Raw genomic sequence first — 54,093 nt, 5'->3', positions numbered from 1 at the left:
CGGCAAGCTGGAGGTGCGCGCCAAGGGGCCGAACGTGATGCCCGGCTACTGGCGCCAGGCCGACATCACCGCAAAATCCTTCGACGAGGAAGGATTTTACAGGATGGGCGATGCGCTCAAACCGTCCGACCCTGATGATCTCAACGCCGGCTTCGATTTCGACGGCCGCGTCAGCGAGGACTTCAAGCTCGCCAGCGGCACCTGGGTCAGCGTCGGCCCGCTGCGCGCGCGCCTCACCGCGGCCTGCGCGCCGCTGGTGCGCGACGTCGTCATCGCCGGCATCAACCGCGATGAGATATCCGCGCTGGTCGTGCTCGATCTCGACGGCTGCCGCCTGGTCAATCCGACGCTGCCGGCGGACGATCTCGTGGTCGCGACGCGAGACCGGCTGGTGCGCGAGGCTTTTCGCGAGCGCCTGACGCGCTTCCTCAGCCAGGCCACGGGATCCTCGACCCGGATCACGCGCGCGATCCTGATGGACACGCCGCTCTCGATCGACAAGGGCGAGGTCACCGACAAGGGCTCGATCAACCAGCGCGCGGTGCTGGAGCATCGCACCGCGCTGATCGATGAGCTCTACGCTGCCAATCCGTCTGACCGTGTGATATCGGTCGGCTAGAAAATCATCGCCAAAGGAGAACGCCATGTTGTTGAAGGATCAGGCAGCCATCGTCACCGGCGGCGCATCGGGGCTTGGCGCTGCCACCGCGCGAAAACTGGCGGCGCAGGGCGCCAAGGTTGCGGTGTGCGATCTCAATGCCAAGCTCGCTGAAACCGTCGCCGTCGAGATCAAGGGCGTCGCCGTGACCTGCGACGTCTCCGATGCTGCCTCGGCTGAAGCTGCGATCGCGCAGGCGACCAAGGCCCATGGCCCGGCGCGCGTGCTGGTCAACTGTGCCGGCATCGGCGTTGCAAAACGCGTCGTCGGCCGCGACGGCCCGATGGCACTCGCCGATTTCGACAAGGTCATCAAGGTCAATTTGATCGGCACCTTCAACATGCTGCGCCTTGCCGCGACCGAGATGTCCAAGCTCGAGCCGCAGACATCAGGCGAGCGCGGCGTCATCATCAACACGGCGTCGGTCGCCGCCTATGACGGCCAGATCGGCCAGTCCGCCTATTCGGCCTCCAAGGGCGGCATCGTCGGCATGACGCTGCCGATCGCGCGCGAGCTCGCGCAGTTCGGCGTCCGCGTGCTGACGATCGCGCCCGGCCTGTTCCTGACGCCGCTGCTCGCGAACCTGCCGCAGGAAGCGCAGGACTCGCTCGCCGCCGCGATCCCCTTCCCGCGCCGGCTCGGCCAGGCCGACGAGTTCGCCGCGCTCGCGCTACACATGGTCGAGAACGCGTATCTCAACGGCGAAGTGGTGCGCCTCGACGGCTCGCTGCGCATGGCGCCGAAATAAGGCGCGTCAGATGTTCGTGAACCGGCGCGAGGTCCAGATTCAGTGGGGCGATTGCGACCCCGCCAACATCGTCTACTACCCGCGCTATTTCGCGATGTTCGACGATTCGACCTCGACCCTGTTCGAGGTCGCCGGCTTCTCCAAGCAGGATCTGGTCCGCAAATACGGCCTGGTGGGAATCCCCATGGTCGACACGCGGGCCAAGTTCTACATCCCCTCGACCTATGGCGACTGGATCACCATCGAGACGAAGATCGAAAGCATCAAGCGCTCGAGCTTCGAGGTAAAGCACAACGTCTACAAGGGCGAGGCGCTGGCGATCGAGGGGTTCGAGACCCGCGTCCTCGTCGGCCGCGATCCCGTTAACCCCGACAAGCTGAAATCAGCACCGTTTCCGCCGGAGATGGTCGCCAAATTCACGGGAAGCTAAATCGCCGCATCACCAAAAGAGGGGGCTGAATTACCCCCCGATTTCTGCTTTCAAGGAAACACGTCAAGGGAGGAATAGATGAAACGCTTTTACCTGACCGCCGCGATTGCCGCGGCGACGCTCGCCTTGCCGGCGCTGCCAGCGCTGGCCCAGACCGCCGAAATCACCATCGGCATCACCACCACCACGACCGGCCCGGGCGCAGCGCTCGGCATCCCCGAGCGCAATGCGCTGGAGTTCGTGCCGAAGGAAATCGGCGGCGTGCCGCTGAAGGTGATCGTGCTCGACGATGGCGGCGATCCCACCACAGCAACGACCAACGCCCGCCGCTTCGTGACGGAATCCAAGGCCGACATCATCATGGGCTCGGCACTGACGCCGCCGACCATCGCGGTCTCCAACGTCGCCAATGAAGCCGGCATTCCGCATTTTGGCCTGGCGCCGTTCCCGATCACGCCGGAGCGCATGAAGTGGTCGGTGGCGATGCCGCAGCCGATTCCGATCGTCGGCAAGGTGCTGTACGACCACATGAAGTCAAAGGGCGTGAAGACCCTCGGCTATATCGGCTATTCCGACTCCTATGGCGACCTCTGGTTCAACGACCTGAAGGCGCAGGCCGTGCCGATGGGCATGACCATCGTCGACGAGGAGCGCTTCGCCCGTCCCGATACCTCGGTGACCGGACAGGTGCTCAAGCTCGTCGCCGCCAATCCCGACGCGATCCTGGTCGGCGCCTCCGGCACCGCAGCTGCGTTGCCGCAGACCGAGCTGCGCGAGCGCGGCTATCAGGGGCTGATCTACCAGACCCATGGCGCCGCCAGCATGGACTTCATCCGCATCGCCGGCAAAGCGGCCGAAGGCGTGCTGATGGCCTCCGGTCCCGTCATGGACCCCGAAGACCAGCCGGACGAAGCCGCCACCAAGCGGCCGGGCCTCGCGCTGAACTCGGCCTATGAGGCCAAGTACGGCCCGAACAGCCGCAGCCAGTTCGCCGGCCATTCCTACGATGCATTCGAGATCCTCAAGCGCATCATTCCGGTGGCGTTGAAGACGGCCAAGCCCGGCACGCCGGAATTCCGCGAGGCGATCCGCCAGGCGCTGCTGTCGGAGAAGGAGCTCGCGGCGAGCCAGGGCGTCTACAACTTCACCGAAAAGGACCGCTACGGCGTCGACGAGCGCGCCCGCATCCTGCTGACGGTGAAGAACGGCAAGTACTCGCTGGTGAAGTAGGCGTAGCGACAGTTTGAGACGACGAGAGCCGGCCCGATGGGCCGGCTCTTTTTTTTTTGGCAGCTGACGCAAGCCGCTGTCACGGTGTCGCCGCGCCCCCTCTCCCGCAGGCGGGGGAGAGGTTGCAGCGAGCTTGCGGATGCTCCGAGCCTCACGCCGCCTGCTGCAGCGGGGTCCAGGCGAATTCAGGATAATAACTGTCCATCATGCGGTCGACATAGGCCGTGAGGTTCGGAAATCCCTCGGCCCGCTGGCGCAATCCCGACTCGAAGAACGGCGTCAAAATCCCGGCGAGCGCGCCGAAGGCGGTGGCGTCGACGCCGCTGGGCTTGTTGCCCATCAGATAAGCCTTGTCGCCGAGCTGCACCGAGAGCGCGAACAGCGAGCGCACGGCGAGATCGACGTCGTCGTCGGGCGCGTGGCGGCCGAGGCCGGAGAGCAGATAGTTCTCGGCGACCCGGAATTGCGCGTCCTCGCGCAGCTTCTCGCGGTTATGTTCCGGCGCGCCGTCGAAGAAGTGCGACGGGCCCTTGGCAAAATTGACCGGATCGACCCAGCGTGCGCCGACCAGTGCCCAATAGACGTGGTGCTCGATCATGCGCTCGAACGCCCAGGCCTGCGCACGCTCGGCCAGCGACAGGCCGGCGTCGAAATCGAAGCCGTAGCGGCGCTCGATATGGGCGCGGATGAAGGTGGAATCGGCCACCGCCTCGCCGCCATCGTCGATGAAGGGCAGCTGCCCCTTCGGGGACGCGGGCGGCATGGCGCGCTCCTTCCGGTAGGGCAGCCCAGCCATCTTGAGTTGCACCTCGGTCTTGGTGACGAAGGGGCTGATTTCCGGCAGGCCGAAGCCGGTGCCAAAGCCATAAAGCGTGATCATGCGCGTTCTCCTGGTCTACCGAAAACTTGACGGAACCTAGTGCCGGGCTGCTGCCACCATGGTGGCAGCAGCCGTGATATCTTCTGCGAAACGGGCCCCCCGCCAGGCGCGGGCCATGACGTGGCGGACCAGCGCGTCCGCAGCCTGGGTCAGCGAGCGTGCCACCACGCTCGCGAGGGCAAACCGGAGGTCGACGGCCATGAGATCGAGCGAAACGAGGCGGCCGAATGCCGATGCGGACCACGCCTGTGCCCGCAGCATCGGAAGTGCCGGGCCGAAATGGGTTGGAATGATCATGGACAAATCCTCTTCAGTCGATGTGTTGTCCCGGTATAGAACCCCCCTGCTGCCAACATCCTGTCAGCAGCAGCGCGCCGCTTTCTGATCCGATCCCGATAAGAGAATTGTCATGAGACGCGCCGACCGGCTGTTTCAGATCATCCAGGTGCTGAGGCGCACGCGTAAGCCGCTGACGGCGGACGCGATCGCGGCCGAGCTCGAGACCTCCAAGCGCACGATCTATCGCGACATCGCGACGCTGATCGGCCAGCGCGTGCCGATCCGCGGCGAAGCCGGCATGGGCTACATCCTGGAAAAGGGTTTTGACCTGCCGCCCCTGATGCTGACACCCGACGAGATCGAGGCTGCGGTGCTCGGCGCGCAATGGGTTGCGGGGCATGCCGATTCCGCGCTGGCGCGCGCCGCCGAAGACCTGATGGCCAAGATCGCCGACACCGTGCCTGAGCGCCTGCGTCCCTTCGTGCTGGAGCCGGCAAGCCGCGCGCGGCCGAGCTGGAACAGGGAGCCGGATCGCCTCGACATGGTGCGCACGCGCACCCAGATCCACGAAGGCAAGAAGATCATGCTGCGCTATCGCGACGAGCAGGGCCGCCCCAGCGAGCGCATGATCTGGCCGATCTCGGTCGGCTATCTCGAAGCCGTGCGCCTGCTCGCGGCGTGGTGCGAGCTGCGCAGCGACTTCCGCAGCTTCCGCACCGATCGCGTCGTCGAGGCAACCTATCTCGACGAGAAATATCCTGAAAGGCGCGACGTGCTGCGCGCGAGATGGCGGCAGAGCCTGGTCTGGGGCCCGCCAAAGGACACGTGAGGACGATGGAAGAAATCGATCTGTCGAGCTGCTGCCAGAGCTGCGGCGCCTGCTGCGGCTATTCGGAGAACTGGCCGCGCTTCTCGATCGAGAACGACGAGGAGCTTGCAGCGATCCCCGAAGCGCTCGTCAATGCGCGTCAATCCGGCATGCGTTGCGAGGGTGATCGCTGCTCGGCCTTGCAGGGAGAGATCGGCAAGGCGACGGCGTGCGGCATCTATACGGTGCGGCCTGAGGTGTGCCGCACCTGCATGCCGGGCGATGCCGAATGCGCGATGGCGCGGCGGAAGTTCGGGCTTCCGGCGATCGAACCAACTTAAGCCGGAACGGCCTCGTCGATCTCGTCGTCGTCGAGCTCGTCGTCCAGCGGTGCGAGCACCGAGAGCGGCTTGGTCGACAGCGTAATCGGCTTGCGGCCGCCCGACAGCGACGGCGACGATTTGGCCGAGCTCGCACGTGACAGCGCGTAGAGCGTCGAGCCGACGCGACCGCCGTTGTCGATCAGATCGCGCTCGCTGCAGCTTGCAGCGATGGCGACCGCCAGCGAGTGCAGATGGCTGCGGCGATAGCAGAACAGCGCCAGGCGGGCGCGTGCCTCAGGGGAAACACTCTCAACCAGCCTCGGCAGGCCACTCTCGCTGGCGCGATACATCTCGCCAAGGAGCTCGTCGCGAACCGGGCAGAAATCGCTTTCAAAAGCGTCACGGCTTGAAAACATTGCAGTTCTCCCTCGTGATGCGGAAGATGCAGCGCAATTCTCTAATGAAAGGTTAACCACGCTGCCCGGTAGTCACCCGGGGTCCTTGCGCGTGGGCCGCGAATCAGAGGGCGCGGGACTTGGCAGCTTGCCGTCATTCCGGGGCTCGCGAAGCGAGAACCCGGAATCTCGAGATTCCGGGTTCGGTCCTGCGGACCGCCCGGAATGACGGTGTGAGCAGTCAGTTCGCCGCCATGAAGATGGAGAGGCCGAAGCCGGTGAGATGGTGCAGCGCCTGGTCGACACCGATCAGGGTCCAGAACCAGGGATGATGCAGGTCGACACCCAGATTGGCCGAGACGAATCCCTTGGCGCGATCGATGGTGATGTGGATCACGAAGTCGATGAAGGCGACGAACCAGAATCGCGGCGCCACGATCAGGATCAGCGGCAGCGCAACCGCAAGGTGAATCAGGCAGTGCACCAGAAGCGGCAGGGCCCAGCCGTGTTTCTGGTCCTTGCCCTGCGCCATCCAGGCGGTCTGGAGCACGAAATCGGCGATGATGTGCTTGAAGGTGAGCAGCAACATCCAGCCAATGAGCGCTTCGACCGGAACCGCCGATGACATGGGTGGAAACGACAAAGCTGACGCCCTCATTGACGTGACAAGAAAGATTGGAGCGTTCAGCGCAACTTCTTCTTGGACCGGTCAAAGCGCCGGGACCTCCAATTTATGACATCTCCCGCGGCAGAATGCAGCCGGGGGGAACCGGAAAATCGCCAACTGTGGCTAACTGGTGATAGGATGACCAATCGCCGCGGCCGGGAGGAGTAAGGTTACCTTCGGCTCGAAATTTGCTTTCCGGTAGCGGCGCGCTATCCTCGAAGTCAGAGAATTTCGTTCTTTTTTCAGTTGCTTAGAATTGCACGGCGCGCGCCGCAGATCACATCCGCGAGTCGCCTGCCGCCCAGGAATAAGGCCAGCGTGCTGCCATGAGTGCTGAGCATGAGTACTGAAGGCCCCGCCTCGTCACCATCGGAGCCGCAGCCGCGGCGTCCCAAGGTGATCAAGACCAATCAGCAGCAGGTTTTTCTCTACGTCGTGCTGACCTTGCTGCTGTCGCTCGCCACCGTCTGGGGCGGCCGCGCCATGCTGCACAATTCGGAGACGCTGACCTTTGCCGTCGGTGCCCCCAACAGCGACGAGGCCCTGTTCGCGGCCAAGCTCGCCGCGGTACTGAAGAACAACGCCTCGCGTTTCCGGATCAAGATCGTCAACAACCCTGACAATACCAAGGCGCTCGCGCAGTTCGACCGCAAGCAGGCCGACCTCGCCGTGCTGCGCACCGATGCCAAGGTGCCGCTGCGGGCGCGCACACTCGCGGTCCTCGAACACGATCTCGTGCTTCTGCTCGGGCCCGGCAACAAGAAGATCAAGTCGCTCGCCGAGCTGAAGAAGAAGAAGGTCGCCATCCTCGCCGAGAACGATTCCTCGCTCGCCTTCGTGCGCAGCATCCTCGATATTCCCGACGGGCCAGACGCCGCGAAGATCCAGATGGCGCCGCAGGGCGCAACGCTCGACAAGCTGTTTGCGCCGGCGAACGGATACGGCGCGGTGATCGCCGTCGTCCACGCCTCGAAGGCGGTGCGTGACAAAGCCTATGAGCAGGTCGCCAAGCGCGGCGGCTTCACGCTGAATGCGATCGACGAGACCAAGGCGCTCGCCCGCAAATTCCCCGGCATTTCCGACGAGACGCTGACCGCAGGCACGCTGTCGGCCTCGCCCGAGATTCCCGACGACGACCTCGAGACGATCGGGCTGGAATGGCTGCTGGTCGCGCAATCCAGGATGTCGGCGACCACGGCTGGCGAACTCGCGCGCATCGTCTACGAGAACAAGTCGGCGCTCGGGCTCGACAACGGCTTCGCCAGCAAGATCGAGCCGGCCTCGGTCGAGAAGGACGCCTACGTGATGGCGCATCAGGGCGCGGCCGATTACATCAACGACGACACCAAGTCGTTCATGGATAAGTACAGCGACATGATGTATCTGGGCGCCGCCGCGCTCAGCGTCATCGGCTCGATCTTCGCCGCGATCTACGCCAAGATCACCCGCATCGCGCCGGAGAAGGCCAGCGAGCTCTCCACTGCCATTCTCGACATCGGCGAGCGTATCGAGCATGCCCATTCGCTGGATCAGCTCGAATGTCTCCAGGACGAGCTGGAAGGCATCCTGCGCGGCGCGGTGGTCGGCCTCAGAGACGGCACCATCAGCACCGACGGGCTCGACACCTTCAAGCTCGGCTACGAATTCGTCCGCGACGAGATCGGCATGCGCCGCGACTATCTCAAGCGCCATTGCGGCGAGACCGACACGGTCGCGGGCCCTGCCGCCCTCCCGCCACCTGAAGATACCAATGTCGTGGTGGTGAAGACCGCGCAGAGCGCCTGATTCGAGGGCCGCGGCACTCCCACTCTCGTGTCCCGGACAAGCTGCAATGCCAAAGGCATTGCGGCGCCGAGCCGGGACCCAGCAAGCCGCGCCGTCCGCTGCCGCATGGGCCCCGGCTCTGCAGCGCATCACACCGGACGATGCTGAGCATCGCCGGGAGTGCTGCGCTGCGTCCGGGGCACGAGACAGGATGGCCGGAACTCCGGGAACCGTCTCCCTCCGCAACCGTTGGCTCCCGGTTACAACCGGAGAACGCACCATGCGTACACTCCTCATCATCTTCCTTCTGGGAATGCTGGCGGCGGTTGGTTATTTCGCTTATTCCGCGATGGCGGTCGAAGGGGGCCCGATCCCGACCGAAGGCTATGTCGCCCTGGCGCTGGGGGCCGGATTTTCCGTCATCGTCGGCATCGGCCTGATGATCCTGCTGTTTTTCAGCAGCCGCCGCGGCTACGACGAGCCGCCGCACTTCAGGTAACCCCCGCCTCCGTTCCCTCATTGGCGACGCCGAGCCCGTCGTTGACGGCCCCGGCCCAGGCGGGCACTTTGGCGCTGTGATCCCAGCCGGGACCGCAAACGCCAAACCGAGCCGCCCTCCCGCATGTCCAAGCCGCTGATCTCCGCTCTGGCCCAGTTCGCGGCCGCCACGGCCGGCCGCAACATGACCAAGGCGGCCTATGTGGCCGTGGGCGTCGGCGTGCTCAGCATGGTGCTGCTGACGATTGGCCCGGCCTATGAGGCATCGCATCACTGGGTCGACGCCCTGCTATGGGCCTGCCTCGCCTATTTCGTGTTCGAATGGGTGGTCCGCCTGCGCCACATGGCGCGGACTGGGCGCCTGTCGCTGTATTTGTCCTCCTCCGCCGGGATCGTCGACGCGGTCGGCGCGCTGGCCGTTCCCCTCGCGCTGACGCTCGGCGTCGAGCCGAAGACGGCCTGGCTGCTCAGCGTGCTCTGGGTGCTGAAGGTGGTGCCGGGCATTCCCGGCCTGCGCCAGCTTCGCCGCGTGCTGGTGCTGGAATCCGGGCCGCTGCTCAGCGTGCTCGTGATCTTCCTGATGGTGGTGTTCCTCGCCTCGGTCGCCGAATACTTCCTGGAGCGGGACGTGCAGCCGCAGACCTTCGGCAGCGTGCCGGCCGCGCTGTGGTGGGCGGTCGTCACGCTGACCACGACAGGTTATGGCGACGTCGTGCCGGTGACGCCGCTCGGGCGCATGGTGGCGGCGCTGGTGATGATCTCCGGCCTCGGCGTGTTCGGCCTCTGGACCGGTATTCTGGCGACCGGCTTTGCCGCCGAGACGAGGCGCGACAATTTCCTCAAGACCTGGGAATCCGTCAGCAAGGTGCCGTTCTTTGCCGCCCTGGGACCTGCAGCGATCGCCGACGTCACCCACATGCTGCGCACCATGGAGCTGCCGGCGCGCACCATGATCATCCGCAAGGGCGCGCAGGGCGACTGCATGTATTTCATCGCCGCCGGCGAGGTCGAGGTCGACCTGCCCGGCAAGAAGGTGCAGCTCGGCGAGGGCGCCTTCTTCGGCGAGATGGCGCTGCTCGGCAACAACATGCGCGGCGCCAATGTCTCGACCACGAAGGTGTCGCGGCTCTTGGTGCTCGACCTCGTCGACTTCCGCGTGCTGATGGCACGACATCCCGATCTCGCCGAGACCATCGACGCCGAAGCAAAGCGCCGCGCGCTGGAAAATAAATAAGAGGAGACAAGAATGTCGGACCACGCCGACGCGGCTTCCAGCCCCGTGCTCGAAATCGATGGCGCACGCGCCACCATCCGCCTCAATCGTCCAAAACATCTCAACCGGCTCCAGGCGGAAGACCTCGGCGAGTTGCTCAAGCTGTTCGACGCCGTCGAGGCCGATCCTGCGATCCGCGTGCTGGTGCTGACCGGCACCGGGCGCGCCTTCTCGGCCGGTTATGACCTCAACTCGGTCGCGGAGCGCGCGGTCAGCGCGACCGAGCAGCAGAGCGCGGGCTCGGCGTTCGAGGTGGTCGTCAACCGGCTGGAGGATCTCGGCGTGCCGACGATCTGCCGGCTCAACGGCGGCGTCTATGGCGGCTCGACCGACCTTGCGCTGGCCTGCGATTTCCGCATCGGCGTCGACACGGCCGAGATGTTCATGCCGGCGGCGCGGCTCGGGCTGCATTACTACCGGAGCGGCATCAAACGCTATGTGACGCGGCTCGGCGTCGACAATGCCAAGAAGCTGTTTTTGACCGCGCAGAAGATCAGCGCGCCGGAGATGTTGCGGATCGGCTATCTCACCGCGATGGTGCCGGAGGAGACGCTCGATGAGGAGGTCGACAAGCTCGCCACTATCCTCGCCGGCAACGCGCCGCAGGCGATGGCTGGCATGAAGCGCGCCATCAACGAATTCGCCCGCGGCGAGCTGGATGAGGCGGCCGCCGACCAGCGCCACCGCGACAGCATGCGCGGCGACGAGATCAAGGAAGGGATCAAGGCCTTTGCGGAGAAGCGGGCGCCGAGGTTTTGAGGGGAATACTCCGCTGTCGTCCCGGGGCATCGCGAAGCGATGAGCCCGGGACCCATAACCACAGGCAGTGGTTATGAGGCAAAGCTGGTAACTCCGAATCTTCGCAAAACTCCTCCCTGTGGTTATGGGTCCCGGGTTCGCGCTTTGCGCGCCCCGGGACGACGGCGGAGGTTGAGGCGCCGCCTCAGCCCCCTACAGCCTTAGCATGCTCCGCCGCCATCTCGTCATCGGCCGCAGTGATGCGCTGGAACGCCGGCCGCGAGGTCATGCGCTCGGCGTAGCGCACGAACACGTCCTTCTTCGGCACGATACCAAACATCATGGTCCAGCTGAACGCGACGCCCCACAGCACATCGGCGGCGGTCATGCGCTCGCCGAGCAGATACGGCCCCTTCGCAAGCTGCGCCTCGAGCGCGCCCAGCATGGTGTCGTAATCGGCATAGGGCGATTGCGTGATCGGCGCGGGCTCGCGCTGCATGAACTTGTCGATCAGGGCCGGCTCGAACGAGGCGCCGTAATAGGCGATCCAGCGCAAATACGGACCGCGTAGCGGATCGTTCAGCGCGGGCGTGAGGCCCGCCTGCGGAAACAGATCGGCGAGATAGATGGTGATCGCGACCTGCTCGGTCACGAGCTCCCCGCGGTGATGGATCGCCGGTACCTTGCCGAGCGGATTGATAGCGAGATAGGCCGGCTGCCGCTGCTCGCCGGCCTTCATGTTGAAGACGTGAAGATCGTAGGGCGCGCCGAGCTCCTCCAGCAGAACCCGCGTGCCGGTGGCGCGGCTCTGCGGCGAATAATACAGCGTGATGCGATTGGAATCGGTCATGGCAGGTCTCCATCTGGCCGGCTGGCGATGGCGCATCTTGTAAGGGAGGATACCTGACATCCTGTGTCAGGTATGGTTTAAGGGGTCATGCGCGCGAGCCGGATGCTGTCGATCCTCACCACCCTCCAGGCCAGGGGGCAGGTCACTGCGCCCGAGCTTGCCGAGGCCTGCGAGGTCTCGGTGCGCACGATCTATCGCGACATCGACGCGCTCGCGGCCTCCGGCGTGCCTGTCTATGCCGACCGCGGCGCTGAGGGCGGCTATCGCCTCCTCGACGGCTATCGGGTGCGGCTGAACGGGTTGTCGCAGAGCGAAGCGGGCGCGCTGTTCCTCGCGGGGCTCCCCGGCCCTGCCGCGGCGCTCGGGCTCGATGCGGCAATGATCGCCGCGCAGAACAAGCTGATGGCCGCGCTGCCTGCCAATCTGCGCGAGGACGCCGGCCGGATGCAGGAGCGCTTTCACCTGGACGCACCCGGCTGGTTCGGCGAGGCAGAAGAGCCGAAGCATCTGCGCGCGATTGCCGGTGCGGCCCTGCGTGGCACCTTGATCAAGATCCGCTACCAGAGCTGGCGCGCGGAGAAGCAACGCTGCGTTGCGCCGCTCGGCCTCGTGTTGAAGGGCGGCAGCTGGTATCTCGCGGGGCAAGTCGACCGCAGCGTGCGCACCTATCGCGTCGCGCGCGTGCTCGACTGCACTGAACTCGACGACCGCTTCGATCGTCCCGCCGATTTCGATCTCTCCGCCTATTGGCGAGACGCGACGCTGCGCCTCGAAGCCGAGATGCATCCCAATGTCGCGGTCGTGCGGCTGTCGCCGTTCGGCGTGAAACTGCTCGACGCGCTGAGCCAGCCTTACGTCAAGGCGCGCACGCAGCTCGAGGACACCACCGATGCCGATGGCTGGCGCATCGCGCGCGTGCCGACCGGCAAGACCTCATGGCACGCCGCGTCCGAATTGCTGCGGCTCGGGTCCGAGGCCGAGGTGCTGGAGCCCGCCGATCTCCGCGAGAAGATGGCCGAGATGACGCAGGCGATGGCCGCGCGCTATCGCGCGGCGCGCAAAGCCTGACATCGGGGCACCTCGCCGCAGCCCACGAAACATTCCTGAAACACGATTCTCCTCATCCCCTGTGAACGCATTCCCATTTCGACCCGACGGAGATGCAGGGACACAACAACGGCCTTAGCGCCACTGGAGAATGAAAATGTTTCGTAAGCTTGCTCTTGGTCTGATCGCTGCCGGCTCGCTCGGTGCTGCCGCTCTCGCGCCCACCGCCGCTTCGGCTCACGGCTTCCATCACCACTGGGGTCCCGGCTGGGGCTTTGGCTATGGCGGCCTCTATGTCAACACCGGCATCAACAACTGCTACCAGGAGCGCGTCGTCCAGACCCGCCACGGCCTGCGCGTTCGCGTCGTGAATGTCTGCGCCTACGGGATCTACTGATATCTCGTCTCTTCGACAAAGCTCCGGTCGCGCTGCGGCCGGAGTTTTGCTTTGAGCTAGATGCCCTGCCGATGCCGGCGAAACCAGGCCCAGGTCTCGCGCGTCGTCTGGATGTAGCCGCGGCCGCGATGGACGATTTCGCCGTCGACGATCGCGTTCAGCTTCGGCAGCGCGTGAAAGGGAATTGAGGGATAGGCGTGGTGCTCGACATGGTAGGGCATGTTCCACGCGATCCATTTGACGACCGCGCCGGTATAGGTGGTGCGGGTGTTCTGGAAGGCGCTGCGCGTCCGCTCGCAGCCGGTGTGCTCGGCGTAGAGATAGGGCCGCAGGAAGAACTGCCCGATGACGAGCGGCACGAGCCAGACCCAGAGCAGCAGCGCTGAGGAGACCCACAGCGAGGCCACGAGCAGCAGTGCATAGAGCGCGACATAGGCGCGCGCTTCGGTGACTATGACGGCGCGCTTGTTCTCGGGAATCCAGGGCACGACGACGTTGCCGGTGACGGCGTGGCCGAGCATCAGCCGCAGGCGGCCGGCGACCTGGAGCAGGCCGCTATAGGCGATCGCGAGCTGCGTGTCGGATCTCGGCTTCACGCCGACGATCAGCTCAGGGTCCTTCTCGGGGTCCTGGGTGTAGCGGTGATGGTCCCAGTGGAACAGGCAGTAATATTCGTACGGCAATCCGATGATGAAAGCGGAGAGATAGCCGACCGCGAGGTTGAGGCCGCGGCTCCTGAACGCGGTCTTGTGCGCGGTCTCGTGCACCGCCATGAACAGGAAGGCGACGAGATAGCCCTGCGCCGCCATCAGCGGCAGCGCCCAGAGCACGCCGTAGCGCGAGGTGACCGTCCAGATCAGCGCGCCGACCAGCACGATCATACTGTAATGACCAAGAGTCTGCGCCGCGCCCCTGAGGTTCGAGCGCACCGACAATTCGCGCAGCATCGCCGGGCTGAGCGGCTTCAGGCGATGGCCGGGCTCGGAAACGGTCGCGTCAGTCATGGTGGACCCTACTTGCTGAGCAGCGCCGCGACCTCGGCCTTGAGAAAGGCCGTGTCGCGCGGATTGTTGACGGGATTGCCGGCGCGATGGCCGTGCTGCGAGGGGATCGGATGCAGCACGGCGGATTTCGCGTTGACGAGCTTGGGAAGCTCGTCCTCGTTGTCGCGGAAGTCGAAGTAGCGATCGGTCGCGCCCGGCATCAGCAGCACATGCGCCTTGATTGCCGCCAGCGCACGATCGAGATCGCCGCCGAACGCCGCACATGCGCCGATATTGCCGCGCTGCCAGATGCCGGCCTGCGCCAGCAGGTCGTTGGCGTCGCGGCGAGCGAAGGTCGTGTCCCAGTTGCGGGCGAGATAATCCTCGAGCGAGATGAAGCCGGCCTCGCGCCAGAGCTCGTCGCGATAGAAGCCGTGCGACATCGCCCAGCCGGCATAGACGCGCCCCATGGCGCGATAGCCGGCAACCGGCCTCTCGACGAAGCGGCCGCCGCGGAAGGCCGGATCGCCAGTCAGCGCCGCCTTGACGCCTTCGAGGAAGACATAATTGTAAGGCGCGCAGCGCGCGCTGCCGCAGACCACAGCGGCGCGCGCGACCATGTCAGGATGCAGTGCCGCCCAGTGGTAGGTCTGCATGCCGCCCATCGACCAGCCATAGACCAGTGCAAGCTTTGCGATGCCGAAGCGCTCGGTGAGGAGGCGATGCTGAACCGCGATCGCATCGTGATAGGTGATCTCAGGATAGGGCCCTGCGGTGTTCGACGGCGAGGACGACAGGCCGTTGCCGAACAGGTTCGGAATGATGATGAAGTAGCGCGTGGGATCGAGCACACCGTCGGGCCCGATCAGCCATTCGGTGTCGAAGTGCTGCGCACTGAACGAGGTCGGATAGAAGATGACGTTATCCTTGGCCGCGTTGAGCGTGCCGTAGGTCTTGTAGGCGAGCTTCATCGCGGGGAAGACCGCGCCGGATTGAAGCGTGACGTCGCCAGCCTCAAAGATCTCGTAGTCGCGCTGCCCGGTCATGGACCAACTCCCTCGCGCGGCCGCAGAACCCGCCCGCCGGGACAACGATGCATCGATCGTGCCGGACCGGCAAACGCATCGTTGCGCCTCGCTCAATAACTGTACTTGTAGTACATTTATTTGAGGGAGGCAACGCGGATTTCGGCCGTCGCGCAGCTCAGGCGATAGCGGCGATGTACCGCTGCACCGAGGCTTCAAAGGCGGCCTTGGCGCCCACCGCGATGTTGCGGCACCACCAGGCGCCATAGATGCGGTCGAAGGTAAGCGGCGCGACGGCGGCCGCAATGCGCCGCGCCGCGGCGGCACCGAGCGGCATGTAGTTGGGATAGGAATACATGAAGCTGACGAAGCGGCGGTCCATCGTCACCTGCGCGATATCGCCGGTCAGCAGCGCGCCCTTGCCGTCTGCACCGCGTCCGTAGTGCAGCATGGTGGCGCCGGCGAAATGACCGCCGGTGCGCAGCAGCAGCACATCGTCCGAAATGTGATGCTGATCGCCGGTCCAGTGCACGATGGAGGGATGCGGGCGTGTCACCCATTGCCGATCATCCGCGTGCAGATAGGCCGGCACGCCGCCGAAGGCCTCGCTCCAGTCGGCAACCGCGCCATAGTAATGCGGATGCGAGATCGCGATCGCCTTCAAGCCGCCGAGCGAACGCACCTGCTCGACCGCCTCCGGCGTTGCCAGCGGGATGCAGTCCCACATCACGCAGCCATCGCCCAGCGGCACAAGCAGCGCGCGCTGGGCGATGGCAAAGCTCGGCTCGAGCGCGAGGCCGGTGAGGCCGAGATCGTCGCGCCAGACCAGGCGATGGCCGTCAGCCAGCGCTTCGCGCGTGAGAAAAGTCTGCCCTTTCCAGTTCACGAACTGCCGCTCGTCCTCGCAAATCGGACAGGACGCAGGCGGCTTTTCGCTGGCCGGAAATTGCGCGCCGCAGGTTTCGCAGGTCCAGAGAGGCATGGCCAGGATCCAGAAAGGGACATCGTCCCGCATTCGCAAGCGCGAGGAACCAACGCTGTCAACGCAGGTTACGTTCTCATCCATGCCGGCGCAATCGGCCGGTCATCACGATCAGCTTTGAACGAGACCTCACTCGCCGGCAGGAACATTTTCAGCGTCTCGATGACATCGCGCTCCTCACCACCCCGCATCTGGCCGCTGTTTGCAGTCAATTTCTTCATGGCCGACATGCAGTCGGGCATCGGGCCATTCGTCGGCGTGTTCCTTCAGGAGCGCGGCTGGGCAACCGGACTGATCGGCACCGCGCTGACGATCGGCAATGTCGCGGGCATGCTGGTCACGACGCCGATCGGCGGCTTCATCGATTCCAGCCGCAACAAGCGGCTATGGGTCGTCATTCCCGGCATCTGCGTGGTGCTCGCCTCCGCCATCATCCTGCTCTCGCAGAACTTCTGGGCGGTGACGTTCTCGCAAGTGGCGCAATCGCTGGCGAGTGCCGCGATCGTGCCGGCGGTGACCGGCATCACGCTCGGCATCGCCAAGCAAAAAGGCTTCAACGCGCTGAACGGCCGCAACCAGGCTTTCAACCACGCCGGCAACATGGTCGGCGCCGCGTTGTCGGGCTATCTCGGCTACAGGTACGGCTATGTCGCCGTGTTCGTGCTGGCGGCGGTGTTCGGCGCGATCGCGATCGCCTGCGTGCTGATGATTCCCGCCAAGGCCATCGACGATCGCCAGGCCCGTGGCAGCAAGGAGGACGAGAGCAAGAATCCACCGGATGCCATGTCCGTTCTCCTCAAGCACAAGCCGCTCCTGGTGCTGGCGCTCGCGCTTGCCATCTTCCATCTCGGCAATGCGGCGATCGTCCCGCTCTATGGCCTTGCGGCCGTGGCCGAGGGACAGGCCAATGGCCCGAGCTTCGTGGCGACCACCGTCGTCATTGCGCAGGGCGTCATGGTCGTCACGTCGCTGGTCGGCATGCAGGTCGCGGGCAAGCGCAACTATTGGCCGGTGATCCTGGTGTCGTTCATGTTTCTGCCTATCCGCGGCGTGCTCGCCTTCTTCGTCACGGGGTGGTGGGGCGTCGTGCCGATGCAGGTGCTCGACGGCATCGGCACCGGGCTTCAGACTGTCGCCGTCCCTGGCATGGTGGCCCGCTCGCTCGACGGCACCGGTCGCATCAATCTCGGCCAGGGCGCCGTGATCACCGTGCAAGGCGTCGGTGCAAGCCTGAGCCCCGCACTCGGCGGCTGGATCGCGCAATGGATCGGCTACGGCCCGACCTTCCTGCTGCTCGGTAGCTTCGGCCTCGCATCGACGGCGCTGTGGCTGGCGTTCGGGACGCACGTGAAGAAATATTGAGACCGATCGTCGCGGGAAATCCCGGCACAATCTGCGCGGCAATGCGTGCGAACAGCAGACTGCGGCACCAGGTCGCGGTCTCAGCACGTCATCGCGAGTGGCTTATCACGCAACTCCGCGCTTTTGCCGTTGCGGCGCATCCGTCTGACGATACAACCTGCCGCAACTGGCCAATCAACATGCCCATCCCGATCGATGATCCAGCCTCAACTCTCATTCGACGGCGACCCGAATGGCCCGGCCTATGAAAGATGGCGCGAGCAGTTTTGCCGTCAGGTCGCGGACGTCGATTTCGTTCCGATCGGGGAAGGACGCGTTCATCGGACCATTGCGCCGGCGTTGCTTCCTCGTCTCAGGCTGTCCGCCTCGTTCGGCACGCCGATGTCGTTCGTGTCGCTGGGGACAAACGACGAATTGGTGATCACGATGTCGCCCAATTCGGCGCTGAGCGGCACCATGGGACGGCGCCCGCTGGAGGTAGCCGCCGGCGACATCACCATCGGCGATCCCTCGATCAAGGGCGCCTACATCACCCAGACGGCGCACGGCAATTTCCAGACCGCGCTGCTGCCGCGCAAGGCGCTGCTGCGCGCGTGCCCGAATGCCGAGGACCTGATTGCGCAGTCGATCCCCGGAGCCAATCCGATCACGTCGATGTTCCTGCGCTATTACGACCTCGCGCATGCGTATGCCGACAAGCTCGCGCCCGCGGAGCTCGACGCGGTCTCGCAGCATCTGTTCGACCTCGCCGTGCTGATGATCGGCGCGCGCGGCGATGTCGCCGAGGAAGCGCGCATGCGCGGCCTTGCGGCGGCGCGCCTCGAAACCCTCAAATCCGACATCCTCGCGCAGCTGGACAATCCCGCGCTGTCGCTCACCGTGCTTTCAGCTGCGCACCGGGTCAGCCCGCGCACGATCCAGCTGCTGTTCGAGCAGGCCGGCATCACCTATAGCGGCTTCGTGCTGGAGCAGCGGTTGCTGCGCGCCGAGCGGCTGCTCCGCAATCCCAACCTGCGCACCCGCAAGATCATCGAGATCGCGCATCTCGCCGGCTTTCACGACGTTTCCTACTTCCATCGCGCATTCCGCCGCCGCTTCGGACGGACGCCGGACGACGTCAGGAAGCTGGCCGGAGAGGCCAATTAGGCGAACTCGATCACGATCTTGCCGAAATGTCCGCCCTGCTGCATCAAACGCAGCGCATCCGGCACGGCATCAAAACCGAACACGCGATCAATCACCGGCTTCATGCCGTTGCGCTCGATCGCGGCGGTCATCCCCTCGAACATGCGGCGGCTGCCGACGGACAGGCCGATGACGTGCAGGTTCTTGGAGAATAGGCTCGGGATCGCGATCTGCTGCGAGAACCCGGAGAGCACCCCGATCACCAGAATGGTGCCGCCGACACGCGCCGCCTCCAGCGACTGCGCAAACGTATCCTTGCCGCCGACCTCGACGACATGGTCGACGCCGCCGCCGGTCCACTCCGAAGCCGCCTTGCCCCACTCAGGCACCGACCGATAGTTGATGGTGTAGTCGGCGCCGAGCGCCCTGGCGCGTTCGAGCTTCTCGTCGCTCGACGACGTCACGATCACGCTGGCACCGGCGAGCTTTGCGAATTGCAGCGCGAAGATCGACACACCACCGGTGCCTTGCACCAGCACGGTGTCGCCGGGCTGCACCTTTGCTTCCTCGAAAAGCGCGCGCCAGGCGGTGAGCCCGGCGCAGGGCAGCGTCGCCGCCTCCTGGAATGAGAGGTGCGAAGGGATCCGGCTCACGCCTTCGGCGTCGAGCACCATCACCTCCTGCAACACGCCTGGCCGCGTGCCGCCGAGCGCATAACGGCGGCTGGTCGCCGAGACCTTCCCGTCGATCCAGGACTGGAAGAACATCGGGCAGACCCGATCGCCGACTGCGACGCGTGTAACGCCCTCGCCGGCGGCAAGGACTTCACCGGCACCATCCGAGAACGGGATCAGCGGCAATCTGCTGACGCCGCCCTTGCCCTGGATCGTGAGCAAATCGCGATAGTTCAGCGACGCCGCCTTTATCCGCACCGCGACCTGGCCCGGGCCTGGCGTCGGCTCGGGCAGATCAACCAGTTCCATCCCCTCGATCGACCAGTCGCGCGCGACCTGCCAGGCTTTCATGGGACGCGCTCCGCCTCAGGCGCCAAAACTCTTCTGGACGGCCTTGTCGAGGGTCTCGCCGCCGACGAAGCGCTGGCGCAGCTCGCGCTTGAGCAGCTTGCCGCTCGGATTTTTCGGCAAGGCATCCACGAAGATCACGCGCTTGGGCACCTTGAAATGCGCCATCTGGCCGGCACAGTGCTTGATGACGGACTCTTCATCCAGCGTCTCGCCGGCCTTGACCACGACGATGGCGGTGACGGCCTCGATCCAGCGCGGATCGGGCAGGCCGACGACGGCGACCTCGGAGACCTCAGGGATGCGATAGACCATCTCCTCGACCTCGCGGCTCGCGACATTCTCACCACCGGTCTTGATCATGTCCTTGACGCGATCGACCACGGTGATGTGGCCCTCGTCATCGACGGTGGCGAGATCGCCGGAGTGAAACCAGCCGCCGCTGAACGCCGCCGCGGTCTTGACGGGATCGTTGTAATAGCCGGAGAGCAGATGCGGCGAGCGGTGCACGATCTCGCCGACTTCGCCGACCTTGACGTCCTCCATCGCCGTGTTGACGACGCGCGTCTCGACGTTGAGCACGGGCTTGCCGGCCGAGCCCGCCTTGCGGAGCTGGTCCTCCGGCCGCAGCACGGTCGCCAGCGGCGCGATCTCGGTCTGGCCGTAGAAATTCCAGAACTTGACGTTGGGCAGGCGGCGCTGGAGCTCGAGCAGCACTTCCACCGGCATGATCGAGGCGCCGTAGTATCCCTTCTGCAGCGTCGACAGATCGGTCTTGTCGAAATTCGACGAGCGCAGCATCGCGATCCAGATCGTCGGCGGCGCGAAGAAGGAGGTGATCTTGTGGGCCTCGATCAGCGCCAGGATGTTGTCGGCGGTCGGCTTGCCCGTGATGACGCCGGAAGCGCCGAGATAGATTTGCGGCCCGAGGAACACGTCGAGCTGGGCGCAATGATAGAGCGGCAGCGCGTGCAGGAACTTGTCGTCCACGCTCATGCCGCCATCGATGATGCAGCTGACATACTGCCACATGACCGCTTCATGGGTCAGCATCGCGCCCTTGGGCAGCGACTCCGTGCCGCTGGTGTAGACGATCTGCGCGAGATCGCGGCTGTCGACTGACGCCTCCAGGAACGAGCCGTCGGCATCGAGAAGATCGTCGAAGGTGGTGAGGCCGGCGGGCGCCGTGGCGGGATCCTCGCCCGGCAGCCAGATCATCTTCTCGACCGCGCAATCCTTCGCGCTTGCGGCCTTCGCGGGCTCGACGAAGTCAGGGCCGGTGGCGAGCAGCTTGGCGCCGGAGCTCTTGAGGATGAAGTTGATCTCGTCCGGATTGAGCATGAAGTTGATCGGCACCAGGACGGCACCGATCCGCGCCACGGCGAAGCGCAGCGCGGCGAAGGCATGCGAGTTGCGCGAGAGCACCGCGAGACGATCGCCCTTCTTGACGCCGAGCCCGAGCAGGCCGCGACCGAGCCGGTTGCAGATCGCCTCCATCTCGGCGAAGGTCCAGCTCACGTTGCCGCAGCTCACCGCGAGCTTGTCCGGCTCGCGGCCCGCCGAGCGGCGCAAGAGATCGCCGATGGAATGCTCGCGCGCTTTCACGATGGTGGCTGCGGTGTCGCCGGTCATGTGTCCCTCCGTATGATGACTTTATCTTTTGGATTTCTTGTCTGAAATCTTGCGTCTTCTTTTTTGCGCATGATCTTGTCGGAAAACCGCTTCACACTTTTCCGGATCATGCGGCGCTACCTGCGCCGGGCCGCCTGCGCGTGCTCCATATACATGTGCTCGACGGACCGATCGAGCGAGGCGATCTTCTCGAAGCCTCGGCGCCAGTCCTGCAAATGCCGGCGCGTCCACAGCACGCCGGCCTCGCGGTCGCGGCGGCGGATGGCGTCGATGAGATGGCGGTGCGCGGCGACGAGGCGCGGGCCGCCTTCGGCCACACCCGTCACGATCATCTCGGTGGTCGGATAGAACAATTGCGCCGCCGGCTCGCGCGCGAGCTGGAGCACGCGGTTCTGCGAGGCCTTTGCGACTAGCACGTGGAATTCCGCATCGCATTCGGCCAGCGTCGCGGGATTGCCGACCACCGCCTCGCTGCGCGCGAGGTTGTCGTCAAGCTCGGCGAGGTTCTCTTCCGTCGCACGCTCCACCGCGCCTTCAATGCTCGCCACCTCCAGCGTCATCGAGGCCTCGTAGAGCTCGCGAAAGGTGACCTCGTGCAAAACCAGCGCGCGGCTGAGGCGGCTTGCGAGCTTGCTGTAACGCGGCAGGCAGGCATGCAGGCGGCGCGAAGAATCGCGCCGGATCAGCCCGCCCTCCTCCAGCACGCGGATGCCCTCGCGGATGGTCGAGCGGTTGACGCCGAACTGCCGCACGAGGTCGTGCTCGGTGCCGATGGGATCGCCCGGCTTGATGCGGCCATTGACGATCTCGCGCTCGATGGCGTCGGCGACCTTCTGGTAGGCCGGCGCGACATCGATCGGACGGAAGAGCGGCGCGAGAGGCAATTTGGGCTCCAATGGCGATTGTCCGACAAACTATAGGACTGAACTCCGAAGCGCGTCAAACTGCGGCATTGCTGCCGCATGTGCCGCAAATTGACTCCTCGAGAACCCCGCTCTAACTTTGTCGGACAAAGGGACAGAATAGTCCCGCACAAGAGGAAACGGACCCATGAGACCCATCGCAGCCCTCGTGTCTGCGGCCGGCTTGCTGTCGGCTGCCCTGATCGCTCCCGCCTCCGCCCAGCAGACGCCGCTCAAGATCGGCGTACTCTCCGACTTCTCCTCGGTCTATTCCGACATCGGTGGCCAGGGGAACGTCGAAGCCACCAAGATGGCGATCGAGGATTTCGGTGGGCAGATGTTCGGCAAGCCGATCGACATGATCTCGGCCGACGTGCTCAACAAGCCCGACGTCGCCTCCACCATCGCGCGCAAATGGTGGGAGACCGAGGGCGTCGACATGATCATCGACATGCCCACATCCGCCACCGCGCTCGCGGTGATGGAGCTGTCGAAGCAATACGAGAAGGTTCTGATCGTCACCGACGCGGCGAGCTCCGACATCACCGGAAAGTCCTGCTCGCCCTACACCGCGCACTGGACCTATGACACCTACTCCAACGCCCACACCGTCGGCAGCGCCATCGTCAAGAACGGCGGCGACACCTGGTTCTTCCTCACCGCGGACTACGTGTTCGGCCATTCGATCGAGCGCGATACCGGCGACGTCGTGAAGGCGGCCGGCGGCAAGGTGCTCGGCAGCGTCAAGCACCCGCTCAACACAGCGGACTTCTCCTCCTTCCTGCTCCAGGCCCAGGCTTCCAAGGCCAAGATCATCGGGCTTGCCAACGGCGGCGGCGATACCATCAACGCGATCAAGCAGGCCGGCGAGTTCGGCATCGTCGCCGGCGGCCAGAACCTCGCTGCAATCGTGATGTTCATCTCCGACGTCCACAGCCTGGGGCTCAAGCTCGCGCAGGGCCTGATCATCACCGAGGCCTATTACTGGGATCTCAACGACAAGACCCGCGCCTTCGGCAAGCGCTTTCTCGAGCGCGTCAAGCGGATGCCGACCATGAACCAGGCCTCGACCTACAGCGCGACGCTGCATTACCTCAAGGCCGTGCAGGCCGCCGGCACCAAGGACACCAAGACGGTGATGGCCAAGATGCGCGAGCTGCCGGTGAAGGATGCTTTCACCGACAACGGCATCCTGCGCGAGGACGGCCGCATGGTGCACAGCATGTTCCTGTTCCAGGTGAAGAAGCCCGAGGAGTCGAAGGGCCCGTGGGACTATTACAAGCTGCTCGCCGAGGTGCCGGCCGACCAGGCCTTCCGGCCGCTGAAGGACGGCGGCTGCCCGCTGGTGAAGTGAGACAGGCGGGCGCGTAGCATCCTCGCGCGCGCCCCTCCCGCATTCAGAGCTTGTGGCCCTTCTGGCGCAGCGCCTCGATCAGGCGCTGCTTCAGCTCATCGGCGGCCTTCTGGCTGACGTCCTGGCTGACTTGGGCGCTCGCCTGCGCCAGTGCATCCGACTTCTCCAGAAATTTTTGGCCCGCAGGCTGGGCGTAGAAGGCTTCGATCTGGCGCAGTTCGTCCACCGTGAAACTTTGCGCGTAGAGCGCTGCGATCTGGTCGATCATCGACGCAACGAACGGAGCATAGATCTCCGAGCCCGGCGCCGTCAGCGCGTCGTAGTCGCGCTCGATCTCTGGCCTGTCCTGGGCGACCACGGGGCGGAGCTTGAGCAGCAGCTGCGGCAGCTGCGCGCGATACTGATCCGCGATCCTCAAGGTGACCACGAGCTTGCGCGCCGCGCTCATCGCCTCTGGCGAGGGCGCTTGCGCGAAGGCCCCGCAGGCCAGCAGCAGGAGGGCGCCGGCGATCGTCAACACAGGTTTGAACATGGCCCTCTCCACGAGAATACGGGCTGGCGATTGCATCAACGGGCTGCGGGCGTCGCGGCCGACGCGCTGTCCAGGGCGGTGTCGGCCTCCTCGACCTCCGTCACCTTCACGAACAGGTTGGGCACCCGCTCGGCGCGGTCGAGCAGCCAGGCCACGCCGACCATGATGACGATGCCGAGGACGGAGACGGCGAGCTGCTCCCAGACGCCCTTGGTGTACTGGGTCAGGATCCAGTGCGCGGAGAACGACAGGAATACGCCCAGGCAGAAGATCGGCAGCGAATGCTGGCCGCAGAGGATCACCGGACGCAGCCACGGCGTACGCAGCGCCCGCCATTTGCGCGAAATGAAATGCGTCACCCAGATCGCCAGCGCCAGGAAATGGGTGAAGCGCAGCATGTCGAGGTCGGTCTTGTCGATCGGGTAGATCAGCTTGATCATCCATTTCGGGATCAAGGCCTCGAGCGCGGGGATGTGCCAGGTCATCACGATCATCAGCGCGAACAGCAGCCAGGCCGCGGCCAGCGCCATCGCCGCCTTCGACCACACCAGGGTCGCGATCTTCTCGATCTGGCCGGTGCCGCACCAGGCCGCGAACACGAACATCAGCTGCCAGCAGAACGGGTTGAAGTACCAGGTCGTGCCGGGCGGATAGGAGGCGACGTTCCAGTCGAACCAGCGCGAGAGCACGTAGAGCACGACGGAGGCGGCGAGCGTCAGGTTCGGCCGGCGCACCAGGCACCAGACGATGAAGGGCGAGGCGAACACCAGCGTGATGTAGAGCGGCAGCACGTCGAGATTGACCGGCTTGTATTTGAGCAGGATCGCCTGCCCGATCAGCTCGTCCGGATGCGCGAGGAAATTGAACACGTTGAACTCGTGCTCGTACATCGGATTGTCGAAGCGGCGCGCGGTGCGGGCGATCTGCGCCGTGAACAGGAGGAACAGCATGATGTGCGCGACATACATTTCGGCCGCGCGCCGCCACAGCCGCTTGACCGCTGCGAGAAACCAGCCGCCGGCAACGATCGGCCCGTAGATCCAGCCGACGAGGTAACCCGAGATGAAGACGAAGAACTCGGCGGCGTCGCTGAAGCCGTAATTGCGCAAGGTCAGCCACGCCACGACGTCGTGCGGAATGTGGTCGAGGAAGATCATCCACAACCCGATGCCGCGAAACAGGTCGAGCCGCAGGTCGCGCTCGACCGGCGCCAACAGAGCTGACTGGTCCCGTGCGATCATGGCCCCGCCTCGCTTGCTGGGCGTCGCGCCAATGCGGCGCCGAAAAATCGGATGCTAAAAAATCGTGATCAATACGTCACCTAACCCTGCGGCTAGCGCACCAACGGTAGCCGACCTTGACGCCCGCGCAAGGGATTTTGTGGGCGGAGGTATCGAGGCAAAGCTCGGGCGAAATGCGCCGCGAGGATGCGAAGGTGTGTCGGGAGGCCGTAGGATGGGTAGAGCGAAGCGAAACCCATCATGTTTCAGCGAGGAGAAAGTCGATGGGTTTCGCTTCGCTCTACCCATCCTACAAAGTACGCTCGCAATGACTTGTCCGTGAGGCTGAGGCCCCTCCCCCAACCCTATTGCATGCTCGTCCGCCCTTGTAACAAAACTGTCATACAGCAAAACTAAACGAAGGCGGGGGCCGCGGTCGGCGGCCATGCCGCCTCACCGCTAGGAGACTTCGATGCGCCGTTCACTGGTGTTGCTGTCAGCCGGACTGACAGTGCTGTCCACCGGATTTGCCTCCGCCCAGAACAACACGCCCCGCAACCTGATCCTGTTCATTCCGGACGGCCTGCGGGCGCTGAAGGTCACCCCTGAAACGGCGCCGGCGATGGCCGAGGTCCGCGACAAGGGCGTCAACTTCAAGAACTCGCACTCGCTGTTCCCGACCTTCACCATGGCCAACGGCTCGGCGATGTCGACCGGCCATTATCTCGGCGATACCGGCGTGTTCTCCAACACGATCTGGACCAACTACACCTCCGTTCCCGCCGGCGACACGGTCGTCCCCTTCATCGAGAACGACGCCGTGCTCGGTGACATCGACGAGCATTTCAAGGGCGACTATCTCAACGAAGAAACCGTTTTGAAGATGGCCCGCGACAAGGGCCTCAGCACCGCGGCGATCGGCAAGGTCGGCCCGACCTACCAGTGGGACCACACTGACCACCCGGAGAAGCCGGGCCAGCACTCGATCGTGATCGACGACTCCACTGGCGGCAAGAACGGCGTGGCGCTCTCGGACGAGATGAAGGACGCGCTGACCAAGGCAAGCCTCCCCCTCACCACCCCGAGCCGCGGCGACAACGGCAAGGCGGGCGATGCCAAGACGCCGGGCACCACGGTCGCCAACGTCGCCCAGCAGGCCTATTTCGCCGACGTCACCACCAAGGTGGTGCTGCCGATGTTCAAGGCCCGCAACAAGCCGTTCGTGCTGGTGTTCTGGTCGCGCGACCCTGACGGCACCCAGCATAACCAGGGCGACAGCCTCAACCAGATCATGCCGGGCATCAACGGCCCGAGCACGATGGCCAGCATCAAGAACGTTGACAACAACCTCGCCCAGATCCGCAAGGCGCTGGACGAGCTTGGGCTCGCCGCCAACACCAACATCATGATCCAGGCCGACCACGGCTTCTCGACCATCTCCAAGGAGAGCAAGACCAGCCCCTCGGCCAAGCTGAGCTATGACGACACGCCGAAGGACTTTTTGCCGATGGGCTTCTTGGCGATCGATCTCGCCAAGGCGCTCGACCTGCCGCTGTTCGACCCCAACGACAAGAACGCGAAGGTCGAAGGCAACAAGCATCCCAAGGCCGGCAACGGCGTGCTCGGAGCCAATCCGGAGAAACCCGATCTCGTCATCGCCACCAATGGCGGCTCGGACCTGATCTACCTGCCCAACAAGGACAAGAAGCTCGCCGCGAAGACGATCAAGGCGCTGCTCGAGCAGGACTACGTCTCGGGCCTGTTCGTCGACGACTCCCTCGGCCGCTTCCCCGGCACGCTGCCGCTGTCGAGCATCAACCTGCGCGGCAAGTCGGCGACGCCGACGCCAGCGATCGTCGTCAACTTCCGCTCCTATGCCAGCGAGTGTGGCGAGGCGCCGACCAACTGCTCGGTGCAGGTCGCCGACACCGTGCTGCGCCAGGGCCAGGGCATGCATGGCAGCTTCAGCCGCGGCGACACCATGAACTTCATGGCGGCCATCGGTCCGGACTTCAAGACCGGCTATGTCAGCGAGATCCCGGTCAGCAATGCCGACGTCGGCATGACCGCGGCGCAGCTCCTCGGGCTGCGCAGCTCGGGCAACGGCGGCCTCGTCGGCCGCGTGATGTCGGAGGCGCTGCCGAACGGCATCGTGCCGAAGGCCTACAAGACCGTGGAGCGCTCGAAGAAGAAGTCCGAGAACGGTCTGGAGACCGTGCTGAACGTCCAGCGCGTCGGCAGCCAGCGTTATTTCGATGCCGCAGGCTTCCCCGGCCGCACGCTCGGCCTCGAGCCGGACACCGGCAAACAAAAAACGGCGGGGAAATAACCCCGCCGCTTCGCTCGCGCCCCGCAGCGCGAGGACATCTTAGTCTAGTTGTTACATGCCGATGTCGAACACGTTCGGCAGCTGGCCCGCCAGAGGCAGCGCGGTGGCGCCGAGGAACGTCGCCACCATCGCCATTAGGCGACGGTTGTTGTGGCGCTTGCCGCGCATCTGGCCGGCGATCCACTCCAGCATCTCGCTGTTGACCTTGGAGGCGTAGGCCGGCGCCCAGCTCTCGATGTCGGTCTCGGCCGAGAGCGCGACGCTGCGCGGCGGCACTTTCAGGCCCGAGGCGCTGGCCGCGTAATGGGCGACAGCCTTGGCCAGGAGGTCGTCGAAGCGTCCGCCATCGGTGCGCTCGGTTGCGGCCTCGTTGATCTCGAACAGGACTTCGGCCTCGGCGCGGCTGACCGGCTGGTCGTTGACGGCGGCGACAGTCAGGATGCGGGCGCACCAGGCAGTGTCATCGGCATCGAGCGCGCGCGAGAAATGGACCCGGCCCTTGGTGGTCGGGCCTTCGCCCGTGATCACGCCGTCGCGCACGATGGTCAGTGCATGGGCCGAGGTATCGCGGCAGGACGGCTCGAGGGACGGCAACTTAGGCGCAGGGGCAGACATAGTTCACTTCCAGATTTCTTCCGACCGACCAGCATTTTCATGCGGACGTAAAGGGGTGGTTAATGATTGACTAGGGGGATCGCGACTTTTCTCAATGGTTGCCGATTAGTCGCTACGAGGACCATTTCGGTTCCGGAGAGCGTCGGGCGAGCGTGATGCGGGTCATAAAAGGCTTTATCGGGGCAATCGAGACCGTGTGGCTCCGGTGGAGGTGTTTCGCCGCAGGCGCCCCTGTAACAGAAAGGTGCTAGAAAATCGGCCCTTCAGAGAAGGAATTCACATTTTACTTGAGCCCGTTCACTTGAGCTCGCTCACAGCCTATACTGACGGCCAGGGCTAGAGACGAATTCCAAAGTAAATTCAATGAGATGAGGTAGAACCATGACACTTCCGATCGGCGCCACCGCACCCGACTTCGAAGCCGAGACCACCGAAGGGAAGATCAAGTTCCACGACTGGATCGGCAGCAGCTGGGCGCTCCTGTTTTCGCACCCCAAGGACTTCACGCCGGTTTGTACGACCGAGCTCGGCGCGCTCGCCAAGCTGAAGCCGGAATTCGACAAGCGCGGCGTCAAGCTGATGGGCCTCTCGGTCGACCCGGTCGACCGTCACGCCAAATGGTCCGAGGACATCAAGGAGACGCAAGGCGCGGCTCCCAACTATCCGATGATCGGCGACACCGATTTCAACGTCTCGAAGCTCTATGAGATGCTGCCGGCTTCGACCTCGGGCGATCCCCTCACCCGCACCCCCGCCGACAACCAGACCGTCCGCAACGTCTTCATCATCGGGCCGGACAAGAAGATCAAGCTGGTGCTGGTCTATCCGATGACCACGGGCCGGAACTTCCAGGAAATCCTGCGCGTGATCGACTCGCTCCAGATGACCGCCAAGCACCGCGTCGCGACCCCCGCAGACTGGAAGCAGGGCGAGGACGTCATCATCGCGGGCTCGGTCTCGAACGATGAGGCCAAGACGATCTACCCGCAGGGCTGGAAAGAGCCGAAGCCCTACATCCGCATCGTGCCGCAGCCGAAATGACTTTTGGCGGTCGCGGGTAGCGACCGCAAAAAGTCATCCCGGGATGGTCCGAAGGACCAGACCCGGGATCTCGAGATTCTCTGGTGCGCAATTGCGCACCAGAGTTCGGTGCTTCGCACCGCCCCGGAATGACCGGGTGAAAACTAGGCCGCGTGCACGCGGTCCAGAAAGCCGTCGACCTCGGCCTTCAGGTGCAGGCTCTCGCCCGACAGCGCCTGGGCCGATGCAAACATCCGGCTCGACGTCTCCCCGGTCTCGCTCGCGCCCTTGGCTGCGTGCCGGACATTGACCGCAACATCGGCGGTGCCCGAAGCCGCGGCGCGCACGCTGGCCGCGATGTTCTGGGTCGCGCTCCGCTGCTGCTCGACCGCAGCCGAGATCGAGCTCGCGATGCCGCTGATGCGCTCGATGGTCTGGCCGATGCCCTTGACCGCGGCGACCGATTCCTCGGTTGCAAGCTGCATGCTGGCGATCTGGTTCGAGATCTCGTCGGTCGCTTTCGCGGTCTGACCGGCGAGCGTCTTGACCTCCTGGGCCACCACCGCAAAGCCGCGGCCGGCATCGCCCGCGCGCGCGGCCTCGATGGTGGCGTTGAGCGCCAGCAGGTTGGTCTGCTCGGCGATCGACGTGATCAGCTTGACGACGTCACCGATCCGCGCGCCTGCCTCGGAGAGCTGCGCGATGCGCTGATCGGTCGCTTCGGCCTGCCGCACGGCTTCTGCAGAGATCTCGTTCGATTCCTGCACCCTCCGGGTGATCTCGGAGATCGACTGGGACAGCTCGTCGGAGGCAGAGGCCGCCGAACGCACGTGATCGGAGGCGCTTTCGGACGCCCCGGCCGACTGCGCCGACAGCTCTGCCGTGGAGCGCGCGGTGTCGGTGAGCTGCCGCGCCACCCGCTCGAACTCGCCTGACGATGTCAGCACCTTGTCGAGAATGCCGCCGACGCTGCTGCGGAACTGCTCGACGAAATTGCGCAGCTCCGCCTTGCGCTGCTCGGCCGCGGCAGCCGTGGCCGCCGCCTGCTCGCTGCGCAGGCGCGCCCGCTCCAGTGAATTGCTTTTGAATACCGCGACCGTGCGGGCGATCTCCCCGATCTCGTCGGCGCGATCCTCGCACTCGATCGTGACGTCGCTTTGGCCTTCGGCCAGCGCCGTGAGCGAGCGCGCGACCGAGGTGAGCGGCCGGGTGACGCGGCGGACGATCACGAGAGTGAGGACCAGCACCAGCAGCGCGGCAAGCCCGGCGGCGGCCGCCATGCTCTCGATCGCCCGGGCCAGCATGCTCTCGAACTGGGCCATGGGGATGCCGACATAGAGAATGCCGGCGACCTTGCCGGCCCCGTCCACGACCGGGAAATAGGCGGTCATGAAGGACTTGCCGAACAGCGTGGCCGGCCCCTTATAGGCTTCGCCCCGGCGCAGCAGCGCCTGGCCCGGATGGTCGGCGGCAAGCTGGGTGCCGACGGCGCGGTCGCCATTCTCCTTCTTCACATTGGTCGAGCGACGCACGAACTGCCCGCTCGCATCGTCGAACACGAACAGGGTCGCATTGCCGTCGACATAGGACACCGCGCGATCGACGATGGCGTGATCCCTGAATTCGGGCATCCTGGGGATCTCGGCGCGCACCACCGCGCCGTCCCTCACCGTGATCTTGGCGTCGGGAGCGGTCTCGGCAAAAGCCAGCGCCAGCGTACGCAGATTGACCTCGATGTCGCGGAGCGCGCGATCATTGAAAGCGGAGGTGAGCGACCAATAGCCCGCTCCGACCACCAGTGCCGTGTTCAGGGCGATCAGCAGCACCGCGCACAGCACGGCCTTGGTGCCGAGCTTGAACTGCGGCAGGAACTTCGCCGTTGAAAGGCTGGACATGAATGGAATGACCCCCGTAATTCCTGCATATTGGTGCAATTGGCTTACGGCCCCATTAACGACGGTTCACAGCGCGGCCCGCGGCATGGTTTCCAAATTGTAAACGAGGCCCTCCTGACCCCGCCAAGCGCGCCGCCCATCATTGTCTGGTTCCGCGAAGACCTCCGGTTGTCGGATCACCCTGCCCTCCATGCCGCGGTAAAGACCGGCGCCCCGGTGATCTGCCTCTATGTGCTGGACGAGACCGCTGGACGGGCGCCGGGCGGCGCGGCGGCGCTGGGTGGCTGGCGCGGCGCGCTGGTGGCTGGCGCAGTCGCTGCGGGCGCTCGGCGCCGAGATCATCGCGCGCGGCGGGTCGCTGATCCTGCGCAGGGGAGCGGCGGCCAAAGTGATCTCCGGACTGGCTCGCGAGAGCGGCGCCCGCGCCGTCTTTTGGAATGTGATCGAGCAGGCGCCGCACAAGGCGGTTGAGAGCGAGCTCGAAGCGGCGCTGGCAAAGCTCGGCGTGGACTCGCAATGCTTTCCCGGTGACCTGCTGGCCCCGCCCTCCGCGATCCGCAACAAGGAAGGTCGGGGCCTGCGCGTGTTCACGCCGTTCTGGCGGCGCGTGCTGTCGCTCGGCGATCCGCCAAAGCCGCTGCCCGCACCGAAGCAGCTACATCCTGCACCGACGATCGCCGGCGACACATTGGAAAGCTGGCGGCTTGAGCCGGCCAAGCCGGACTGGGCGGGTGGCCTGCGCGAGACATGGACCCCCGGCGATGCCGCGGCCCACGCGCGGCTGCGCGACTTCCTCAAGCACACCGCCCGCTCCTATGTCGGCGATCGCGACCGTCCGGACCGCGAGGGCACCTCAGGCCTGTCGCCGCACTTGCGGTTCGGCGAGCTCAGCCCGCGCCAGGTCTGGCACACCGCGCGCTTTGCAGCGGCGGAGGATCCCGCGATCGGGCCCGGCATCGAAAAATTCCTGAGCGAGCTCGGCTGGCGCGAGTTCTGCCGCCACCTGCTGCACGATCATCCCGACCTCGCCACCGAAAACCTGCAAGCCAATTTCGACGCATTCCCCTGGAAGCGCGACAAGAAAGCGCTCGCCGCTTGGCAGCGCGGGGCCACCGGCTACCCGATCGTCGATGCTGGCCTGCGCGAGCTCTGGCACACTGGCGTGATGCACAACCGGGTCCGGATGGTGGTCGCATCCTTCCTGGTCAAGCACCTCCTGATCGACTGGCGCGACGGCGAGAGCTGGTTCTGGGACACGCTGGTCGATGCGGATGCCGGCAGCAATCCCGCCAACTGGCAATGGGTCGCCGGCTGCGGCGCCGATGCCGCGCCCTACTTCCGCGTGTTCAACCCAACACTCCAGGGCGAGAAGTTCGATCCTGATGGAAGGTATGTCCGGCGCTGGGTGCCGGAGTTGAAGGAGCTACCGGCAAAGCTGATCCACCAGCCTTGGCAAGCAACGCCGATCGAACTTGCCAGCGCCGACGTCACGCTCGGCAAGACCTATCCGAAAGCAATCATCGATCACACCAGGGGACGCGAGCGCGCACTCGCGGCCTACGCAAAGATCCGCAAAGGTCGAGCGTTGCTTTGACACAATTATGAAACCCGCTATCGTCATCGCTCCATACAAACCGTGGGGGACGATATGGACGAAGAGAAGCCGATCACCGAACAGGCGATGGAGACGATCACCGCCGCCGTGGAAACGACCAAGGATGCCGCAGTCACTGCCGTCAAGCAGGTCCGGAAAGCCGCCAAGAAGGTCGCGAAGAAAGTAGCGCGGAAGAAGGCGAAGAAGTCTTCGAAGAAGGCCGCAAAGAAGTCGTCGAAGAAGGCGGCCAAGAAGACCGCGAAGAAGGCGGTGAAGAAATCCGCGAAGAAGGCCGCAAAAAAGAAAAAGAAGGCCAAGAAGTCCAAGCGTTGATCGCAAGGTCGAGCACGTCTCCGGGTGCGGGCGCGCCCGGAGACGGCTCCAGCAATACCTACCCTCGCCGTTTGGCCGCCCGCCGGCCCGGGTGATGCTCTCCTTGCGGATCGCGGAATTCGCTGCGATGACCGCGCCGGTCCTCGGCGTTGAAGCGCCGCCGCTTTTCGGGCGAGCCGAACGCCTTGATCACCTTCCTGCCGTTGACCTTCTTGATGACGTAGCCGCCCTCGGTCATCGAGAACGGCTCCCTCAGTGTACCCTTGTGGTCGAACTTGGTGCCGCGGGGATGCTTGAATGGCTCGAACCAGGACGGGTAGACGAAGTTCGACATCTCGAAGCCGCCGACGCGGAAGGAATCCTCCTCCACGGCGTCGCAGACCTCATAGGCATATTGGGTGTTCGGATTCTTGTCGGCCCAGAGATTGGCCATGGGGTCGAGCACCATCTCGAACAGCTCGTGCGAGGCAGCGACGCTGACCGGCTCGCCGCCGAGCGCCTTGACGAATATTTTCGAGATCGGCTGGCCGCGATGGGTCAGCTCGTGGCGCCCGAGCATGTTCTTGTGCGAGGCATCGTCGAAATAGACCAGCTGCCAATCCGTCGGCTTCGGCGTCCGGGTGACATAGAGATCGACCGGATAGCCCCATACGGGCAGGAAGTGCTTGTCGTAGCATTTCTGCAGCGCCGCGGTAAGCCGGCTCATCATGCGGCCACTGATCGACTCCTCCGCGTAGTTGATGCAGGCAATCCGGACCGGCTTCAGGGACCGGCCGAGCAGCGCACGTCTCGCCTTCTTCATGGAAATCACCGTGTCAAAGGGGAAGCTGAAATGGGTTCAGCCTAACACGGCGCATCCTGCACGTCAGGGATGTATTCCGCCGCACCTCACCATCCGCCTAGAACCGCCGGTTGACCACGAACACCGCGGCTGCGCACATCGCCATGCCGGCAATCGCCAGCGCATCGAGTTTCTCGCCGAACAGCAGATAGGCCATCAGCGCGGTCACCGCCGGCACCAGATAGAACAGGCTCGCAACCGAGGTCGCCGCGGCGTGGCGGATCAGCCAGTACAGCAGCCCGATCGATCCGATCGAGAGCGCGACGGCAAGCCAGGCCAACGCGAGCACGAACTCGCGCGTCCAGTGCACCACGCGGTCCTCGAACAGGAAGGCGCCAATTGCGAAGAAGACGGTGACGGAGACGTATTGCACGAGATTGCCCGCGCGCCAGTCGATGTGGTTGCAGTAGCGGCGCTGATAGAGCGTGCCGAGCGTGATGCTGATCAGAGAGACCACCGAGGCGAGCCAGCCGAGCCCGGCTTCGCCGGTCATCGGGCGGTTGTGCAGGATCATCACCACGCCGCCGAGACCCAGCACGAGCCCGCCCCATTGCACCGGCGTCACCTTCTCGCCGAGCCAGCGGTTGGCGATGGTCGAGGTCAGGATAGGCTGCAGGCCCGGAATCAGCGCCGAGAGTCCGGCCGGGATCGAATGCGCGATCGCGATCGCGGTGCCGCCGAGATAGAAGCCATGAACGAGGATCCCGGCAACTGCGCTATGCGCAATGCCGGCACGATCCGGCCATTTCGGCCGCGCGATGCCGGCGATGATCGCCATCAGGCCGACCACGATCGCCATGCGGATGGCGAGATAGGTCAAGGGATCGGCGTTGTTGATGACGTATTTGGTGCCGATGAATCCGGTGCTCCAGAGCACGACGAACAGGATCGGCGCGGCGCGGGCGGTCAGGGCTTCTTGATTATGGTTCATTGCCGCCCTCATGCCTGATGGGGGCCTATGCGGCAATGCGAATTTGTACCTGAGCGGTGTTGCGCTGCGGCAGGCGGCTCAGCTCAGCCGCTCACCATTCTTCCGGACAAGGGTCGATGATCTTCCAGAGCTCGACGCCGTTTTTGATCTTCTTCATATCGGTCGTGAGCCCGCCATTGCGGCGGATCCAGTCCTTCACTGAATCAGGGTAGTAGGACATCAGGTCGGACGTCCCCTCCGCGCTGGTGACCTTGATGCCGAAGGTGAAGGCCTTGTCGTAATAGGCCTGGTGGAAGCCGAGGCTCGCCTTCGGCGTCACGCAGATCTTGTTCATCGGCACGATGCCGAGCACCAGGGTGCAGGCCGAGTTGCAGATGCCGTCGATGATGACGCGCTCGCCCTTGTCGCGGACGCGCTTGTACTTGACCTTGTACTCCTCGACATAGCCGCCGTGATCACGGGTGATGTGCAACTCGGCTCGCGCCGGCGTGGCGGCGGCGACGGAGAGCAACAGCAAGCTCAGAAGCGTGATGCGCATGGCGGCGTGACGGCGACAGCCTTCAGGAATGGACCGGCCTCAAAGGAGCCCCATAAGGCCGGCGGCAGGATTCTTGATCGAATTCTCTTTGGTCATACTTGTGTGGGGAATTCGTTAAGCATCCCGAAAAGGCCAAAAATGGGCAGCCCTGGAGGCCATTTCCGGCAATTCTGTCACACCCTCCCCGGAATCTGCAGGATTGGCCTCGTTTTCGGACCTTCGGACGGGTGCCCCGGCGGCCCGAAATGGCTATAGATGAGCGACCTATTCGCGCGGGTTCCGGAGAATCGAGATGAGCAAGTTGACGCTTGTAGCCGCAGTTGCTGCCCTGTCGGCCGCAATCCTGGTCCCTGGCCTTGCAGAAGCGCGGGGACATCACCGGTACCACCGCTATCACGCCAACCCGCTGCCCTACCCGATCAGCTATCTGCACAATTACGGCCCCGGCATCACGCCCGGCACCTTCGCCTTTTACGACGGCCCGTCGACCAACCACTGCTACCGCAGCGCCGCCGCCTATGTCGGTCAGGACCGCCGCCGGCACCCCTGCTTCTGAGGGGCGCCAGCGCGGGCATCGCTATCGGCCGGCGCCCGACCGCAGCAGCTGCTTCTCGATCTCGTAGACCGGCAGCTTGACGAGGTCCTTGCCGACCTCGCCTTGCAGCGCCTTGCGCAGGACGTCCGAATAGTCGGCGCGGATCATGCCGAGCGCGCGTGGTGAGGCTACCATGGTCAGGGCCGAGGTCTCGCCCGTACTGACGGCGGCATCGAGCCGGCCAGCAAGGCTCCGCAGGAAGGCGCGCTCGGCCTCATCGTGCCAGTCGGTCTGCTCGACCGAACTGCGAGCGCCACCGGCCGCCCCATGCAATCGACCCGGCGCATCGCTTCCTTGTGCGCTGGTCGCCGGATTGGGCTGCTCGTGCACCTCCCTGGTGTGGAGGTTCGGAAACATCTCGTCGCCGCGGTTTTCCAGAATGAGCGCCTTGCGCCCGTCGCACACGACCAGCCAATCACCCTTGTCCAATCTCATTTTATCCATTTGCACAGCTCCAAGCATCTTGCGGGCCCGTCCTTCGCGTTTCTCGAAAGACTGGTCACCGCGACAAGACTAGGGATGAAGCCGCATAGATGAATTGCGCAAGATCAAGCATGACCGCGATGTTCTGCGGGCCAACAGCAGGGCAGATGCAGCATTGGTCATGTGTGCGAACCTGGGATAGTCTGGCGAGACTAAACAAGTTCAGACTTGGGGCGAACGGCTGAAGATTTGTTCATCAGTATTACATTTCGGTTCCGCCACAATTTGATCAGAACAACTTCGATATCCTGCATCGCGTAAGCAGAGGAAGACATCATGAATCTCAAGATTGGCCTCGTCGCCGCGTCCCTGTTCGGTGCTCTCGCGGCATCGCCGGCGGCGTCCGCCATGCCCATTGCGCCCGCGCCTGCGGCACCGCAGGTCTCCGGCGTCGAGCAGGTCCGCATGGTCTGCAACGCCTGGGGACGGTGCTGGTGGCGCCCGAACTACTATGGATATTACGGGCCACGGCCATATTACGGCCCACAGTATTATGGGCCCCGCTATTACGGTCCGCGCTACTATGGTTATTACGGCGGCTATCGCCGCTGGTGACATTCGAAGGGGCCCTCGAGGCCCCTTCGCTTTTGCGGAATCGAAAACTGCCTATGCGTACCGGCGCGATCGCCTGGAGCGCTTACAAAACTGATCTAGATCAAAGTGGAAATCCGCCAAGCCGTCATTCTGCGACGATGGCCGATTTGATCGTTTTTCGATGCCCGCAGACGGGCATGAATGTGCAGACGCATCTGGAAAGGCAGCAGAGACAGGAGGGACGCAGCTTTGCGTCCTTCGCCTGTCCCGCCTGCACGCGGCTGCATTTCATCGACCTCGCCTCCGGCCAGCCGATGAGCCGGGAACGTTGACGGTGACATTGGCCTGACCACCCTTGGCATGATGTCCGCAATACTACGGCCCGGAATCCGGTTTACTGAAGCCGGATGTTTCGCCATTGATGGCAAAGTGCCGACATTCATTTCATTGTCACATTGCAGCAGCCGGCCTGACGTATGTTGTTCGACGCCCTTGTCCCGTCCTCCGCGCTTCAACTGATCGGCTTTGCCGACGTCGATGCGTTTCGGCCGATCGAGTCGATGGAGGACGCGAGAAGCATTCCGCTCGACGTCTTGAACTTCGCCGCAGCCCGCGCCGTCGTTTCGCTGCCGGCATGCCGCATCATCGTGATGAAGTCATTCGCGCGCATCCTCGACGCTGCCTATCGGATGCCGGGCGGGATGGTGATCCTGTCCATGACCGACGACCTTCAGGTCAATGCCAACGGAATGGATCTCGACGCGCGCTTCTTCGTTGCGCTCCGCGGCAACGAAGAGTGCCATTTCGTCGAACCGCAGACCAATCATTATGCGATGATCATCTTCTCTCCCGGCCTGAAAGACCGGGGTTGGTTCGACCATGCCGACGATCTGCGGGCCTATGTCGCCAACAGGCCCGCGCTGCTGCACACGCGGCAGCTGCTGCTCGACATTCTGCGAACCGCATCGGTGCAGCCGTTCCTGTTCGAAACCACCGAGGCCGCCGCCCATCTCCAGGAGGGCCTGCTGCTCGCGCTCGATGACTTGTTCCGGATCGAGCCGCCCTCGCATCGGACCGCCTCGGTTCAGGCCGACCGGTCGGCCAAACTGGTGCAACGGATCGACGACTACGTCGCAGCCTATCCGACCGCCCCGATTTACACCGCCGATCTCGCCGGCGAGTTCGGCGTCTCGATCCGCACGCTCGGCGGCGCGGTCAGCCAAGTGCGCGGCATGAGCCTGCACCAGTACATCCGTCTCAAAAGGCTATGGGCCACCCGCGCCCGGCTCCTGAAAGGCGGCGGTGCCACCGTCGCCACATGCGCGCGCGCCCAGGGTTTCCATCATCTCGGCGAGTTCGCCGCGGCCTATCGCGCGACGTTCCACGAGGCGCCCTCCGACACGCTGGCGCGGGGCCGGCAGACCAGGTTTTCGGCGGACTGACCGGCAGGCCTTGCGGCGATGACCCGGAACCCGGCACGCGGGCAGGACAAAGCAAAGGCGTGGCGCGCTCGGAAGGATTCGAACCTCCGACCCTCGGAATCGAAATCCGATGCTCTATCCAGCTGAGCTACGAGCGCCCTGGCCCGTCCGTAGGGCCGCAACCGAGAAGCGCCGGGGACCGCGACTGGCGAGCCAGCAAGGCGGGCGGCGTTCGGACGGCTTCGAATTAGCAGAGAGACTGGCCAATAAAAAGCCCTCCCGGTCTCGTTTCGAGCCAGCCGGGTCAGAGCCGTTCTTACCAGGTGCTGTTGAAGAAGCCGAACTGCGGCCGCTGCGCCATCACCATCATAGGCTGACCGCGCTGCGGAGCCGGATGCGCCCGGGCGACCTTGCGCTTGACCGGGGCCTGCGGCTTGAGGTCGGCTTTCTTGGTAGCATCAGCCTTTGAGCCTGGGGTGAACTGGGCGAACGTCTCGCGTACCCGTGCCTTGGCCGACATCTCCGCAAGGGCGGCTGCCGACGCGGCGTCCGGCGGCTGAGGCGCCGCCACGGCTGTTTTCACCACAGGCGCCGCAATCGTCGGCTGGGTGGTGTCGAGCACGACACGCTCAGGCAGGTGGCGATCGGACCTGATCCGGATCAGCGGTTGATCATTGCTTGCGGTGGCAACAGCCTGTGCCACGGGTGCCGCCGGCACCAGGTAGCTGACCGCGAACAACAGTGCGAGCAAAGCTCCACCGACATAGACGAAATACCGAAAGATGGGCATTGGCCGCACTCCGCCCCCCGCATCCCCGCGTGGGCTCTCCGCCTTAACAGGCGATACTCTAATTGGTTCCTAGCCCGGCCCTTTGGTTCAATTGGCAACGCCAAGATTTTTGGCCAAGGGGTGCGGAGGGCTGCGGACGGTAACTTTTCCGCTACCGGAGGACGCCGTCTTTCAGGTGCGCCGTGCTGCGACCAGCGAACATTTCGCTTGATCCGCGTTCACGTTGACGAAGCCGACGGAGACGCGCGCAAACGTCTTGCGGCTCTTCATGTTGACGGGCTCGGCCAGCACGCGGGTGCGATCGGTGAGATGGCTGCCGTCGCGTCGTGCGAATGCGCAAACGATCTCGATATCCTTTACGGCATAGTCGTTGTCGTTTCGCAGCGTGAACGTCACCAGTGCCTTCGAGCCGAGGCCGCCGCGGCGCCAGGTCTGTGATGAAATCCTGAGATGACCGAGTTCGGCCATTGCCGACGGCGCCTGGGCTTCAGAAGCCGGCGTGACCGCTGCTGATGCATCGCCCGAAGGCGTCGTCTCGACGGATGCAAGCTCAGGCTTCGCCGGCTCGGCGCTGTTGCCCTTGGAAAGAGGCAGCAGCATCCAGACACCGCAGCCGACGATGATGGCCGCCAGCAACCATAAAAGACTGCGGCCGAATGAGACGCTCGCGATCGTCACGCTCCGCGCCAGCCGCTCGCCGCTCCCGGCGAAACGTCCCAAACCGATACGGTCAAGCCTGGCGTTCATCGTTGCACCGATAGCGACCACAGCCCGTTGGACGACAGATCTGGCCGCTGTTTACCTTAATCCGGCAGACGAACTAAGGTTCCCGCGCTTCAGCCGAGTCGGCAAGGGCGGTGGCGATCATCCTCCTGGGCCGCTAACATGCACTGCAACATCGAAAGACCCTGTCGGGAGAACAAGACATGCCATTCGTCGTCACCTGGGATCACGTCCATCTGCGCAGCCCCGATCCGGAGGCCACGGCGACCTGGCTGCGGGACGTCTTGGGTGGTGAGATCGTGCACGCTCCCGGGCGGATCGACGTGAACCTCGGCGGCGCAAAAATCTTCATCGCGCCGCTTGAGGGCGACAACGCCGTCAACCCGCCGCCCCCGCACCCGCATCAAGGCCTCGACCATTTCGGCCTCACGGTGAAGGACATCGATGCCGTCGCGGCCGAGATCAAGGCCAAGGGCGTCACCTTCACGCGCGAGCCGACCACGATCCGCCCCGGCGTGCGCATATGCTTCATCCGCGGCCCGGAAGGCATCTCCATCGAGCTGCTCGAGCGCGACAAGAAATACACCTGACGCAAGCCGCATCAGGCATCAGCCGCCGCGCGAGCACCGTGCGGTGGCGCTACGTCATGCTACCGGGCATGAAGCAGCGGATGGTCACGCCCATGTAGCCGTAGATCGGCCACACCATGGTGCGCCCCACCCGGTTCGGCTCCGAGATCACGGCCTCCTCGGGCACGTCGACCCAGACCATCTCCTGCTGCTGCTGGCGATCGAGCATGGAGCCCGAACGCGGGATGCGGACGCGATAGTGCCCGTCCTTGCTCTCCCAGTCGGTATCCGAGAGCGCCGAGCCGTCGGCATCGGAGCAGCACGGCCCCTTGCCGCTGCGCAGGCCGTCGAACCAGGCCTTCAGATCGGCGTTGGTGTTGACGAACTGGCCGCGGTCGCGCGCGTGCCCGAACGGGGCAGCGAGCGCGATCAGCGCGATTGCGCAGGCCAGCTTCGTCACACCTCGCCAGCGTGCCGCGCTGCCAATCCGCCATCGTTCGTTTTTGCAAATCGTGGGACGCGCACTGTATAGACGCGGCTCATCGCCGCCGGAATCGATCCAGTTGCTCACGTTTGTCTTGCTCCAGCACCCCGCGGCCAGTGCAACAATGGTTATGCATTTCGCGGGCCAACTTGATTCGCAACGACTGGCCTCGCCTCATGATGAGACCGTCATATCGGTGTCACAGACAAGTCGGGACAATTACGGTGCGCGTTGCGGGGACAGCTTGGCGGCCGGCAAACTGCCGCGTTGCGCGCGGGATTGCGCTTTGGCATAAAAGCTTTACCGGTTGCGCCATTGGGCGATGGCGGCCGGCCTACGGGACGTTATGAAGAACGGCCTCTATTCGATTCACGTGAGTCTGCTCGATGGTCGAGTCGGCAAGGGCAGCGGCGTGATTCTGTTTCGCGACGGCAGGATTCTTGGCGGCGACGCCTACCTGTTTTACACCGGCAGCTACACCGTGAAGGACAACACCTTCAAGGGCGAGGTGCTGGTGCAGCGCCACACCTCGCCGCGGGGCGATGACAATCCGTTGTTCGGAGGCCCTGCCCCAGTCGGCATCGGCGTCAGCGGCACCTTCACAGACACTCGCGCGGAGATGACCGGCACGGCTCTCGTCGGCAAGGCCAGCCAGATCTTCGGCGCCACCCTGCACCGGCTCGCTGACGCCGATTAGCTATTCCGCGGCCTGCTCAAGCGGCGCGGTGCGCGGCAGGATCATCTGGATACGCGTGCCGCCGCCGGGCTCGGAATCGAGATCGAGCCGCCCGCCGAGGCGATTGGTGACGATGCTGTAGACGATGTGCAGGCCGAGGCCGGTGCCGCCCTGGTCGCGCCGGGTCGTGAAAAACGGATCGAACGCGCGGCGGCGAACGTCGAGCGACATGCCGCAGCCATTGTCCGAGAAGATGATCTCGACATTGTCCTTGCCGGACTCGCGCACCTGGATGTCGATGGTCCCGGGACGGCCGTCCGGGAAGGCGTGTGCCACCGAATTGAGAAACAGGTTGGTCAGCACCTGGCCGTAGGGACCGGGATAGCTGTTCATGGTGAGATCCGGCTGGCACTCGACGTTGAGCGTCAGATTGTGCTTGCGCAGGCCCGGCCGCAAACTCATCACCACCTGCTCGGTGAGGTCGCCGAGATCGAAATTGCGCTGGTCCGAATAGTTGCGGTCGGCCGCGACCTGCTTGAACGACTGGATCAGCTCGGCGGCGCGGTTGAGGTTAGAGACGAGCTGCGAGGAGGCATCGCGGCTGGTGTTGAGGAAGTCGTTGAGCGTGGAGCGGCGAAGCTCGCCGCGCTCGACCTCGGAGGTAAACGTCGCGGTCTTGCGTTCCAGCGCGGAGGCGACCGTGAGGCTGATGCCGACGGGATTGTTGACCTCATGCGCGACGCCGGCGACGAGGCGTCCGAGCGCCGCGAGCTTCTCCGCCTCGATCAGCGAGGCCTGGGTCTCGCGCAGATTGCGCAGCGCGGTCTCGGCGGATTCCTTGGCTTTGCGCATCTCCTGCTCGCCGCGCTTGCGCTCGCCGATGTCGAGCGCGACGGTGACGATCCGCTCGATCTCGCCGTCGGCGTCGAGCAGCGGCAGCTTGTTGACCAGCCATTGCCGCATGTTGCCGGCGGCGTCCTTGTACTCCTCCTCGTAGAAGCCGAGCCCCTTGCGCAGCCTGAGCACGCGCTTGTCGTTCTCGTCGGTCTTGGCCGCGCCGTAGCGCGACATCAGGTCCGCGGTGGTGCGGCCAAGCGCGTCACCGGGCTCGATGCCGAAGATGCCGGCCATGTAGCGGTTCATCAGCACGTAGCGCAGGTCGCGGTCCTTGACATTGATGACCGCCGGCACGGTATCGATAACCTGCTGGAGCAGACGCCGGCCTTCGGCGATGGCGTCTTCCGCCCGCTTCTGGTCGGTGATGTCGCGCAGCGTGCCCTCGTAGCGGACGATGTTGCCCTGCTCGTCCCGCACGCCGGTGGCGCTATCGGAGAGCCACAGGATGTTGCCGCTGCGCTGGCGCACCTGGTACTCGAACTCGCGCACCATGCCGTCGCGCGCCATCAGCCGCTGATACTCGTCGCGCGCCTCGGGAAGGACGTAGATGGTGTGGGCGATGTCGTTGATACTGTCGATCAGGTGCTGCGGGCTGTCATAGCCCATCATCCGCGCCAGCGCCGGATTGGCGTTGAGGAGGTCGCCGGCCGGCGTCGTCACGTAGATGCCGTCGACCGAGCCCTCGAACAGCTTCCGATAGCTCTCTTCCGCAAGGCGCTGCTCGGTGAGCGCGCGCACCGCCGCCTCGCGCGCGGTGTCGGCCTCCTCCAGCGCGCGGCGGAACACTTCGGCTGCGCGCGCGATGTCGCCGATCTCGTTGTCGAGGTCGGCCGAGGGAATCGAGGTGTTCTTCTCGCCGGCCGCGAGCGCGCGAATGGATCGCGCGATCTTTGCCAGCGGCCGGACGGTCCGCCGTACCACGAAGGCGGCCGCGACCATGCCGATCAGCACGCCGACGCTGCCGAGCACGATGCTCTGCCACCGCGCCTCCGCAAGCGTGCGGGCGAAGTCGCGTGACAGCACGTGGCCGCGGCGGTCGCTGACATCGCGCAGCAGTTCGGTGACGCGGCCGATCAGCCGGCCTTCGGTGCCCAGCACCTCGCGGTCGATGTCTGCGATCTGCCGCTCCCGGACGGCGACCGCGATGATGGCCTCGGCATAGTCGTTGACGGCCGTCTTCAACCCGCTATCGGCGATGTCCATCGTCCGCATGCCCTGCGCCGCCTGCTCGGCCGCGGAGGGATTGCGCGCCAGCAGGCCGAGCGCGATCCGGCTCTGCGCCTCGGACAGGCGGGGCCAGCTCGCGGTCCGCGGTGCCTGACACGGCCGCGTCGAACCGGTCGCGCAGCGGTGGCAGGCCGGCGAGCAGCTGGGCGCGTCGGTCGATCAGGGTCGAGATCCGCTCCAGGCCGCTGCGATAGGTCGCCAGCCGCTCGGTAACCCCGTCGATCATGTCCTGCTGCTCGGGCGCGAGCTCGATGCGGGTCTTCTTCAGGATGTCGCTGAGGGTCGAGGCCGCCTCGCCCACCTGCTTGAACTGGATGCCGGCGCCGGGATCAGTGACGAAGTCGCGCGCGGCGAGCCGCAGCTCGTTCATGCGGCGGTCGATGTCCTCGGCGAGGTCGCCGACGCTCTGGAGCCGCTGGAGCTCGGCGAAGGTCGTGTCGATGTGCCGGATCGCGATCACGCTCGCGGTCGAGGTGACGAGGATCACCGCCAGCACCAGGAGGAAGCTGCCGAAGGTGAGCTGGCCGATGGAGAGCGAGAATGTTCGCTTTTTCTCAGGGGTCGGCGTCAATTCGGCGGACATTGGTGTTTTGAGGACCGGGCTACTGGTAGCCCAATATACGACGTATTGCAGGCCCGGGGGAACATGCCTCGGGACGTCCAATATCCTTAATATTCCGGCCTACCGCCCTCCTCCGTCTCGACTTTATGACGCCCTGGCGCTGGCCCGCCGGCCAGCCGGGATCGTCATGGCGGCGACGCCGAGGACGACGCAGGCGAGCCCGATCCAGGCTGTCCGGCTCAGGGTCTCGCCAAGGAAGGCGACGCTGATGGCGACCCCGATGGGAACACGCAAGTACGCCTGCGCGGTGGTTCCGACCGAGCTCAGGGTCTGGATCAGGCGGAAGTAGATCGCAAACGCCGCCGCGGTCGAGAATACGGCGAGCGCAAGCAGGGCCAGCACCGAGCTCAGCGAGGGCGTTACCATCCAGGGCTGCTCGACGCCCAGCGAGGCCGGGATCAGCACCGCCGCCCCCGTCAGCAGCGAGCCGGCCGCCGGCGCCATGGGATCGAGGCCCTTGAAGCTGCGGCCGAAGATCGCGGCGCAGGCATAGCAGATGGTGGCGGCGACGATCGCGGCCTCCGCAACGATGCCGCCGCCGATGTCATGGACCGCATCGACGCCGACGATCAGCAGGATGCCGGCCATGCCTGCGACCACGCCGATCAGCTTTCGCGGCGTCGTCGCCTCGTGGCGGGTGACGATTGCGGTGAGCAGGAAGGTGAAGATCGGTCCGGCCGAGTTGAGGATGGTGGCAAGCGCGGCATCGACGTGGCGCTCGCCCCAGGCGATCAGCGTCCAGGGAATGACGCTGTTGAGCACGGCCTGGAACGCGAAGCGCTGCCAGGTCGCGGCATCCGTCGGCATCCTAATGCCCCTCACCCACATCACGAGGAGCAGCAGCAGCCCCGCGATCGCCGTGCGCGCCGCGATCAGCGTGATCGGCGGGATGGTGGCGACGCCGAGCTTGATGAAGGTGTAGGAGCCGCCCCAGAGCGTTGCGAGCGCGACCAGCAGCGCCAGCTCGACGGCGATGTTGGTGTCCTGCCTGATATCCATCGTCCGTCCCGTCCATTTCGCAATAGACGGAACCTAGCGCGTCCCCGCTCGCTAATACTTCGTTGTGTGTCGAAGTGTATCAGCCGACCGCGCCGACCTCGAACACCTCGCCGTCATAACCTGCCTCGCGAGGGATGCGGAGCTGGCGCCCGGTTTCGGTCTTGGTCATCACAGGCATCACCGTGATGATGGACATGCCGCGGGCGTGCTCCATCGCAGCGTTCACGTTTGGCTGCTTGGCGAGCCGGATCAGATTGCGCGTGGTCGGGAACGGCAGCTTGAAACGGCCGCTCTCGCCGCCCTCCACCGCCTCGCGCGGCGAGACCCAGATGGAGTCGGTGGACTCACGGCCGTCATGCGCGCCGAGCTGGTCGGGCGGCGCTGCTGCGAGGAAGAACCAGGTGTCGAACCGCTTCGGCATGCCCTCCGGCGTGATCCAGTGCGCATAGGGCACGAGCGTGTCGAGCGCGAGCTGGAGGCCGTTGTCGGCGAGAATACTGAGGAAGCTGATCTTGTGCTCGTTGAGCGCGATGCGGTGCGCGTCCGCGATCTCGCCTGCGCGTTTGGCATCGACCGGCGCGCCTGTGTCCTTCGACCGCGCCAGCAGGATGCCGCTCTCCTCAAAAGTCTCGCGGATCGCGGCGATACGAAAACCGCGGTCGGCCTCGCTCAAGCCCTCGCTGCCTGAATAGAGGTCGGCGCGGGCGACGATCTCCTGATCGCCGGCATCGACGCTGCCGCCGGGAAACACCAGCGCGCCCGAGTTGAACTCGATCTGATGATGGCGGACCATCATGAAGACTTCGATTTCCTTGACGCCATCGCGCAGCAGGAGGATCGTCGAGGCCGGGCGTGATGCTGATGTCTCGGGCATTCAACTAACCTGCAGCGCTGGATTGCGGGCCGAGATTGGCGCGCTTGTCGAAACGGGCGACGCGCGACAAGAGGTAGTCGACCTCCGCCTTCGCCGTCGCCGTCGTGGTCGCGCCGGGCTTACGCTGCGCGCTGGAGGCGATGATGCCGCGCTTCTGCAGCACGTATTTGCGTACGGTGAGGCCGACGCCGGGCTGCTGCTCATAGCGGATCAGCGGCAGATGCGCGTCGAAGATGTCATGCGCGGCATCGCGCTTGCCGGCCTTGGAGAGGTTCACGACGTCGATCAGGAGTTCGGGGAACGCGTAACCGGTCATGGCGCCGTCGGCGCCGCGCTCCATCTCGAAATCGAGGAATGTGCCGCCATTGCCGCAGAGGATCGAGAGCGGACGCAGCGAGCCGTCCTTCTGGAAGCCGCGCAGGGTCGAAATCTTCTCCAGGCCCGGCCAGTCCTCGTGCTTGAGCATCACGCAGTTCGCATTGTCCATGACGATCTTGCGGATCACCGAGGGAGTGAACACGACCGAGAGCGTCAGCGGATAGTCCTGGAGCACCCAGGGAATGTCGGGGCCGATCGCCTCGGCCGCCTGCTTGAAATAGCCGACGATCTGGTCGTCGGTGCGAAGCGAGGGCGGCGGCGCGATCATCACGCCGGCCGCGCCGGCGTCCATCGAGGCTTTCGCCAGCGAGCGCATGGTGGCAAAGCCCGGTGCGGAGACGCCGACGATCACCTGCATCTTCTTGGCGCGCTTGACGTAGCGCACCGCCACCCGCTCGGCTTCAGTGGCATCGAGCTTGGGAGCCTCACCGAGGATGCCGAGCACCGTGACGCCGTCGCAGCCGACCTCCTCGTAGAAATCGGTCAGGCGGTCGATCGAGCGCTCGTCGATCCGGCCGTCGTCGTGGAACGGCGTCGGCGCGATTGCGAAGGTGCCCTTGGCGTCGGCGGTGAGTTTCATCAGTCTCTCTCTTTCTCCGTCATTCCGGGGCGCGCGCAGCGCGAACCCGGAATCTCGAGGTTCCGGGTTCGTGCTTCGCACGCCCCGGAACGACAAAAAAGCCTAAAACCTCCGCGCGCCCATCTTGATCTGCTCCTCGGAGAAGAAGATCTCCTTGGCGTGATCGACGATGTCCTGGGCGTTCCAGCCCGAGTGCGGCGGTTTCCAGCCTTCCATCTCCATCATCCGCATTTCGCGCACGCCGCGGGCCCGGACACGCCCAGCACCTTGCCGGTCTGGTCGCCCGACAAATCGCTGACCATGTATAGCACGGCCGGCGCGATGCCGTCCGGCCCCAGCGCCGCGCCGGGGTTCTCCTTATAGCGGGGCAGGTCTGCGGTCATGCGGGTCAGCGCGCCCGGGGCGAGCGTCCAGATCCGGATGTTGTACTTGCGGCCCTCGATCGCCAGCACGTTGGAGAGGCCCCAGATGCCGCCCTTGGCCGCGCCGTAATTGGTCTGGCCGAAATTGCCGATCAGCCCTGACGTCGAGGAGGTGTTGACGATGACGCCGCCACCGTTTTCCCGCATCCAGCGAAACACCGGCATGGTGCAACAAAAGGTGCCCTTCAGATGCACCTTGATGACCTTGTCCCAGTCGGCCTCGCTGGCCTTGTGAAAGGTCTGGTCGCGGAGGATACCCGCGTTGTTGACGAGGATGTCGGCGCGGCCAAAGTGCTTGATGGCGTCGTCGAACACCGACTGGCCGCCTTCCATGGTGGAGATGTCCGCACCGTTGGCGACCGCCTTGCCGCCCTCGGCCTTGATCGCATCCACCACCTGCTGCGCCATCGACTTGTCGGCGCCTGAGCCGTCGCGGGGGCCGCCGAGATCGTTGACGACGACCGAGGCCCCTTCCCTCGCGAACAGCTTGGCGTAGGCCTCACCGAGCCCGCCTCCCGCGCCGGTGATCAGCGCGACCTTGCCGTCGAGTAGTCCCATGGTGGCTTCTCCCTGTTTATTTTTCTAACCTCGCCCCGCTTGCGGGGAGAGGTCGATCGCGTAGCGATCGGGTGAGGGGTACAGGTCTCACTATCGTCTCGGCTCGTGGCGAGGGCCCCTCACCCCGTCCTCTCCCCGTAAGAACGGGGCGAGGGCGCGAGACATCGGCGCCTGCCTAACCCAGCACCGTCTTGCCGTTCTTGATCACGGTGACGCCGCGCGACTTCACCTTGACCTCGAACGAGATCACGTTGCCGTCCTTCCAGAGGTCCATGGTCACGGTCTCACCGGGATAGACGGGCGAAGAGAATCGCGCGACGTGCTGGCGGAACGCGCTGGCGTCGTAGTCGGCATAGGTCTGGAGCACGCCGCGGCAGGTGATGCCGTAGGTGCACATGCCGTGCAGGATCGGGCGCGGGAAGCCGGCCTTCTTGGCGAACTCGGGATCAGAGTGCAGCGGATTGCGGTCGCCGCAGAGGCGATAGACCAGCGCCTGGTCCGGACGCGTGACGATATCGATGGTCTTGTCGGGCGAACGCGTCGGGATCTTGTGCGGATCGGGCTGGGTCAGGTTTGGCCCACCGAAGCCGCCGTCGCCGCGCGCGAAGCGCGAGGCAACCAGCGTTGCCAGCTTCTCGCCCTTCTCGTTCTTTAGCACGGTCTGGTGGCTGATGATGACGCCCTTGTCCTTGCCCTTGTCGTAGACCTCGAGCACGGAGGAATCTGCGGTGATGTTGGCTGCCACCGGCAGCGGCTGATGGAAGGTGATGTCGCGCTCACCGTCCACCACCATCACCCGGTTGAGGTTCATCTCGCCGGGACCCGAACCCCAGGCCGCAACGGAGGCAAAGGTCGGCACCACCTTCAGCGGCCGCGGCGTGAACGTGCCCTCGTTGACGAAGGCGAGCTCGTTCTCGTCCATGGGGTCTGCACCCAGGCCAATGCCATAGGCGTAGAGCATGACCTCGCGATCGCCGTAGGCGTATTTCTGGCCGAGGTTTTTCAGGCCTTTGAGTTCTTCGTATCTGGCGGACATTTTTCTGGTTTCCTCCCGGTATTCCTCTCAGCGAGCAACGGCGGTTGAGAATGTGCCCTCTCCCCTTGCGGGAGAGGGCAGCACCGCCCTTGCAACAAACTCACTCGGGTGAGGGGTTGCCTCCGCAATGACACTTCTCGTGTGGAGAGAGACCCCTCACCCGGCAGCCTTCGGCTGCCACCCTCTCCCGCAAGGGGAGAGGGTTACGTCTTGCATCACATCAGGCCGGCGTGAAGAACGGCAGCGGGGCGCCGTCGGTCGGCTTGAACACCACCTTCACCTTCTGGCCGATCCTCAGCTTCTCGAGATCGCAGTCGACGAAATTGGTCTGCACCGACGGTCCTTCCTTCAGCGTGACGTAGCCGATGGCGTAAGGACCGGTCGGTGACTTCCGCATCAGGCTCCAGGTGTAGATCGTCCCCTCGCCCGACGCCTCTTCCCACACCGTCTTGTCGGAGTAGCAGAACGGGCAGATCGAGCGTGGGAAGTAATGCGCTTCGCCGCAGGCGGTGCAGCGCTTGATCATGAACTTGCCCTGCTTGGCCGCATCCCAGAATGCGGCGGTCTCAGGATTGGTCACCGGGGCCGGATATTTTTTCGCTTCGCTCATCACACGCGCTCCAGAATGGCCGTCGAGGCGGCGTGGCGCATTCCCCGTTTCGCGGCCCCGCCAGGGGACGCTCACCGCGCGCGCGGATCTCTAGTCGTTACTCCTTCTCTCCATGCTGGCTGCAACACCAGCACCAATCTTTTGCGCCCCTGCTGCAACTACTGCGCAGGCCTCAAACGAAGTCGTTGCGTAACCTTGGCACCGAACCCGACGTGGAAGTCGGTCTGATTGATCCACATCCTGTGCAGGATGCTCGCAAGTTTGCGTGCGACCGCGACGATCGCGCACAGCATGCTCGACCGTTTGGCGATCCGCAGGCCCCAGGCCCGCAAGGCCGACCATTTCCTGACCCGCAACAGAAGGCTTGCGGCCGCCTCGCAGAGCGCTTCGCGAACTGCGACGTCGCCCTGTTTGGTAATTCGGCCTTCGAAGTCGATGGACGTTCCAGACTGGTGTCGCCTTGGCGTCAGGCCAAAATGCGCGCCAACCGTTCGAGATCGCGCAAAACGGAGAGGGTCATCAACACCAACCTTGAACGAAAGGGCGGCAACGGGACCGACGCCGGGTACGGTCATTAGTCGACGACAGATCGCATCATGCTGGACCACCTGCAGGAGCACCTTATGCAATCGTTCGTAGCCCTCGAAGATCGCTCGCCGCACGTCCAACATGGACTCAATCATCATGGAAAATACCGGATCGCTGTGCTCGATGAGCTCGCGGACCCGCGCTTCGTATTCCCCGCGGCCGACCGCTCCAACCATCAGACCGTACGCCCTCAGCGTGCCACGAATGTGGTTCTCAAGGTCGATCAGCTTGCGCTTGAGGAGCTTCCTGTTGGCCAGCAGCGAGCGCATCTTCTGCATCTCGATGTTCTTGACATGGACGGCGCGGTACCAGCCCAGCCGCATCATCTGCGCGATGCCGCGCGCATCGTTGCGGTCGGTCTTGTTGCGCATCGTTGACAGAGAAACGCGCATGTGGCGCGCCTCCACGACAATGACTGGAAGCCCAGCTGGCTGCAATTCGCGATGCAGCCAGATGCCTAGCGATGACGCCTCGACCCCCACTCTATCGAGGCGATCCGCGTAGCCCTCTACAGCGGAGCGGATCGCCTCTGGCTCCGTGCTGACTTTGACTTCGCGAACCGTGAGACCCTCGCCATCGACGATGCAAACGCTGGTTTCTTCCAGGCCGACGTCCAGTCCAACGTACAATTTCATCGGAGCTCTCCCTTGTTGCAACGACGTTCCAAGTCGTTGCACCAGGCTCCGGATTCGGCCACGACCGTCTTATCCCCGTGCACCGGTATCTCGAAGCCCGATTTGAAGAGCCCTCTTAATCGGTCGTGTCGTCTCTCTGATCTCACCCATTCTCGCTTCCTTTCTCGCTTGCGACAAGGCCCTCTGCGCCATGCTTGAACACGCTGCGCCACCACAGCCACGAGTCCCGGTGCGCCGTGCACTCTTCCGCGCTCATCGACGGCACAAACTCGCTGCAGCAAGGCAGCGCGGACGCCGTCGCGGCGCATCTTTCCATCGGTCTGACGGAGCCACATCACAGGCAATCCGGCGCGATCGGCAGGCATCCGAAGATGCACCGTCGCAGGCAAGATAACGTGCGTTCCGTCGTCGTTGATCTGCACCAGGTCTCTTCCGCTTGTGGCGGAGCTCCGTGTTCAAAGCCTTGCGGTCATCGGGTCATTGATCTGCAATTGAGCTCGGGCTGGTCATGCATGGGCTCCGAGCAGCTTGCGGTCCTTCGCGGCGGCACGTGCGCTCACGTCCGTCCTCGATGCGCCCGGATCGCCACAATAAAACGTGCCATCGACCCACATCGCGTGCATGATCACCGCAAGCTTGCGTGCCACCGCAACGGTCGCCTTGCGGTGGCTCGTGCGCTTGGCGATCGCAAGCCCCCAGGTCTTGACCTTGTCCTTGCGCTTGAAGCGGGTCAGCAACGCACTTGCCGCCTCATAAAGCGCCCGCCGCACGTCGCCATCGCCCGCCTTGCTGATCCGCCCCTGCACGTCGATCGACGTGCCGGACTGCCAACGCCGCGACGTCAAACCAAAATAGGCCGCCACGTCACGCGACCGCTTGAAGCGTGCGGGGTCGTCGATCGCCGTCATGAAGCTCAGTGCTGCCACCGGGCCGACGCCGGGGATCTGCATGAAGCGCCGGCACAGCTCATGTCCGGCGACTAGCTTGACCACCAGATCGTGCAGCCGGCAGTACTCCGTCCACAGCGCCGCGCGCGCGTTCAGCATGGCATCGATCAGCTCGCTGACCAGCGCATCACCCGCCACCGCCTCGCGCACCGCTTGCGCAAAGCCGCCGCGGCCAACATGACTGAGGCGAATGCCAAACACCTTCAACGAGTGGCGAATCGCGTTCTCCAGATCGAGAAACTTGCGCTTCAGATTGCGCCGGTGCGTCAAGAGCAGCCGCAGCCGGTAGCAGGCTTCGCTCTTGATATGCGCCTTGCGGAACCAACCGGTGCGCATCAAATGCGCCAGGCCCAGCGCGTCCGTCCGGTCGGTCTTGTTGCGCTGCGCCTTCAGCGCGGCGCGGACGTGGAAGGTCTCCAGGCAGACAGCCGGCAAGCCGAGCTTCAACAGTTCCGGGTGCAGCCAGGGCGACAGCGACCCCGCCTCGTGGCCGAGCCGCCGCAAGCGGCCACGATACGGCTCGAGCGCCGTCTTGATCGCGTCCGGATCGGTCACCACCGCGACTTCCAGCACCACCTTGCCGGTGCCGTCCACCACGCAGATTGCCGTCTCGTCCATGCCGACATCCAAACCACAGAAGAATTCCATCACACGCCTCCCGCGTTGCTGAGGCGGCGTAGTGTGCGGGTTATTCATCGCGCAGACCACTTGCTCGGCCGCCGCAAGTCCCGGCGCAGACCGATTGCGGGCGGCCTTCCTAATCGGGCGGGTAACCGTCCGGTCTCTGCACACCTTCCCCCTCGTGTGTTGTCGTTCCATTTCGGGTTCTCTGCTGCTGTGGAGAATCTCCGGTGGGATCCAAACATTTCGAGAACAAAGCGCGCCGCGAATGGTGGTCGCTGCACATCGAAGCGTGGCGTCGAAGCGGTATCGGGATCCGCAAATACTGCCAGCAACAACGTCTGACCGAGAACACTCTGCGGCGTTGGCTGAAGCGGCTGGCCGGTAATGAGACCGCGCTTAAGCTCGAGAAATATCAGACGGAATTGCGCCGCGACCGCGCCCGGGACGAGCGGGAAAAGGCGCTGCGAAAGCAGAAGCAGCGCAGGTTCACGGTCACCTCGGATGTGCGCAATCGGGCCTCGCAGGCGTTCTGGGCCATGCATGTCGAGGCGCTGAACTGGAGCGGAATGGAGCTCCGCGCCTACGCCGCGGCGATGCAGTTGTCGCCGCATTCGCTGCGCAAATGGCGTGACCGACTGGCCGCTGGCGAGGTCACGATCGACTGGCGCGCGCATCTTCACCCCTCTGCCCGTCTAGCCGTTAGCACTAGTGCTAGGAACTCACAGCCCGAACGCCGCTTGACAGCCGCCGAAATCGGCGATCCGGCCGCTCCCAAGGCACCGGCCAGGCGGTTCTTCAGCGACGAGGAGAAGCTCGCGATCGCCAGGGAAACTGAGCTGCCAGGCGCCAAGGTCTCTGCCGTCGCACGCAAGCATGGCATCGTCACGGGGCTGCTGTTCCGCTGGCGCGCACAGTTCGGCATCGCGCAAAAGAAGCGCTCCAAGCTCGCCCGCGTCGTGCTGCCCGACGACATGCCCGCCGCACGCGCCCTGCGCGATCTCGTGCGTCCACCGGAGGGCATGATGGCCGTCGATCTCGATGACGGACGGCGTGTCTTCGCTCCCGCCGGCAGCGATCCGGATGCCGTGCGAGCGCAGATCGAGAGCGGAGAGACAGCATCATGATGTTCGCTCCTGCAGGCGTGAAGGTGCACCTGGCACTCGGCTACACCGACATGCGCAAGGGCATGGACGGCCTTGCAATGCTGGTCCAGGAAACGCTGAAGAAGGATCCGTTCTCCGGTCATCTGTTTGCCTTCCGCGGCAAGAAGGCATCGATCTTGAAGGTCCTTTTCTGGGACGGAAACGGGCTTTGTCTGTTCACCAAACGCATCGATCAGGGCGGCTTCGTGTGGCCGGTGATGGCGGGCTATGATGGCTCGATCACGCTGACGCCGGCGCAGCTCGCGATGCTGATCGAAGGCATCGACTGGCGCGCGCCAGAACGCGTATGGAAGCCTGCGATTGCAGGATGATCTGCAAAAACTGGTGCTGAACTGAGTTGCGATTCTTCTACGAATCAGCGTGTTCGAGTACCATCGGACATGCAGCTCGATCTCACCAATCTCCCCTCCGATCCTGAGCTTCTGCAGCGCCTGGTGC

Annotated in this window: 57 protein-coding genes, 1 tRNA gene and 3 pseudogenes (2 of these 61 cut by a window edge); 28 read left to right on the top strand and 33 right to left on the bottom strand. The window is 64.6% G+C overall.

Annotated features, from left to right (window positions below):
• The 4 genes from FOM02_RS45285 to FOM02_RS45270 all read left to right on the top strand — a co-directional run.
• Positions 1–619: the 3' portion of a feruloyl-CoA synthase gene (locus tag FOM02_RS45285; RefSeq protein ID WP_027565047.1), read on the top strand. The gene continues 1,268 nt to the left of window position 1, outside the view; only the last 619 of its 1,887 coding nucleotides appear in the window; its start codon lies off the left edge, out of view; the stop codon is at positions 617–619.
• Positions 620–644: 25 nt separating this feature from the next.
• Complete coding sequence (locus tag FOM02_RS45280; RefSeq protein WP_027565048.1) at positions 645–1,406, top strand: SDR family NAD(P)-dependent oxidoreductase; 762 nt, start codon at positions 645–647, stop codon at positions 1,404–1,406.
• A 10-nt stretch (positions 1,407–1,416) separates the two neighbouring features.
• On the top strand, positions 1,417–1,836 hold the full coding sequence (locus FOM02_RS45275; RefSeq protein ID WP_027565049.1) for an acyl-CoA thioesterase: 420 nt from the start codon (positions 1,417–1,419) through the stop codon (positions 1,834–1,836).
• A gap of 78 nt (positions 1,837–1,914) precedes the next feature.
• Positions 1,915–3,066, top strand: coding sequence for an ABC transporter substrate-binding protein (locus FOM02_RS45270; RefSeq protein WP_027565050.1), 1,152 nt, complete (start codon positions 1,915–1,917; stop codon positions 3,064–3,066).
• A gap of 151 nt (positions 3,067–3,217) precedes the next feature.
• Here the strand turns inward: FOM02_RS45270 and FOM02_RS45265 are convergent, their stop codons facing one another.
• Both FOM02_RS45265 and FOM02_RS45260 read right to left on the bottom strand, forming a co-directional pair.
• Positions 3,218–3,946 carry a glutathione S-transferase family protein gene (locus FOM02_RS45265; protein WP_027565051.1) on the bottom strand — a complete coding sequence of 243 codons (729 nt, stop codon included), beginning with the start codon at positions 3,944–3,946 and terminating at the stop codon, positions 3,218–3,220.
• A gap of 36 nt (positions 3,947–3,982) precedes the next feature.
• Entirely contained in the window at positions 3,983–4,243 is a 261-nt protein-coding gene (locus FOM02_RS45260; RefSeq protein ID WP_027565052.1) for a hypothetical protein, read from the bottom strand.
• A 112-nt stretch (positions 4,244–4,355) separates the two neighbouring features.
• Between FOM02_RS45260 and FOM02_RS45255 the strand changes: the two genes are divergently transcribed.
• Together FOM02_RS45255 and FOM02_RS45250 are read left to right on the top strand one after the other, a co-directional pair.
• Entirely contained in the window at positions 4,356–5,054 is a 699-nt protein-coding gene (locus FOM02_RS45255) for a helix-turn-helix transcriptional regulator (protein ID WP_027565053.1), read from the top strand.
• A 5-nt stretch (positions 5,055–5,059) separates the two neighbouring features.
• Positions 5,060–5,374, top strand: coding sequence for a YkgJ family cysteine cluster protein (locus FOM02_RS45250; RefSeq protein WP_027565054.1), 315 nt, complete (start codon positions 5,060–5,062; stop codon positions 5,372–5,374).
• On the opposite strand, the gene FOM02_RS45245 is transcribed toward FOM02_RS45250, so the two are convergent.
• Positions 5,371–5,772 (bottom strand): hypothetical protein, encoded by a 402-nt coding sequence (locus FOM02_RS45245; protein ID WP_027565055.1) that lies wholly within the window; start codon positions 5,770–5,772, stop codon positions 5,371–5,373. The genes FOM02_RS45250 and FOM02_RS45245 overlap by 4 nt on opposite strands.
• 220 nt (positions 5,773–5,992) lie before the next feature.
• Positions 5,993–6,340 (bottom strand): DUF3307 domain-containing protein, encoded by a 348-nt coding sequence (locus tag FOM02_RS45240; RefSeq protein ID WP_051378573.1) that lies wholly within the window; start codon positions 6,338–6,340, stop codon positions 5,993–5,995.
• 417 nt (positions 6,341–6,757) lie between these two features.
• On the opposite strand from FOM02_RS45240, the gene FOM02_RS45235 reads away from it, so the two are divergent.
• The 4 genes from FOM02_RS45235 to FOM02_RS45220 all read left to right on the top strand — a co-directional run bounded on the left by FOM02_RS45235 (position 6,758) and on the right by FOM02_RS45220 (position 10,712).
• Positions 6,758–8,203 (top strand): TAXI family TRAP transporter solute-binding subunit, encoded by a 1,446-nt coding sequence (locus FOM02_RS45235; RefSeq protein ID WP_027565057.1) that lies wholly within the window; start codon positions 6,758–6,760, stop codon positions 8,201–8,203.
• A gap of 259 nt (positions 8,204–8,462) precedes the next feature.
• A complete protein-coding gene (locus tag FOM02_RS45230; protein ID WP_027565058.1) occupies positions 8,463–8,681 on the top strand; it encodes a hypothetical protein in 219 nt (72 codons plus the stop codon).
• Between the two features lie 123 nt (positions 8,682–8,804).
• The gene (locus tag FOM02_RS45225) at positions 8,805–9,914 is read left to right on the top strand and encodes a cyclic nucleotide-gated ion channel (RefSeq protein ID WP_027565059.1); all 1,110 of its coding nucleotides are present in this window, start codon (positions 8,805–8,807) and stop codon (positions 9,912–9,914) included.
• Between the two features lie 12 nt (positions 9,915–9,926).
• A complete protein-coding gene (locus FOM02_RS45220) occupies positions 9,927–10,712 on the top strand; it encodes an enoyl-CoA hydratase/isomerase family protein (protein WP_027565060.1) in 786 nt (261 codons plus the stop codon).
• 184 nt (positions 10,713–10,896) lie between these two features.
• Here FOM02_RS45220 and FOM02_RS45215 read toward each other — a convergent pair whose 3' ends face one another.
• Positions 10,897–11,541 carry a glutathione S-transferase family protein gene (locus FOM02_RS45215; RefSeq protein WP_027565061.1) on the bottom strand — a complete coding sequence of 215 codons (645 nt, stop codon included), beginning with the start codon at positions 11,539–11,541 and terminating at the stop codon, positions 10,897–10,899.
• 87 nt (positions 11,542–11,628) lie between these two features.
• Between FOM02_RS45215 and FOM02_RS45210 the strand changes: the two genes are divergently transcribed.
• On the top strand, positions 11,629–12,609 hold the full coding sequence (locus tag FOM02_RS45210; RefSeq protein WP_027565062.1) for a helix-turn-helix transcriptional regulator: 981 nt from the start codon (positions 11,629–11,631) through the stop codon (positions 12,607–12,609).
• A gap of 136 nt (positions 12,610–12,745) precedes the next feature.
• A complete protein-coding gene (locus FOM02_RS45205; protein ID WP_027565063.1) occupies positions 12,746–12,985 on the top strand; it encodes a hypothetical protein in 240 nt (79 codons plus the stop codon).
• A gap of 56 nt (positions 12,986–13,041) precedes the next feature.
• Here FOM02_RS45205 and FOM02_RS45200 read toward each other — a convergent pair whose 3' ends face one another.
• The 4 genes from FOM02_RS45200 to FOM02_RS45185 all read right to left on the bottom strand — a co-directional run bounded on the left by FOM02_RS45200 (position 13,042) and on the right by FOM02_RS45185 (position 16,196).
• Positions 13,042–13,989, bottom strand: coding sequence for a fatty acid desaturase (locus FOM02_RS45200; RefSeq protein ID WP_027565064.1), 948 nt, complete (start codon positions 13,987–13,989; stop codon positions 13,042–13,044).
• Between the two features lie 8 nt (positions 13,990–13,997).
• Complete coding sequence (locus tag FOM02_RS45195; RefSeq protein WP_027565065.1) at positions 13,998–15,014, bottom strand: alpha/beta fold hydrolase; 1,017 nt, start codon at positions 15,012–15,014, stop codon at positions 13,998–14,000.
• 157 nt (positions 15,015–15,171) lie between these two features.
• The gene (locus tag FOM02_RS45190; RefSeq protein ID WP_027565066.1) at positions 15,172–15,975 is read right to left on the bottom strand and encodes an MBL fold metallo-hydrolase; all 804 of its coding nucleotides are present in this window, start codon (positions 15,973–15,975) and stop codon (positions 15,172–15,174) included.
• A 68-nt stretch (positions 15,976–16,043) separates the two neighbouring features.
• On the bottom strand, positions 16,044–16,196 hold the full coding sequence (locus tag FOM02_RS45185) for a hypothetical protein (protein WP_167336470.1): 153 nt from the start codon (positions 16,194–16,196) through the stop codon (positions 16,044–16,046).
• Between FOM02_RS45185 and FOM02_RS45180 the strand changes: the two genes are divergently transcribed.
• The gene (locus tag FOM02_RS45180) at positions 16,138–17,337 is read left to right on the top strand and encodes an MFS transporter (RefSeq protein WP_027565067.1); all 1,200 of its coding nucleotides are present in this window, start codon (positions 16,138–16,140) and stop codon (positions 17,335–17,337) included. The two genes, FOM02_RS45185 and FOM02_RS45180, sit on opposite strands and share 59 nt — an antisense overlap.
• 195 nt (positions 17,338–17,532) lie before the next feature.
• The gene (locus FOM02_RS45175; protein ID WP_027565068.1) at positions 17,533–18,483 is read left to right on the top strand and encodes a helix-turn-helix transcriptional regulator; all 951 of its coding nucleotides are present in this window, start codon (positions 17,533–17,535) and stop codon (positions 18,481–18,483) included.
• On the opposite strand, the gene FOM02_RS45170 is transcribed toward FOM02_RS45175, so the two are convergent.
• The 3 genes from FOM02_RS45170 to FOM02_RS45160 form a co-directional block, all read right to left on the bottom strand.
• Entirely contained in the window at positions 18,480–19,487 is a 1,008-nt protein-coding gene (locus FOM02_RS45170) for a zinc-dependent alcohol dehydrogenase family protein (RefSeq protein WP_027565069.1), read from the bottom strand. The genes FOM02_RS45175 and FOM02_RS45170 overlap by 4 nt on opposite strands.
• A gap of 15 nt (positions 19,488–19,502) precedes the next feature.
• Complete coding sequence (locus FOM02_RS45165) at positions 19,503–21,116, bottom strand: acyl-CoA synthetase (RefSeq protein ID WP_027565070.1); 1,614 nt, start codon at positions 21,114–21,116, stop codon at positions 19,503–19,505.
• 116 nt (positions 21,117–21,232) lie between these two features.
• Entirely contained in the window at positions 21,233–22,000 is a 768-nt protein-coding gene (locus FOM02_RS45160) for a FadR/GntR family transcriptional regulator (protein WP_035731838.1), read from the bottom strand.
• A 166-nt stretch (positions 22,001–22,166) separates the two neighbouring features.
• Between FOM02_RS45160 and FOM02_RS45155 the strand changes: the two genes are divergently transcribed.
• Positions 22,167–23,372 (top strand): ABC transporter substrate-binding protein, encoded by a 1,206-nt coding sequence (locus FOM02_RS45155; protein ID WP_027565072.1) that lies wholly within the window; start codon positions 22,167–22,169, stop codon positions 23,370–23,372.
• A 43-nt stretch (positions 23,373–23,415) separates the two neighbouring features.
• Here FOM02_RS45155 and FOM02_RS45150 read toward each other — a convergent pair whose 3' ends face one another.
• Both FOM02_RS45150 and FOM02_RS45145 read right to left on the bottom strand, forming a co-directional pair.
• Positions 23,416–23,904 carry a DUF2059 domain-containing protein gene (locus FOM02_RS45150; protein WP_027565073.1) on the bottom strand — a complete coding sequence of 163 codons (489 nt, stop codon included), beginning with the start codon at positions 23,902–23,904 and terminating at the stop codon, positions 23,416–23,418.
• A 35-nt stretch (positions 23,905–23,939) separates the two neighbouring features.
• Positions 23,940–25,145, bottom strand: coding sequence for an OpgC domain-containing protein (locus tag FOM02_RS45145; RefSeq protein WP_027565074.1), 1,206 nt, complete (start codon positions 25,143–25,145; stop codon positions 23,940–23,942).
• A gap of 451 nt (positions 25,146–25,596) precedes the next feature.
• On the opposite strand from FOM02_RS45145, the gene FOM02_RS45140 reads away from it, so the two are divergent.
• On the top strand, positions 25,597–27,453 hold the full coding sequence (locus FOM02_RS45140) for an alkaline phosphatase family protein (protein WP_027559828.1): 1,857 nt from the start codon (positions 25,597–25,599) through the stop codon (positions 27,451–27,453).
• 51 nt (positions 27,454–27,504) lie between these two features.
• Here the strand turns inward: FOM02_RS45140 and FOM02_RS45135 are convergent, their stop codons facing one another.
• Positions 27,505–28,068: a hypothetical protein gene (locus FOM02_RS45135; protein WP_027559829.1), complete on the bottom strand. Its 564-nt coding sequence runs from the start codon at positions 28,066–28,068 to the stop codon at positions 27,505–27,507.
• Between the two features lie 381 nt (positions 28,069–28,449).
• Between FOM02_RS45135 and FOM02_RS45130 the strand changes: the two genes are divergently transcribed.
• The gene (locus tag FOM02_RS45130) at positions 28,450–29,109 is read left to right on the top strand and encodes a peroxiredoxin (protein ID WP_027559830.1); all 660 of its coding nucleotides are present in this window, start codon (positions 28,450–28,452) and stop codon (positions 29,107–29,109) included.
• Positions 29,110–29,252: 143 nt separating this feature from the next.
• Here FOM02_RS45130 and FOM02_RS45125 read toward each other — a convergent pair whose 3' ends face one another.
• The gene (locus tag FOM02_RS45125; protein WP_027559831.1) at positions 29,253–30,983 is read right to left on the bottom strand and encodes a methyl-accepting chemotaxis protein; all 1,731 of its coding nucleotides are present in this window, start codon (positions 30,981–30,983) and stop codon (positions 29,253–29,255) included.
• A gap of 168 nt (positions 30,984–31,151) precedes the next feature.
• Here FOM02_RS45125 and FOM02_RS45120 point away from each other — a divergent pair.
• Both FOM02_RS45120 and FOM02_RS45115 read left to right on the top strand, forming a co-directional pair.
• Positions 31,152–32,577 (top strand): annotated as a pseudogene (locus FOM02_RS45120) (cryptochrome/photolyase family protein).
• Between the two features lie 54 nt (positions 32,578–32,631).
• Entirely contained in the window at positions 32,632–32,910 is a 279-nt protein-coding gene (locus FOM02_RS45115) for a hypothetical protein (protein WP_027559833.1), read from the top strand.
• 58 nt (positions 32,911–32,968) lie between these two features.
• On the opposite strand, the gene FOM02_RS45110 is transcribed toward FOM02_RS45115, so the two are convergent.
• The 3 genes from FOM02_RS45110 to FOM02_RS45100 form a co-directional block, all read right to left on the bottom strand.
• The gene (locus FOM02_RS45110) at positions 32,969–33,712 is read right to left on the bottom strand and encodes a hypothetical protein (RefSeq protein ID WP_027559834.1); all 744 of its coding nucleotides are present in this window, start codon (positions 33,710–33,712) and stop codon (positions 32,969–32,971) included.
• Positions 33,713–33,809: 97 nt separating this feature from the next.
• On the bottom strand, positions 33,810–34,682 hold the full coding sequence (locus tag FOM02_RS45105) for a DMT family transporter (RefSeq protein WP_027559835.1): 873 nt from the start codon (positions 34,680–34,682) through the stop codon (positions 33,810–33,812).
• Between the two features lie 91 nt (positions 34,683–34,773).
• On the bottom strand, positions 34,774–35,220 hold the full coding sequence (locus tag FOM02_RS45100; RefSeq protein WP_027559836.1) for a hypothetical protein: 447 nt from the start codon (positions 35,218–35,220) through the stop codon (positions 34,774–34,776).
• A 292-nt stretch (positions 35,221–35,512) separates the two neighbouring features.
• Between FOM02_RS45100 and FOM02_RS45095 the strand changes: the two genes are divergently transcribed.
• Entirely contained in the window at positions 35,513–35,776 is a 264-nt protein-coding gene (locus tag FOM02_RS45095; protein WP_027559837.1) for a hypothetical protein, read from the top strand.
• Between the two features lie 21 nt (positions 35,777–35,797).
• Here FOM02_RS45095 and FOM02_RS45090 read toward each other — a convergent pair whose 3' ends face one another.
• Complete coding sequence (locus FOM02_RS45090) at positions 35,798–36,259, bottom strand: host attachment protein (RefSeq protein WP_027559838.1); 462 nt, start codon at positions 36,257–36,259, stop codon at positions 35,798–35,800.
• 315 nt (positions 36,260–36,574) lie between these two features.
• Between FOM02_RS45090 and FOM02_RS45085 the strand changes: the two genes are divergently transcribed.
• The 3 genes from FOM02_RS45085 to FOM02_RS45075 all read left to right on the top strand — a co-directional run bounded on the left by FOM02_RS45085 (position 36,575) and on the right by FOM02_RS45075 (position 38,274).
• On the top strand, positions 36,575–36,853 hold the full coding sequence (locus tag FOM02_RS45085; RefSeq protein ID WP_027559839.1) for a hypothetical protein: 279 nt from the start codon (positions 36,575–36,577) through the stop codon (positions 36,851–36,853).
• Positions 36,854–36,906: 53 nt separating this feature from the next.
• On the top strand, positions 36,907–37,164 hold the full coding sequence (locus FOM02_RS45080) for a hypothetical protein (RefSeq protein ID WP_167336464.1): 258 nt from the start codon (positions 36,907–36,909) through the stop codon (positions 37,162–37,164).
• A 144-nt stretch (positions 37,165–37,308) separates the two neighbouring features.
• Entirely contained in the window at positions 37,309–38,274 is a 966-nt protein-coding gene (locus FOM02_RS45075; RefSeq protein WP_027559840.1) for an AraC family transcriptional regulator, read from the top strand.
• A gap of 60 nt (positions 38,275–38,334) precedes the next feature.
• Here FOM02_RS45075 and FOM02_RS45070 read toward each other — a convergent pair.
• The 3 genes from FOM02_RS45070 to FOM02_RS45060 form a co-directional block, all read right to left on the bottom strand.
• Positions 38,335–38,411: transfer RNA gene (locus FOM02_RS45070), tRNA-Arg, on the bottom strand.
• 158 nt (positions 38,412–38,569) lie between these two features.
• Positions 38,570–39,043, bottom strand: coding sequence for a hypothetical protein (locus FOM02_RS45065; protein WP_027559841.1), 474 nt, complete (start codon positions 39,041–39,043; stop codon positions 38,570–38,572).
• Positions 39,044–39,214: 171 nt separating this feature from the next.
• Positions 39,215–39,790: a hypothetical protein gene (locus FOM02_RS45060; protein ID WP_027559842.1), complete on the bottom strand. Its 576-nt coding sequence runs from the start codon at positions 39,788–39,790 to the stop codon at positions 39,215–39,217.
• A gap of 179 nt (positions 39,791–39,969) precedes the next feature.
• Here FOM02_RS45060 and FOM02_RS45055 point away from each other — a divergent pair, with 179 nt between their 5' ends.
• Complete coding sequence (locus tag FOM02_RS45055; protein ID WP_027559843.1) at positions 39,970–40,356, top strand: VOC family protein; 387 nt, start codon at positions 39,970–39,972, stop codon at positions 40,354–40,356.
• Positions 40,357–40,405: 49 nt separating this feature from the next.
• Here the strand turns inward: FOM02_RS45055 and FOM02_RS45050 are convergent, their stop codons facing one another.
• Positions 40,406–40,906, bottom strand: coding sequence for a hypothetical protein (locus FOM02_RS45050; protein WP_027559844.1), 501 nt, complete (start codon positions 40,904–40,906; stop codon positions 40,406–40,408).
• A 259-nt stretch (positions 40,907–41,165) separates the two neighbouring features.
• Between FOM02_RS45050 and FOM02_RS45045 the strand changes: the two genes are divergently transcribed.
• Complete coding sequence (locus FOM02_RS45045; protein ID WP_027559845.1) at positions 41,166–41,516, top strand: GrlR family regulatory protein; 351 nt, start codon at positions 41,166–41,168, stop codon at positions 41,514–41,516.
• Here the strand turns inward: FOM02_RS45045 and FOM02_RS45040 are convergent.
• The 9 genes and pseudogenes from FOM02_RS45040 to FOM02_RS45000 all read right to left on the bottom strand — a co-directional run bounded on the left by FOM02_RS45040 (position 41,517) and on the right by FOM02_RS45000 (position 52,516).
• Positions 41,517–44,202 (bottom strand): annotated as a pseudogene (locus FOM02_RS45040) (PAS domain S-box protein).
• A 123-nt stretch (positions 44,203–44,325) separates the two neighbouring features.
• Entirely contained in the window at positions 44,326–45,240 is a 915-nt protein-coding gene (locus FOM02_RS45035) for a DMT family transporter (RefSeq protein WP_265441239.1), read from the bottom strand.
• A 79-nt stretch (positions 45,241–45,319) separates the two neighbouring features.
• Positions 45,320–46,114 (bottom strand): NUDIX hydrolase, encoded by a 795-nt coding sequence (locus tag FOM02_RS45030; RefSeq protein WP_027559848.1) that lies wholly within the window; start codon positions 46,112–46,114, stop codon positions 45,320–45,322.
• A 4-nt stretch (positions 46,115–46,118) separates the two neighbouring features.
• Positions 46,119–47,072 (bottom strand): dihydrodipicolinate synthase family protein, encoded by a 954-nt coding sequence (locus tag FOM02_RS45025; protein ID WP_265441238.1) that lies wholly within the window; start codon positions 47,070–47,072, stop codon positions 46,119–46,121.
• 102 nt (positions 47,073–47,174) lie between these two features.
• Positions 47,175–48,052: pseudogene (locus FOM02_RS45020) on the bottom strand (SDR family oxidoreductase).
• A 175-nt stretch (positions 48,053–48,227) separates the two neighbouring features.
• Entirely contained in the window at positions 48,228–49,088 is an 861-nt protein-coding gene (locus tag FOM02_RS45015; RefSeq protein WP_027559851.1) for a MaoC family dehydratase, read from the bottom strand.
• A 220-nt stretch (positions 49,089–49,308) separates the two neighbouring features.
• Complete coding sequence (locus FOM02_RS45010; protein ID WP_027559852.1) at positions 49,309–49,698, bottom strand: Zn-ribbon domain-containing OB-fold protein; 390 nt, start codon at positions 49,696–49,698, stop codon at positions 49,309–49,311.
• 158 nt (positions 49,699–49,856) lie between these two features.
• Positions 49,857–50,921, bottom strand: coding sequence for an IS110 family transposase (locus FOM02_RS45005; protein WP_265441237.1), 1,065 nt, complete (start codon positions 50,919–50,921; stop codon positions 49,857–49,859).
• A 506-nt stretch (positions 50,922–51,427) separates the two neighbouring features.
• Positions 51,428–52,516, bottom strand: coding sequence for an IS110 family transposase (locus FOM02_RS45000; RefSeq protein WP_265442273.1), 1,089 nt, complete (start codon positions 52,514–52,516; stop codon positions 51,428–51,430).
• Between the two features lie 203 nt (positions 52,517–52,719).
• Between FOM02_RS45000 and tnpA the strand changes: the two genes are divergently transcribed.
• From tnpA to tnpC, 3 genes are all read left to right on the top strand, one after another.
• Positions 52,720–53,616 (top strand): IS66-like element accessory protein TnpA, encoded by an 897-nt coding sequence (gene tnpA / locus FOM02_RS44995; protein ID WP_265441236.1) that lies wholly within the window; start codon positions 52,720–52,722, stop codon positions 53,614–53,616.
• Positions 53,613–53,966 (top strand): IS66 family insertion sequence element accessory protein TnpB, encoded by a 354-nt coding sequence (tnpB, locus tag FOM02_RS44990; protein WP_265441235.1) that lies wholly within the window; start codon positions 53,613–53,615, stop codon positions 53,964–53,966. The genes tnpA and tnpB overlap by 4 nt, the downstream gene beginning before the upstream one ends.
• Before the next feature lie 69 nt (positions 53,967–54,035).
• Positions 54,036–54,093: the start of an IS66 family transposase gene (tnpC, locus tag FOM02_RS44985; protein ID WP_265441234.1), read on the top strand. It continues 1,469 nt past the right edge of the window; 58 of the gene's 1,527 nt are visible here — the first part of the coding sequence; the start codon lies at positions 54,036–54,038; the stop codon falls past the right edge of the window.

Source organism: Bradyrhizobium sp. SEMIA (assembly GCF_014844175.1).
Lineage (GTDB): Bacteria > Pseudomonadota > Alphaproteobacteria > Rhizobiales > Xanthobacteraceae > Bradyrhizobium > Bradyrhizobium arachidis.
This window is presented reverse-complemented; position numbering and strand designations above follow the sequence as displayed.

What these genes read in the sequence shown, in the direction of transcription:
- FOM02_RS45280 (WP_027565048.1), top strand. Translation starts at nt 645, where the DNA reads ATGTTGTTGAAGGATCAGGCAGCCATCGTCACCGGCGGCGCATCGGGG.
- FOM02_RS45275 (WP_027565049.1), top strand. Translation starts at nt 1,417, where the DNA reads ATGTTCGTGAACCGGCGCGAGGTCCAGATTCAGTGGGGCGATTGCGAC.
- FOM02_RS45270 (WP_027565050.1), top strand. Translation starts at nt 1,915, where the DNA reads ATGAAACGCTTTTACCTGACCGCCGCGATTGCCGCGGCGACGCTCGCC.
- FOM02_RS45265 (WP_027565051.1), bottom strand. Translation starts at nt 3,946, where the DNA reads ATGATCACGCTTTATGGCTTTGGCACCGGCTTCGGCCTGCCGGAAATC.
- FOM02_RS45260 (WP_027565052.1), bottom strand. Translation starts at nt 4,243, where the DNA reads ATGATCATTCCAACCCATTTCGGCCCGGCACTTCCGATGCTGCGGGCA.
- FOM02_RS45255 (WP_027565053.1), top strand. Translation starts at nt 4,356, where the DNA reads ATGAGACGCGCCGACCGGCTGTTTCAGATCATCCAGGTGCTGAGGCGC.
- FOM02_RS45250 (WP_027565054.1), top strand. Translation starts at nt 5,060, where the DNA reads ATGGAAGAAATCGATCTGTCGAGCTGCTGCCAGAGCTGCGGCGCCTGC.
- FOM02_RS45245 (WP_027565055.1), bottom strand. Translation starts at nt 5,772, where the DNA reads ATGTTTTCAAGCCGTGACGCTTTTGAAAGCGATTTCTGCCCGGTTCGC.
- FOM02_RS45240 (WP_051378573.1), bottom strand. Translation starts at nt 6,340, where the DNA reads ATGTTGCTGCTCACCTTCAAGCACATCATCGCCGATTTCGTGCTCCAG.
- FOM02_RS45235 (WP_027565057.1), top strand. Translation starts at nt 6,758, where the DNA reads ATGAGTACTGAAGGCCCCGCCTCGTCACCATCGGAGCCGCAGCCGCGG.
- FOM02_RS45230 (WP_027565058.1), top strand. Translation starts at nt 8,463, where the DNA reads ATGCGTACACTCCTCATCATCTTCCTTCTGGGAATGCTGGCGGCGGTT.
- FOM02_RS45225 (WP_027565059.1), top strand. Translation starts at nt 8,805, where the DNA reads ATGTCCAAGCCGCTGATCTCCGCTCTGGCCCAGTTCGCGGCCGCCACG.
- FOM02_RS45220 (WP_027565060.1), top strand. Translation starts at nt 9,927, where the DNA reads ATGTCGGACCACGCCGACGCGGCTTCCAGCCCCGTGCTCGAAATCGAT.
- FOM02_RS45215 (WP_027565061.1), bottom strand. Translation starts at nt 11,541, where the DNA reads ATGACCGATTCCAATCGCATCACGCTGTATTATTCGCCGCAGAGCCGC.
- FOM02_RS45210 (WP_027565062.1), top strand. Translation starts at nt 11,629, where the DNA reads ATGCGCGCGAGCCGGATGCTGTCGATCCTCACCACCCTCCAGGCCAGG.
- FOM02_RS45205 (WP_027565063.1), top strand. Translation starts at nt 12,746, where the DNA reads ATGTTTCGTAAGCTTGCTCTTGGTCTGATCGCTGCCGGCTCGCTCGGT.
- FOM02_RS45200 (WP_027565064.1), bottom strand. Translation starts at nt 13,989, where the DNA reads ATGACTGACGCGACCGTTTCCGAGCCCGGCCATCGCCTGAAGCCGCTC.
- FOM02_RS45195 (WP_027565065.1), bottom strand. Translation starts at nt 15,014, where the DNA reads ATGACCGGGCAGCGCGACTACGAGATCTTTGAGGCTGGCGACGTCACG.
- FOM02_RS45190 (WP_027565066.1), bottom strand. Translation starts at nt 15,975, where the DNA reads ATGCCTCTCTGGACCTGCGAAACCTGCGGCGCGCAATTTCCGGCCAGC.
- FOM02_RS45180 (WP_027565067.1), top strand. Translation starts at nt 16,138, where the DNA reads ATGACATCGCGCTCCTCACCACCCCGCATCTGGCCGCTGTTTGCAGTC.
- FOM02_RS45185 (WP_167336470.1), bottom strand. Translation starts at nt 16,196, where the DNA reads ATGAAGAAATTGACTGCAAACAGCGGCCAGATGCGGGGTGGTGAGGAG.
- FOM02_RS45175 (WP_027565068.1), top strand. Translation starts at nt 17,533, where the DNA reads ATGATCCAGCCTCAACTCTCATTCGACGGCGACCCGAATGGCCCGGCC.
- FOM02_RS45170 (WP_027565069.1), bottom strand. Translation starts at nt 19,487, where the DNA reads ATGAAAGCCTGGCAGGTCGCGCGCGACTGGTCGATCGAGGGGATGGAA.
- FOM02_RS45165 (WP_027565070.1), bottom strand. Translation starts at nt 21,116, where the DNA reads ATGACCGGCGACACCGCAGCCACCATCGTGAAAGCGCGCGAGCATTCC.
- FOM02_RS45155 (WP_027565072.1), top strand. Translation starts at nt 22,167, where the DNA reads ATGAGACCCATCGCAGCCCTCGTGTCTGCGGCCGGCTTGCTGTCGGCT.
- FOM02_RS45150 (WP_027565073.1), bottom strand. Translation starts at nt 23,904, where the DNA reads ATGTTCAAACCTGTGTTGACGATCGCCGGCGCCCTCCTGCTGCTGGCC.
- FOM02_RS45145 (WP_027565074.1), bottom strand. Translation starts at nt 25,145, where the DNA reads ATGATCGCACGGGACCAGTCAGCTCTGTTGGCGCCGGTCGAGCGCGAC.
- FOM02_RS45140 (WP_027559828.1), top strand. Translation starts at nt 25,597, where the DNA reads ATGCGCCGTTCACTGGTGTTGCTGTCAGCCGGACTGACAGTGCTGTCC.
- FOM02_RS45135 (WP_027559829.1), bottom strand. Translation starts at nt 28,068, where the DNA reads ATGTCTGCCCCTGCGCCTAAGTTGCCGTCCCTCGAGCCGTCCTGCCGC.
- FOM02_RS45130 (WP_027559830.1), top strand. Translation starts at nt 28,450, where the DNA reads ATGACACTTCCGATCGGCGCCACCGCACCCGACTTCGAAGCCGAGACC.
- FOM02_RS45125 (WP_027559831.1), bottom strand. Translation starts at nt 30,983, where the DNA reads ATGTCCAGCCTTTCAACGGCGAAGTTCCTGCCGCAGTTCAAGCTCGGC.
- FOM02_RS45115 (WP_027559833.1), top strand. Translation starts at nt 32,632, where the DNA reads ATGGACGAAGAGAAGCCGATCACCGAACAGGCGATGGAGACGATCACC.
- FOM02_RS45110 (WP_027559834.1), bottom strand. Translation starts at nt 33,712, where the DNA reads ATGAAGAAGGCGAGACGTGCGCTGCTCGGCCGGTCCCTGAAGCCGGTC.
- FOM02_RS45105 (WP_027559835.1), bottom strand. Translation starts at nt 34,682, where the DNA reads ATGAACCATAATCAAGAAGCCCTGACCGCCCGCGCCGCGCCGATCCTG.
- FOM02_RS45100 (WP_027559836.1), bottom strand. Translation starts at nt 35,220, where the DNA reads ATGCGCATCACGCTTCTGAGCTTGCTGTTGCTCTCCGTCGCCGCCGCC.
- FOM02_RS45095 (WP_027559837.1), top strand. Translation starts at nt 35,513, where the DNA reads ATGAGCAAGTTGACGCTTGTAGCCGCAGTTGCTGCCCTGTCGGCCGCA.
- FOM02_RS45090 (WP_027559838.1), bottom strand. Translation starts at nt 36,259, where the DNA reads ATGGATAAAATGAGATTGGACAAGGGTGATTGGCTGGTCGTGTGCGAC.
- FOM02_RS45085 (WP_027559839.1), top strand. Translation starts at nt 36,575, where the DNA reads ATGAATCTCAAGATTGGCCTCGTCGCCGCGTCCCTGTTCGGTGCTCTC.
- FOM02_RS45080 (WP_167336464.1), top strand. Translation starts at nt 36,907, where the DNA reads ATGCGTACCGGCGCGATCGCCTGGAGCGCTTACAAAACTGATCTAGAT.
- FOM02_RS45075 (WP_027559840.1), top strand. Translation starts at nt 37,309, where the DNA reads ATGTTGTTCGACGCCCTTGTCCCGTCCTCCGCGCTTCAACTGATCGGC.
- FOM02_RS45065 (WP_027559841.1), bottom strand. Translation starts at nt 39,043, where the DNA reads ATGCCCATCTTTCGGTATTTCGTCTATGTCGGTGGAGCTTTGCTCGCA.
- FOM02_RS45060 (WP_027559842.1), bottom strand. Translation starts at nt 39,790, where the DNA reads ATGAACGCCAGGCTTGACCGTATCGGTTTGGGACGTTTCGCCGGGAGC.
- FOM02_RS45055 (WP_027559843.1), top strand. Translation starts at nt 39,970, where the DNA reads ATGCCATTCGTCGTCACCTGGGATCACGTCCATCTGCGCAGCCCCGAT.
- FOM02_RS45045 (WP_027559845.1), top strand. Translation starts at nt 41,166, where the DNA reads ATGAAGAACGGCCTCTATTCGATTCACGTGAGTCTGCTCGATGGTCGA.
- FOM02_RS45035 (WP_265441239.1), bottom strand. Translation starts at nt 45,240, where the DNA reads ATGGATATCAGGCAGGACACCAACATCGCCGTCGAGCTGGCGCTGCTG.
- FOM02_RS45030 (WP_027559848.1), bottom strand. Translation starts at nt 46,114, where the DNA reads ATGCCCGAGACATCAGCATCACGCCCGGCCTCGACGATCCTCCTGCTG.
- FOM02_RS45025 (WP_265441238.1), bottom strand. Translation starts at nt 47,072, where the DNA reads ATGAAACTCACCGCCGACGCCAAGGGCACCTTCGCAATCGCGCCGACG.
- FOM02_RS45015 (WP_027559851.1), bottom strand. Translation starts at nt 49,088, where the DNA reads ATGTCCGCCAGATACGAAGAACTCAAAGGCCTGAAAAACCTCGGCCAG.
- FOM02_RS45010 (WP_027559852.1), bottom strand. Translation starts at nt 49,698, where the DNA reads ATGAGCGAAGCGAAAAAATATCCGGCCCCGGTGACCAATCCTGAGACC.
- FOM02_RS45005 (WP_265441237.1), bottom strand. Translation starts at nt 50,921, where the DNA reads ATGAAATTGTACGTTGGACTGGACGTCGGCCTGGAAGAAACCAGCGTT.
- FOM02_RS45000 (WP_265442273.1), bottom strand. Translation starts at nt 52,516, where the DNA reads ATGGAATTCTTCTGTGGTTTGGATGTCGGCATGGACGAGACGGCAATC.
- tnpB (WP_265441235.1), top strand. Translation starts at nt 53,613, where the DNA reads ATGATGTTCGCTCCTGCAGGCGTGAAGGTGCACCTGGCACTCGGCTAC.